Consider the following 56,842-nt stretch of genomic DNA (forward strand, 5'->3'; position numbering starts at 1 on the left):
GGAAGGGTGCAACTCCAGCCTGATGGCATTCGGCCGTTTCATGTACGCATGATATCGTTCCCCCCTCAGTCATCAGCGCTTCCAGAGACCTTCCGATGCCCAACACCGCCCATCTCCACCCAGGCTTCATGATCGTCCACGGCAACCGCCTCGACGACCTGCGTAGCCTGGTAGTGAGCTGGATGCGTCGCTACCCGCTGGCGCCTCTGGAGAACGAAATTGCCCTGGTGCAAAGCAATGGCATCGCCCAGTGGCTCAAGCTGGCCCTGGCTGAAGATCCGCTGGAAGATGACCAGGGCGGCTGCGGCATCGCCGCTGCAATAGATGTGCAACTGCCCGGTAGCTTTATGTGGCAGCTCTACCGCAGCGTGCTTGGCCGTAGCGAAATTCCCGAAGTGTCTCTGCTCGACAAGGCACCACTGACCTGGCGGCTGATGCGTCTGTTGCCAGCGCTCATCGAGCGCCCGCATTTCGAGCCACTGCGGCGCTTCCTCACCGACGACAGTGATTTGCGCAAGCGCTACCAGCTCGCCGAGCGCCTGGCCGATCTGTTCGACCAATACCAGGTCTACCGTGCCGATTGGCTCAAGGACTGGGCCACTGGCGAGCACGTCATCAACACAGCCCGCGGCGAGCGCAAAGTACTGCCGCCAGGCAACCGCTGGCAAGCTGAGTTGTGGCGAGCATTGCTGGAGGATGTTGGCGAGCAAGGCATGGCGCAGAGCCGCGCCGGCGTACACCAGCGTTTCATCGAGCGCATCAACAGCCTGGAGCAGGCGCCTGCAGGGCTGCCACCGAGGGTGATCGTGTTCGGTATCTCTTCGCTGCCGGCCCAGGCCCTGGAAGCACTGGCAGGGCTGTCGCGTTTCAGTCAGGTATTGCTGTGCGTACACAACCCATGCCGCCACCACTGGGCAGATATCGTGGCCGACAAGGACCTGTTGCGTCACCAGTACAAACGCCAGCAACGCAAGCAAGGCATGCCCCTGCAACTGGACGACCAGACGCTGCACCAGCATGCTCACCCATTGCTGGCAGCCTGGGGTAAACAAGGCCGCGACTACATCAACCTGCTCGACAGCTATGATGACCCGGGCAGCTACCAGGGCGTATTCAGCGACGGCCGCATCGACCTGTTCAGCGACGGTTCGCCCACCACCCTGCTCAATGAACTGCAGGACGACATCCTGGAGTTGCGCCCGCTCGCCGAGAGCCGCGAACGCTGGCCGGCAGTCGACACCACAAAAGACCGCTCGATCCGCTTCCATATCGCGCACAGCCCGCAACGTGAAGTGGAGATCCTCCACGACCAGCTGTTGGCCCGCTTCAGCGCAGACCCTACTCTGCGCCCGCGCGACGTGATCGTCATGCTGCCGGCCATCGACACTTACGCGCCGCACATCCGCGCCGTCTTCGGCCAGTTGCAACGCAACGACCCGCGCTACATCCCGTTCACCCTGACAGACCAGGGCCAGCGTGGTCGCGAGCCTTTGCTGATTGCTCTTGAGCACTTGCTCAAACTGCCTGATAGCCGCTTCGCGGTCAGTGAAGTGCTTGACCTGCTGGACGTGCCGGCAGTCCGCGCCCGCTTCGGCATCCGCGAAAACGACCTGCCCACGCTGCACCGCTGGATCGAGGGGGCAGGCATTCGTTGGGGCCTTGACGCCGCGCAGCGGGCGAGCCTGGGTTTGCCCGCCGGGCTCGAACAGAACAGTTGGCGTTTCGGCCTGCGCCGCATGCTGTTGGGTTATGCCGTGGGGGTAGGTGAGGCCTGTGACGGTATTGAACCCTATGATGAAATCGGTGGCCTGGACGCGGCATTGATCGGCCCGCTGGTCGCGTTGCTCGATGCGCTCGAAGTCGCCTGCCTGACCTTGTCGGAACCTGCCACCGTCAGCCAGTGGGGCGAGCGACTGCATGCGTTGCTGCAGGTGTTCTTCCTCGCCGAGGACGAGGGTGATGAATTCCTGTTGATGCAGTTGCAGGATCTGCGTGATAGCTGGCTTGAGGTATGCGAGACCGTCGGCCTGCACGACCCGCTACCGCTTACCGTGGTGCGTGAAGCCTGGTTGTCGGGCCTTGATCAGGGCAAGCTGTCGCAACGTTTCCTCGCCGGCTCGGTCAACTTCTGCACACTCATGCCCATGCGCGCGATCCCGTTCAGGGTGGTCTGCCTGCTGGGCATGAACGATGGCGACTACCCGCGTGCGCAGCAGCCGCTGGACTTCGACCTGATGGCCAGCGACTATCGCCCCGGCGACCGCTCACGCCGCGAAGACGACCGTTACCTGTTGCTTGAAGCGCTGCTGTCAGCACGTGATCAACTGTATGTCAGCTGGGTTGGGCGCAGTATCCGCGACAATAGCGAACGCCCGGCCTCGGTTTTGATCGGCCAGTTGCGCGATCACATCGCTGCGGGCTGGCATTTGGCCGGTGCGCAACAGGGGCAGCCAGCGAAATCGGGCGAGCAACTGTTGTACGCACTGACCCAGGAGCACCCGCTGCAGCCGTTCAGCCCTCGGTACTTCCAGAAGGGCAGCCCACTGTTCAGCTATGCCCATGAATGGCAGGTGCTGCACCAGCCAAGTGAGGCAGACGAGCAGAGCGAGCTGGGCCTGCCGCCCTATCAGGATGATGAGGCCCTGAGCCTGCACCAGTTGAATGACTTCTTGCGCCACCCGGTACGGCACTTCTTCAGCCAGCGCTTGAAGGTGTACTTTGAGGCGCTGGAAGCTCCGACCCCGGACGAAGAGCCCTTCGTCCTCGATACCCTGCAACGCTACGGCGCCAGTGAAAGCCTGCTTGGCGCCGCCTTGGCCGAACCGAACAACGCCGAACAGGCCTTGCGCGCCCAGGCCCGACGCCTGCAGGCCTGCGGTTTACTGCCGCTAGCGGGTTTCGGCGAACTGCTGCAAAACGAATTGATCGAACCGCTGCCGGACCTGCTGCAACGTCACCAGCAATTGCTGCAACGCTGGCCACAGCTGGTCGAGGGCGCGTTGCCGGTGCATTTCGAGCACGGTCAGCACCGTCTGGAGGGCTGGCTGGGCCGGGTGTTCCAGGCGGAAGATCAGAGCCTTCTCAGCATCACCACCGTACCCAACACCATCAGTGCCGGGCGCAACAACCTGAAGTGGCACCGCCTTATTGCGCCCTGGGTTACGCACCTGGCGGCCTGTGCAGCGGGCTACCCCTATAACAGTGCGTTGGTAGCCAGTGACCTGACCCTGTTGCTTGCACCGCTGCCGCAAGCGCTGGCCGCGCAATTGCTGGGCGACCTGTTGGTGGCCCGTCAGGCGGCAATGAATGCGCCGTTGCCAGTCGCGGCCAAGACCGCGTTCGCCTGGTTGGCCCAGGACGATGCCGATAAAGCCATGGCCGCAGCAGCTCGCGTCTACGAAGGCGACGAACGCACCAGCGTTGGCGAGCGAAATGAAAGCATTGCACTGGCCCGCCAGTTCCGAGACTTTGCAGCACTCACCGCAGACGAAACGTTTGAAGGCTGGTGTGAGACCTTGTACCGCCCATTGTTCACCGCCCCTTGGCAGACCTTGGGCAACCCGGAGAAAGGCGCATGACCCAGGACCGTCCTCTGGCACTGAGTTTCCCCCTGCACGGTAGCCAGCTGATCGAGGCCAGCGCCGGCACGGGCAAGACCTTTACCATTTCGGCGCTGTACCTGCGCCTGATCCTCGGTCACGGTGGCGAACAGGGCTTCGAGCGCGAGCTGCTGCCACCGCAGATCCTCGTGGTGACCTTCACTGACGCCGCCACCAAAGAGCTGCGCGAGCGCATCCGCGCCCGCCTGGCTGAAGCTGCACGGTTCTTCCGTGGCGAACTGGAAGGCGCCGATCCGCTGTTGCACCAATTGCGTGACGATTACCCACAAGAGACTTGGCCGCGTTGCGCCGGGCGGTTGGAAATCGCGGTACAGTGGATGGACGAGGCTGCGGTATCGACCATACATGGCTGGTGCCAGCGCATGCTGCGCGAGCATGCCTTCGACAGTGGCAGCCTGTTCACCCAGACCTTGGAAACCGACCACAGCGAGTTGTTGGGCCAGGTCATGCGCGATTACTGGCGGCGCTTCTGCTATGGGATGCAGGGTGACGCACTGGCTTGGGTGCGCGGCAACTGGGGCAGCCCCGACGCCTTGCTGCCGCGCATTCGCCCGCTGTTCGGCCGTGTGCGTGCCCAGCAGAATGGGCCAGAGCCCGCCGAATTGATCCAGGCATCGTTGCAGCAACGTGGCGCAGAGTTGGCCCGGCTCAAGGCACCCTGGGCACAGTGGGCCGAGGAACTGCGGCAAATATGCCGCGATGCGCTGGCTGCTAAGCAGGTCGACGGCCGCAAGATGCAAGCCCGCTACTTCGAGCCCTGGTTCGACAAGCTCTGCGCCTGGGCCAGCGATGAGCAATTGGTAGAGCTCGACTTGGGCACCGGCTTTACCCGGCTGACCCCGGCGGGCATGGCCGAGGCCTGGAAGGGAGAGCCTCCCGAGCACCCGGCCCTCAACGCCATGCAGAACTTGCAGCAACAACTGCAGGCCCTGGACAGCCCGGATGCTCCGCTGCTCGAGCACGCGGCCAGTTGGGTATCGGCGCGTTTCGAAGTGGAGAAGCGCCGGCGTGCAGAAATGGGCTTCGACGACATGCTCGTGCGCTTGCAGCACGCGCTCGCCAGCGAGGCCGGCGAGCGCCTGGCCAGCCTGATCCGTGAGCAGTTCCCGGTAGCGCTGATCGACGAATTCCAGGACACCGACCCGGTTCAGTACGGCATTTTCGAGCGCATCTACCAGATCAGTGAAAACCGCGCCGAAACCGGCCTGTTCATGATCGGGGACCCCAAACAGGCGATCTACGCCTTCCGCGGTGCCGACATCTACACCTACCTTGCGGCGCGGCGCGCCACCAGCGGCCGTCTGCACAGCCTGGACACCAATTACCGCTCCAGCAAAGCCATGGTGGCGGCTGTCAATCAGGTGTTCCAGCAGGCCGAGGCGCGTGAAGCGGGGCGTGGGGCGTTCCTGTTCCGTGAGGCCGATGACAACCCGTTGCCGTTCATCGAAGTACGCGCCAAGGGGCGTGGTGAACAGCTGCTGATTGACGGTGAGGTCAGTGCCGCCCTGCAGTGCTGGCAGCTGGAAAGTGAAGAGCCAGTCTCCAGTCGCGTCTACCGGCAGCAACTGGCTGCCAGCTGCGCCAGCCATATTGTTGCCTTGCTCAACGGTGCCCAGCAGGGCACGGCGGGTTTCCAGAATGCAGAAGGCGAATTGCGCGCCTGTCTGCCCTCGGACATCGCCATCCTGGTGCGTGATGGGCATGAGGCGCAGATGGTCCGCGCCGAACTGGCCGCTCGCGAGGTGCGCAGCGTCTACCTGTCCGACAAGGACTCGGTGTTTGCCGCCCAGGAAGCCCACGACCTGCTGGCCTGGCTGAAGGCTTGCGCCGAGCCTGACTCTGAGCGCCTGCTCAAGGCGGCTCTGGCCAGCCTTACACTGGGCCTGTCGCTGGCTGCGCTGGACCGGCTTAACCAGGACGAGCGGGTCTGGGAGAGCTGGGTGATGCGTTTTCGCCTTTACCGCGACACCTGGCAGCGCCAGGGGGTGTTGCCGATGCTGCGCCACCTGCTGCATGACTTCCAGCTGCCGCGCACGCTGATCCGCCGCAGTGATGGCGAGCGTGTGCTGACCAACCTGCTTCACCTGGCCGAGCTGCTGCAGCAGGCCGCTGGCGAGCTGGACGGCGAACAGGCGCTGATCCGCCACCTGGCCGAGCACCTGGCCAGTTCCGGGCAGGCCGGTGAAGAGCAGATCCTGCGCCTGGAGAGCGACGAACAGTTGGTCAAGGTGGTAACCATCCACAAGTCCAAGGGCCTGGAATATCCCTTGGTCTACCTGCCATTCATCTGCACCAGCAAACCGGTGGATGGTAGCCGTCTACCGCTGGCCTGGCATGACAGCGAAGGTAACGCCCACCTCACCCTCACACCCGACCAGGAGCAGATCGAGCGGGCTGATGACGAGCGCCTGGCCGAAGACCTGCGCCTGCTCTACGTGGCCCTGACCCGTGCCCAGCATGCTTGCTGGCTGGGTGTCGCCGACCTCAAGCGCGGTAATCAGAAGAGCTCGCAGCTGCACCGTTCGGCTTTTGGCTACCTGCTGGGGGGCGGCCTGGCCCTGGCTGGCTCGGCGCAGCTGACGGACTGGTTGCAGGCTTTGGCGGCAAGTTGCCCGCACATTACGTGCCCAGGCCTACCGCAGGCGGATGAGCAGATCTATCGCATGCCACACGCCGAGCGTGAACTGCTGCCGGCACGCAGGCCACGCCATGCGGCTGCCGAGCACTGGTGGATCGCTTCGTACAGTGCCCTTCGTGTCGGCGATCAGACCCTCGGCGCCGACAGCTCGCAGGCCCAGCAACTGCTGGATGACGAGGTGCCCGATGCCCAGGTGTTGCGCGAGGTCCCGGCCGACAGCGGCGATATCCATCGCTTCCCACGGGGGCCTAACCCCGGCACCTTCCTTCATGGTTTGCTGGAGTGGGCAGGCCGTGAGGGCTTCAGCGAGGTCAGCGGTAACCCTCAACTGATCGAACGCACCGTTGGCCAGCGCTGCAATCGCCGTGACTGGGCCGGCTGGATCCCTACCCTGAGCCACTGGATGCAACGTTTGCTGGGCGAAGCGTTGCCACTGCCGGGCGGCGACCAGAGCGTAACGCTGGGCCAACTGCGTCACTACCAGATCGAAATGGAATTCTGGTTCGCCAGCCACCGGGTCGACGCAGAACAGCTCGATCACCTGGTGGCACGCCACACCCACCCCGGTCTGGCGCGCCCCGCTGCGCAGCCGACCGTGCTCAACGGCATGTTCAAAGGGTTCATAGACCTGGCGTTCGAGCTGGAGGGGCGTTACTACGTGACTGACTACAAGTCCAACTGGCTGGGTGCGGACATCCAGGCCTACGATGCCATGGCCATGGAAAAGGCGATTCTTGAGCACCGCTACGACCTGCAGTATGTGCTGTACCTGCTGGCCCTGCACCGCCAGTTGCGCGCGCGGCTGGCGGACTACGATTATGACCGCCATGTTGGCGGCGCCCTGTTCATCTTCCTGCGCGGTGCCAGCAGCAGCGGCCACGGCGTGTACCACGTCAAGCCACCACGTGAGCTGATCGAAAGCCTCGATGCACTGTTCCGTGGCGAGCGCGCGCCGGTCCAGCAGGACCTGTTTGCCGGAGTTGCGCCATGAGCCGAAGCCTTGTCGACCTGTTGCCCACCCCGTTGCACGCCGAGCACCTGCTGGCGCTGGCACCACAGCACAACAGCGCTGACCTGCTGCAATTACTCGACCGCTGGGTTGAGCGGGGCTGGCTACGTGCTCTGGACCGCGCATTCGTGTCGTTCCTGGAAGAGCGCGCCCCCGGCAGTGATCCCTTGCTATTGCTGGCGGCGGCGCTGGCCAGCCACCAATTGGGCCACGGACATGTCTGCCTCGACCTGCAACAAACCTTGGCCGAGCCTGATTTCGCCCTGTCGTTGCCGCCGGAAGGTGACGCCCTGATCGGCCCTTTGCTACTGCCATCGCAACTGCTGGCCAACCTTGACTTGAATGCCTGGCTGCAGCGCATCAGCGCCAGCCCGCTGGTGGCCGCAGGTGATACGCCTGGCCAGCAAGCGCGGCCACTGGTACGCAGTGGCGAGCGCCTTTACCTGCGCCGTTACTGGGGTTATGAACGGCGCATCGACCATGTCCTGCGCCGGCGCCTGAGTCAGGCCGAAGCACCGCCTGCGGACCTGCCGGAGCGCCTGGCGCAACTGTTCGAGGGCGGCGCGCCAGCTGGCCAGGTGGACTGGCAGAAGCTCGCCTGCGCCTTGGCCACCCGTGCCGGTTTCAGCATCATCACGGGCGGCCCCGGCACCGGCAAGACGACCACCGTGGTGCGCCTGCTGGCATTGCTGCAGGCGCCAGCAGTGGAGCAGGGCAGGCCACTGCGCATACGCCTGGCTGCACCGACCGGCAAGGCCGCTGCGCGCCTGACCGAATCCATTGGCCAGCAAGTCGAGCGCCTGCAAGTCAGCGCCGAGGTCCGCGGGCAAATCCCTACCGAGGTCAGCACCGTGCATCGCCTGCTCGGCAGCCGCCCGGGCTCGCGGCACTTCCGCCATCACGCTGGCAACCCTTTGCCGTTGGACGTGCTGGTGGTCGACGAAGCGTCGATGATCGACCTGGAAATGATGGCCAACCTGCTCGATGCCTTGCCGCCGCGGGCGCGCCTGGTGCTGCTGGGCGACAAGGACCAGTTGGCCTCGGTCGAGGCCGGCGCGGTGCTGGGTGATCTGTGCCGGGATGCTGAGGAGGGCTTTTACTCGCCGGCGACTGCAGCCTGGCTTCAACAGGTCAGTGGCGAGTCGCTGGCCGGCAGTGGGCTCAAGGACGGCGATGAGCAGCGCCACCCGTTGGCTCAGCAAGTGGTGATGCTGCGTTTTTCACGGCGTTTCGGTGAAGGCAGCGGTATTGGCCAGTTGGCCAGACTGGTCAATCGTCAGGATGCTTACGCGGCGCGCAGCCTGCTGGCCGTGCCGCCTGCCGATGTGCACAGCCTGTCGCTCAAACACGAACAGGATCGTGCTTTCGACCGCCTGTTACTCGATGGCCTGAACCGCGGTACCGATGGACCGCAAGGCTACCGCAGCTACCTGCGCACCCTTGGGCGTTACCGGCCAGCACTTGATACCGCCTTTGACGACCCCGCCTGGGAGCAATGGGCGGGCAAGGTATTGCACAGTTTCGAGGACTTCCAGTTGCTGTGCGCGGTGCGTCGGGGCGCCTGGGGGGTCGAAGGCCTGAATGAACGGGTGGCGCGAGTGCTGCACAATGCCGGTCTGATCGACAGCCAGCAGCCCTGGTACGAAGGGCGCCCGGTACTGGTGACCCGCAACGACTACGGCCTGGGCCTGATGAACGGTGACATCGGTATTGCCCTGCGCCTGCCGGATGAGCATGGCCAGCCGCTGCTGCGTGTGGCCTTCCCGCGCAACGACGGCAGTGGGGGGGTGCGGTTCGTTCTGCCGAGCCGGCTTAACGAAGTGGAAACGGTATTCGCCATGACCGTGCACAAGTCCCAAGGCTCGGAGTTCAGCCACACGGCCCTGGTGCTGCCGGATGCGCTCAACCCGGTGCTGACCAAGGAACTGGTGTACACCGGCATCACTCGGGCCAAGCACTGCTTCAGCCTGGTCGAGCCACGCCAAGGTATTTTCGAAGAAGCGGTGGCGCGCAAGGTACGGCGTATTTCCGGGTTGATGCTCGAGCAGGTCTAGGGCCATGAAACCCATTACACATGGCCGCGTGCTCATACAATAAAGCGGCCATGTGCTATCGTTGCGCCGATATCGGAACGGGTTTCAAGGGATTCCCCACATGAATGTGGCCGCAAGGCGAGTGACAAGCGGTGCGCTTTCGCTATTGCTGGCCGTCCTGTTCCTTTCTGCAGGCGCTGCCCGGGCAGACCCCGGAACAACCGCCGCCCAGGCACAGCAACGCGCCAAGGCAGTCACCCAGGTAGTACTGGGTATCTTCAGCTACGCCCGCTGGCCCGTCGAACCCGCTCCCTTGCGCCTGTGCCTGGTCGGCCCGACCGAGTACGCCGACGATCTCATCAAGGGCCATGTCCAGGAGTCCGGCCGGCCGCTGCAGGTGCGGCGCTTGCTGGCAGAAGACACCCAGGTCGCCCAGGGCTGCGATGCCATCTACATTGGCAAGCTCGACCAGGGCCAGCGCGATCGGCTGTTCCAGCGTGTCAGCGGCCACCCGGTGCTGAGCATCAGCGAGGCGGATGACCCCTGCACGGTCGGCAGCCTGTTCTGCCTGCGGGTCAGCGACCAGCAGGTGGCCTTTGAAGTCAATCTCGACTCGGTGGCACGCTCTGGCGTGCGCATTCATCCCAGCGTGCTGCAATTGTCGCGGCGCCGGGCGGAGCAGCCATGAGACCGACCCGCAAACGTACCGTGCGCCCGACCCTGCGCTCGGTGCTGGGCCGTGGCCACCTCAGTGTCGCCTTGCTTGCCGTTGGCTTGGCGGGTATCTCCCTTACACTGCTGGGCGTGCTCGCCCTGCGTGTCTATGCCAACCAAAATCTGCACTTGATCGCCCGCTCGATCAACTACACCGTAGAGGCGGCGGTGGTGTTCGATGACAGCGCTGCCGCCAATGAATCGCTAGCGTTGATTGCCAGTACCGAAGAGGTGGCCGAGGCCAAGGTCTTCAACAACGAGGGCGAGCAACTGGCGCACTGGCAACGCGACAATACCGGCATGCTCGCGCAGCTGGAGGTTCAGGTTGCCAGCGCCTTGCTGGATGAGCCGGTCGTTCTGCCGATCATGCACCAGCAACAGCAGGTCGGGCACACCGAGCTGGCAGGCCAGGGCAGGAGCCTGTTGCTGTTCCTGCTCAGTGGCTTGGCCGGTATCGTGTTCTGCACGGTCCTCAGCGCCTTGGCGGCCCAGTATCTGTCGCGGCGCCTGCTCAGCGATATCACCCGCCCGCTGCGCGGCCTGGCCAGTGTCGCCCATGCCGCCCGCCGCGAGCGCAGCTTCGACCGGCGCGTACCAGAAGCGCCGATTGCCGAGCTGAACGAGCTGGGTAACGACTTCAATGCCCTGCTGGATGAACTGGAGGTGTGGCATAGCCACCTGCAGAGCGAAAACCAGACCCTGGCCCATCAGGCCAGCCACGACAGCCTGACGGGCTTGCCCAACCGCGCTTTCTTTGAAGGGCGCCTGAGCCGCAGCGTGCGAAATGCGGCGCGCCAGCAGGACCACCTGGCGCTGCTGTTCCTCGACAGCGATCACTTCAAACAGATCAACGATACCCTTGGCCACGCCGTGGGCGACGAGGTGTTGATCAGCGTCGCCGAACGTGTGCGCGCCCAACTGCGCGAGCATGATCTGGTGGCGCGCCTGGGGGGCGACGAGTTTGCCGTGCTGTTGACGCCTTTGCATACGCGCAAGGATGCCGAACACATTGCCGAGAAGATCGTTGCCAGCATGAAGCTGCCGGTGCAACTGGACAGTGGCCGCAGCATCTCCACCTCGCTGAGTGTCGGTATTGCCTATTACCCGGATGACGGCGCTGACCCCGCCAGTCTTCTCGATGCCGCCGATGCGGCAATGTACCAGGCCAAGCGCAAACGCCGTGGCCATTGGCAAGTGGCGCAGACGGAACGGTCCGCCAACGAAATCAGGAACAGGAGTTGAACCCGTGATGCAAGCTTTAAGATTTCCGCTTTGGGCCTTGTTGCTCGCCATGCTGGCGCTGACGGGTTGCCAGAGCGCCCCCCAAAAAGGCCTTACCCCAGAACAGATTGCTGTGCTCAAGCGCGAAGGTTTTACCCCGACCGATGAAGGTTGGGCCTACGACTTGTCTGGCAAAGTGTTGTTCGGCAGCGATCTGGACAGCCTCAATGGCCAGAGCCAGGCGATTGTCGAGCGCATCGGCAAGGCGCTGCTCGGTGTTGGTATCCAGGGCGTGCGGGTGGACGGGCATGCCGACTCGTCGGGCAAGGCGGCGAACAACCAACAGCTGTCCGAGCGCCGCGCGCAGAGCGTGACCAAGGCGCTGGTCGGGGTTGGCATGCAGGCGCAGAACATTCAGAGCCGTGGCTTGGGCAGCAGCCAGCCGGTGGCGGACAACCGCACCCGTGCAGGGCGTACCGAGAACCGCCGGGTGTCCATCGTGGTAGCGTCCTACTGATTGTCGCCGCTCGGGCTGTCACATATCCCCTGTAGGCGCGGGCAACGCGGCCTGGCACCGGCTTCGCCGGTATTCGCGGGCAAGCCCGCTCCTACAGGGGCTGTGTTGCCCTCGGAAGTGCGCAGGCCCATCAGTCCTGGGCAAAGCGTATCTCGCGGGTTTGCCCCATCAACAATGGCGCATTCGCCTCGGTCACCCCGCGGATGTAATCCCACAGCAGGGTAATGCGCTTCAACTTGCGCAAGTCTTCTCGGCAGTACATCCAGAATTGCCGCGTCACCTCGATCTCTTCCGGCAACACCGTGACCAATCGCGGGTCCTGCGCGGCGAGGAAGCACGGCAGAATCGCCAGCCCACGCCCCTGTAGCGCTGCCGTGTACTGCGCGATGACGCTGGTACTGCGCAAATGCGCGCTGGCGTTGGGGATCAGGTTGGCCAGGTACAGCAGCTCAGAGCTGAACGCCAGGTCATCCACGTAACTGATGAACGGGTGTTTGGCCAGGTCCGTCACCTGGCGGATCGGCGCATGGCTGTCCAGGTAACCCTGGGTCGCATACAGCCGTAAGCGGTAGTCGCACAGCTTGCAGCACACATAAGGCCCATGCTCTGGCCGCTCCAGCGCGATGACGATGTCCGCCTCACGCTTGGACAGGCTGATGAAGTGCGGCAGCGGCAGGATGTCTACGGAAATCGCCGGGTAGGCATCGACGAAGTGGCTAAGCTGCGGCGTGATGAAGAAGCTGCCAAAGCCCTCGGTGCAACCCATGCGCACATGGCCCGACAACGCCACCCCCGACCCGGACACCTGCTCGCAAGCCATGTGCAGCGTGCTCTCGATCGACTCGGCATAGCCCAGCAGGCGCTGGCCCTCGGCGGTCAGCACAAAGCCGTTGGTCCGCGACTTTTCGAACAGCAAGGTGCCCAGTGCGCCCTCCAGCGAGCTGATGCGCCGTGACACGGTGGTGTAGTCCACGCTCAGCCGTTTGGCGGCACTGCTGGCCTTGCGGGTGCGGGCAACTTCGAGGAAGAACTTCAAATCGTCCCAGTTGAGCGCGCTCAGGGATGTAAGGTCTTTTTGCATGATGATCCGGTTTTTTTGTGCGTTCTTGTTGGATGTTTGCACATCTATACTCGAAACAAGCCTCAGGACGCCACCTCGCGTTTGCCCGGCGCTGGCGATCTCGTCCCGACAACAATTCCAAGGAGAACGCAGATGAACGCACCGCAATCCCCAAACAGCACCAAGGTCGAGCAGGTCAAGCTGCTGATCGACGGCCAGTGGGTCGAGTCCAAAACCACTGAATGGCGCGACATCGTCAACCCGGCCACCCAAGAGGTGCTGGCGCGCGTACCGTTCGCCACCGTCGAGGAAGTCGATGCCGCCGTAGCCGCTGCTCACCGCGCATTCCAGACCTGGCGTAACACCCCGATCGGCGCGCGCATGCGCATCATGCTCAAGCTGCAGGCGCTGATCCGCGAACACACCAAACGCATTGCCCAGGTGCTCAGCGCCGAGCAGGGCAAGACCCTGGCCGACGCGGAAGGCGATATCTTCCGCGGCCTGGAAGTGGTCGAGCACGCTGCGTCCATTGGCACCCTGCAGATGGGCGAATTTGCCGAGAACGTCGCCGGCGGTGTCGATACCTACACCCTGCGCCAGCCGATCGGCGTATGCGCTGGCATCACCCCGTTCAACTTCCCGGCGATGATCCCGCTGTGGATGTTCCCCATGGCCATTGTCTGCGGCAACACCTTCGTGCTCAAACCGTCCGAGCAGGACCCGCTGTCGACCATGCTACTGGTCGAGCTGGCGCTGGAAGCCGGCGTACCGGCCGGCGTGCTGAACGTGGTGCACGGCGGCAAGCAGGTGGTGGATGCCATTTGCACCCATCAGGACATCAAGGCGATTTCCTTCGTGGGCTCTACTGAAGTCGGCACGCACGTTTACAACCTCGGCAGCCAGCATGGCAAGCGTGTGCAGTCCATGATGGGCGCCAAGAACCACGCGGTGGTGTTGCCTGATGCCAACCGCACGCAAACCATCAATGCGCTGGTCGGTGCTGCCTTTGGCGCGGCGGGCCAGCGCTGCATGGCGACCTCGGTGGCGGTGTTGGTGGGCAAGGCCCGCGAATGGTTGCCGGATATCAAGGAGGCTGCCAGCAAGCTCAAGGTCAGTGCTGGCTGTGAGCCGGGCACCGACGTTGGCCCGGTGGTTTCCAAGCGTGCCAAGGAGCGTGTGCTGGGCCTGATCGAAAGCGGTATCAAGGAAGGCGCCAAGCTGGAACTCGACGGCCGTGACGTCAAGGTGCCGGGCTACGAGCAAGGCAACTTCGTCGGCCCGACCCTGTTCTCGGGCGTAAAGACCGACATGCAGGTGTATACCCAGGAAATCTTCGGCCCGGTGCTGGTCACCCTGGAGGTCGATACCCTCGACGAGGCCATCGCCCTGGTCAATGCAAACCCGTTCGGTAACGGCACCGGCCTGTTCACCCAGAGCGGCGCTGCGGCCCGCAAGTTCCAGAGCGAAATCGATATCGGCCAGGTCGGCATCAACATCCCGATCCCGGTACCCGTGCCGTTCTTCAGCTTCACAGGCTCGCGCGGCTCCAAACTCGGTGACCTCGGCCCGTACGGCAAGCAAGTGGTGCAGTTCTACACTCAGACCAAGACCGTCACCGCCCGCTGGTTCGATGACGACAGCGTCAACGACGGTGTGAACACCACCATTAGCCTGCGCTAAGGAGTACGTCATGCGTATCGCATTCATCGGCCTGGGCAATATGGGCGCGCCCATGGCCCGCAACCTGATCAAGGCCGGGCATCAGCTGAACCTGTTCGACCTGAACAAGGCCGTGCTGGCAGAACTGGCAGAACTGGGCGGGCAGATCAGCCCCTCGCCCAAGGACGCGGCGGCCAACAGCGAGCTGGTTATCACCATGCTGCCGGCCGCAGCCCATGTGCGCAGCGTGTACCTGAACGAGGATGGCGTGCTGGCCGGTATTCGTGCCGGTACGCCTACCGTGGACTGCAGCACCATTGACCCGCAGACCGCCCGTGATGTGTCCAAGGCAGCGGCGGCCAAGGGCGTGGACCTGGGCGACGCGCCGGTGTCCGGCGGCACTGGCGGCGCGGCGGCGGGCACCCTGACCTTCATGGTCGGTGCCAGCGCCGAGCTGTTCGCCACGCTCAAGCCGGTACTGGAGCAGATGGGCCGCAACATCGTGCACTGCGGGGACGTCGGTACCGGGCAGATCGCCAAGATCTGCAACAACCTGCTGCTGGGTATTTCGATGATCGGCGTGTCCGAGGCCATGGCCCTGGGTAACGCGTTGGGTATCGATACCAAGGTGCTGGCCGGCATTATCAACAGCTCGACCGGGCGTTGCTGGAGTTCGGACACCTACAACCCGTGGCCGGGCATCATCGAAACCGCACCGGCATCGCGTGGCTATACCGGCGGCTTTGGCGCCGAGCTGATGCTCAAGGATTTGGGGCTGGCCACTGAAGCGGCACGCCAGGCTCACCAACCGGTGATCCTCGGTGCCGTGGCCCAGCAGCTGTACCAGGCCATGAGCCTGCGTGGCGAGGGAGGCAAGGACTTCTCGGCCATCGTCGAGGGTTATCGCAAGAAAGATTGACGCAAGAGGTGGACTTCATCGCGGGCCAGGCGGCCTTCCCTCTGTAACTGCGCACCAGAGGAAAGGGCGCCTGCTCCGCGATTTTTTTGTCCACGCTTACAGGTATTGCGCGACCGTTGTAGGAGCGGGTTCACCCGCGAATGCTGCAGAAGCCTCACCGACGCATTCGCAGGTAAACCCGCGCCTGCAAGTCAGGCGAAAACGAAATACTTACGAACAGTCTCGACCACTTCCCACGTACCTTTCATCCCTGGCTCGATCACGAACACATCGCCGGCCTTCAGGTGCTTCGGCTCTTCGCCTTCCGGGGTGATGATGCAGTAGCCATCGAGGAAGTGGCAGAACTCCCATTTATCGTAGTTGACCTCGAACTTGCCCGGGGTGCAGATCCAGGTGCCCATGATCTTGCTGCCGTCGGCCGACAGGTAGGCATTGAGGTTCACGGTGTGCGGATCGCCGCCGATGCGCTTCCACTTGGTGGCGTCCACGACCGGCGTCGGGCAGGTTTCGCGCAGGACGGTGATGAAATCGGACATGGCACAACTCCTGGTGACTGGCTGAATGACTGGACACCATAGGCCCAACGGCCGAGCCGCAGTTGCCTGGGCTCGACGTCCAGCTGTCTGCTCGCGCTATGCCAGGCGGTTTACCTCAACGGTGATGTGCGCCAGCTCTTCATGCACGCCCAGGGCCTGGCGTACGCTGTCGGCGCTGAGGGCACCGTGGGTGACCAGGCCAAGGATGCAGGCGTATTGGTCCTTGCCCACCCGCCACACGTGCAGATCGGTGATGCTGACCGGCACCGGCAACTGCGTGACCACTTCGCGGATTTCTTCCACCACAGGCGCGTCCATCTCCGCATCCAGCAGCACCCGCCCGGTATCGCGCAGCAGGCCGCGGGCCCACAGCGCCACCAGCAATGCACCCACCAGGCCCATGACCGGGTCGAGCCAGCTGGCGCCCCAGAACTTGCCAGCCAGCAAGGCAACGATGGCCAACACCGAAGTGGCGGCATCGGCCAGTACATGCAGGTAGGCCGAGCGCAGATTCAGGTCATGGTGATGATGGCCGTGCCCATGATGGTCATGATGGTGGTGGTCATCGCGCAGCAGCCAGGCGCAGGTCAGGTTGACGGCAAGACCCACCACGGCGATGGATATTGCCTCGTCATAGTGGATTGGTCCCGGTGCCAGCAGCCGCTCCACCGACTGAAACACCATAAGCCCGGCCACCCCCAGCAACAGCAGGGCGCTGGAGTAGCCGCCGAGAATCTCGATTTTCCAGGTGCCAAAGGCAAACCGTCGGTCAGCGGCATAGCGCCGTGCGGCGGCGTAGGCCAGCAAAGACAGACCCAGGGCCAGGGCATGGGAGCTCATGTGCCAGCCATCGGCCAGCAACGCCATGGAGTTGAAGAACCACCCACCGGCAATTTCCGCCACCATCATCACGGCGGTAAGCCACACCGCCAGGCGTGTCTTGCGCTCGGCGCCCAGGTTGCTGGTGTGGAACTGATGGCTGTGCTGCCAACGGTCCGAGGTTTGTGTCGTCATGGTTTATCATGCTCCCGGAAGAACCAGAAACATACTATACCCCAGTATACCTAGAATGGTGTTGAACCCAATGGCACATACCCTGAAGAGCAAGAAGCAGCTGCTGACCCGGGTGCGCAAGATCAAAGGCCAAGCCGCCGCTCTGGAGACGGCGCTGGAGCAGGACAAGGACTGCCTGGCGATCCTGCAGCAGATCGCTGCCGTGCGCGGCGCGGTGAACGGGCTGATGGCCGAGGTGATGGAAGGGCACATCCGCGATCACCTCGTAGCGGACGGCCTGAGTGCCGAGGAACGGCAGGACGAGGCGGACAAGGTGGCTACGTTGTTGCGGTCTTATCTCAAGTAGCCAGTACAGTGATGGTCGATACCCCAGGGGGGTATCAACGTCCGCGTTACAGTGCAGATTTCCGCTTTCACACTGATCGCTGATGCGCGCATTCGCTACGCCCACCAGTACCGCACAAAGTGGAAGAACACCGGCGCGGCAAAGCACACCGAGTCCATGCGATCGAGCATGCCGCCGTGGCCTTCGATCATGTGGCCCCAGTCCTTCACCCCGCGGTCGCGCTTGATCGCCGACATCACCAGCCCGCCGAAGAAGCCCATGGCGTTGACCGCCAACGCCATCAGCGCGGCCTGCCAGAAGGTGAACGGGGTGATCCAGCACAACAGGGCGCCGATCAGGGTGGCCAGTGCCACGCCGCCGGCCAACCCTTCTACGGTCTTGGACGGTGACAGGTTGGGGGCCACCTTGTGCTTGCCAAACAGCTTGCCGCACACGTATTGCAGCACGTCGCTGATCTGCACCACCAGGATCAGCCAGGCGATCAGCAGCAGGTTCCGCCCCTCGTAGCCGGGGATGTCCAGGGTCATCAAGGCCGGCACCGACGATACGCAGTACACCGCGATCATCAGCCCCCACTGCACCTTTGACGCCCGTTCGAGAAAGCGCGTGGTATCGCCGCCGAAGCTGGCCAAAATTGGCAGCAGCAGGAACAGGTACACCGGGATGAAGATGCTGAACAGGCCGTACCAGTCCATGGCGATCAGCACGTACTGCACCGGCAGTGCCACATAAAACGCTGCCACCAGCGCCGGGTAGTCGCTGCGCCGGGTCGGGGTGAGGGTCATGAACTCGCGCAGGGCGTAGAACGACACGCCATAGAACAGCACGATCACGCCGTATTTACCGAACAGGAAAGCGATGCCGATCACCAGCACCATCACCCACCAGGCGTTGATGCGAGCGTTGAGGTTGTCGATCACCGCGTGTGGCGCGGGGCCGGCGCGCCACTTCAGCAGGCGGCCGGTCACGCTGGCGAGCAGCAGCAGGGCGCCGATGCCGGCGAACAGGAAAAGGGTGTTGTCGTCCATGTCAGGCATCCTTCGGGGCCAGGGTCAGCAGGGCCTGGCTGGCCCGCTCGAGAAAGGCCTGCTTGCTTTCATCAGCGTGCAGGTGCAGCGGTTCGCCAAAGCTCAGTGTGCACAGCAACGGCAGGGGCAGGGCGCGGCCCTTGGGCATTACCCGGTTGAGGTTGGCGATCCATACCGGTACCAGCTCGACGTCGGGGTTGGCCGCAGCCAGGTGGTACAACCCGCTTCTGAACGGCATCAGTGGCTCGTCGCCCAGATTACGCGTGCCTTCCGGGAAGAAGATCAGCGAGTCGCCTTGAGCCACGGCTTCAAGGATCGGCTGTAGCGGGCTGCCCTGGCCTTCGCTGCGTTGGCGATCGATCAACACGCCGTTGAACACTTTGCGAATGAGAAAATCGCGGATGCCCGGCTTGGCCCAGTAGTCCGCGCCAGCCACCGGGCGGGTGCGTTTGCGCAAGGGCTGCGGCAGTGAAGCCCACAGCAGCACGAAATCACCGTGGCTGCTGTGGTTGGCGAAGTACAGGCGCTGCACTGGCAGCGGCGTGCAACCCAGCCACAGGGCGCGGGCACCCGTGATCAGACGGGCGGCGGAGGTGATGAGGTAGGCGGTCAGGTTGGCGAGCATGGATCGGTGGTCATCCCTTCAAAGGCAATGTCAGCAGGGTAGCCAAGGCCAGCGACAACTGCAGGCCCAGGCACACTGCCTGGCGGCGCAACAGGTTCAGTGCGGCCTGGCTGCGATCAGGCCAGGCGCGGGCGTCCGTGGCCTGCGGTTTCAGTTTCAGCTCGAACAGGGCGCGGTCCAGGGCCTGGGTGTCCGCTGCCAGGTGGTTGCTGTTGGCGAGCTGGGTGAACAGTTCGGCATCGATGGCCACGCGGATGGCCCAGTACTTGTGCATCACGCCTAGCACCAGCAGCACGCCGCACAGCAGGCTGGCCAGCGGTTGAAGTGGGGCACCCAACAAAGGTGCAAGGCCGTAGGCCAGGGCCAGCAGGGTGAGGCCGTCGGACAAGCGTTCCAGCTGTTTGCCGCGACCCAGCAGGCTGGCCACCACACGCAGGTTCATGGCTGTGCTCCAAGCTGTTGCAAGGCCAGGCGGTGTGCCGGGTGCAGAGCGATGCCGGGGCGGGCTTTGCGGATCAGTGCTTCGGCCTGCTGGGCGTCGCTGCAGCGGCCGGAGAGCAGCAGCCAGGCGGCCACGGCGCTGGCGCTGCGTGAATAGCCCAGAGCACAGCAGACCAGTAAGGGGCCTTGGGCGCGCAGGCGTTCGATGGCGTTGGCGGCCTGTTGTAACAGGGCAGCGTCCGGCGCTATCAGGTCCAGGGTAGGGAAACACTGATACTCAAATGCTGGCGCGGCCGTTGTAGGAGCGGCCTTGTGTCGCGAAAGGGGCGCGAAGCGGCCCCGGTTTTTCAGCATCGCGGCAGACATTGCCGGGGCTGCTGCGCAGCCCTTTCGCGACACAAGGCCGCTCCCACAAATGCCCGCAGCAGGGCGGCTGACAGCGCAAGGCAACTCGGCGCACAAATCGACAATCGCAGCGAACGGCGTGCTGCGCCCCGGGATCCTCCCCAGGTACACGCCATCGCACACTTCATCGGCGTGCGGATGGTGCCGCGTCCATAGCCGCGAATTGACCCATGCACCGACCAGGTAGGGTGCCAGCAGCCAGCTGGCCGCATTCGACAAGCGCCCATCGGCGCCTTTCTGAAACCCGCCTGCACCCAACACACCATAGTTCAGCGCAACCAGCGCCAGCGACACGGCCGGCCAGGCCAACCACAACCAGGCACCGCCCGACACAACGGCAGGCACAGCGCACAAAACAGCGCCCACGGCATAATAAAACGCCACCCGCCAGCGCTCGGCATCCTGTGCAAGCTGCGCCTGCTGCCAGGGCAGTTGCCCCTGATGCGGCCACAGCCAGGCGCAGGCAAACCCCGCCAATGCACCCGTGGGTACATCGATGAAATGATGCTGCCAGGTGGTCAGTACCGACACCCCGATCAACGCCATCCAGCCGTGCATCAGCCATCGCCAGGGCTGGCGCTGCACATGCCGGGCAAACATCGTCCAGATGATCACCAGCAGCGCAATGTGCAGCGATGGCGCCTGGTTGAACGGTTTGTCGAAGCCCATCAGTACATCGAACAGCCAGCCGAACAGCCCACCCAGCTCCGGCCGTTCGAAGGTGAACCGCAGCGGCCACAGCAGGAAGCAGGTGACACTGATCACTTGTGCGCTGAGCAGTGCCAGCGCGTGCCGGTCCATTTCCCGGCGTGTGCGCGGCAGCAGAAAAGACAGCCCGTAGAGCAAGTCGATCGACCAGTACGGGATGATCGTCCAGGGCCACAGCGGCATGCTGCGCTCCCAGCCGAACACCAGGCTGCCGACATCACTGCGCCCGGCGGTATGGTTGTTCGCCAGCCCATAGCTGAGGAAAAACAACGGCCCCAGCAGCAGAAGCCAGAACACGCCCCGGCGGATCAGCCGGGGCTCGCGTGGTGGGTTCATTCAGCGCACCCGCTGTGCCAGGCTGACACTGAAAATCCCCCATTCATCGATGCGCTGGGCCAGCTTGCGGAAACCGGCCGCCTCTACCAACTGGTCCATTTCGGCCTGGCTGCGGCGTCGCATTACCCAGGCCTCGCCACCCCGGTGGCTGGTAAGGGCGCGGGCGATCATCTCCAGTTGCGGGTGCCACGGCTGGCCGGTGTAGACCAGATAACCGCCATCTTCCACGGCATCGGCCAGGCCGGCCAGCGAGTTGCCCACCAGCTGGTTGCTGGGGAACAGTTCGTAGAGCCCCGACACCACTGCCAAGGTTGGCGGCTGCTCCAGCGTGGCCAGGCTCTGGCGGTCGAAGGCATCGCCCTGGACGAAGCGGGCGATGTCGGCCAGGCCCTTCTCGGTGATCAGCGCGCTGCCTTGCTGCACGTTAAGCTCGCTGTAGTCGCGTAGCAGGATCGAGTCCGGCAACTGCTCAAGGTCTTGCAGGGCTTCGAGGATGTAGCGGCCATGGCCGGCGGCGATATCGACAATGTGCACAGGTCGCTGTTGTTCGCGCAGTCGGGCGATGGCCAGGCGCAGCAGTTCCTCGACGTGCAGCTTGCGCTGGCGAATGCCACGCCAGCCGATGGCGTCGAGGTAGTTCTGGTCGACCAGGCGGCCCAGCTTGCCCTTGCCGGTCGGTTGGTTGCGGTACACGTAGTCGAGGGTGCTGCCCGAATCGAAGCCGGTGTCGAAGCCCAGTTTCACCCCCGCAGACAACCCCTTGCCCAGGCTAAGCCCGGCGCGGGTGGCGCGCCAGTAAAGGTCACGCGGCGAGTGGCGCGGCAACGGTGCGGCCAGGCTTTCGGCTTCGGCGCAACTGGGGCCCGTCTTGTCGGCATCGAGCAGTGAGGGCCGGGCGGCGGGGCTGGTGAAGCAGTGCTCCACAAACCTTTCGATGCGCTTCAGGGCGTGGGCCCGGTCACGCTCACCGAGGGTGTCGTGGAAGAAGCCCGGCAGAATGTGCATTTCCTTGCGCGTGCTGCCCAGCCGTTCGAAAAAGCGCTCCTGCGGCTGGCGCTTGACCACGAAGTCGGCTCCGGATACCAGCAACTGGGTGGGTACCTGAATGGCCTGGGCATCCGCCACCACCCGGTCAGCGGCTTCGTACAGGCCCAGCAGCATGGTCACCGAAATCGGCCGGCTGATCAGCGGGTCGGACACGTACGACATCACCCGCTCGGGGTCGTGAGTGAGCAGGCGTGGCTTGACGTAGCTGTTGACGAAGAAGTTGCCGCGCAAGGCCTTGAGCAGCTTCAGGCCAGGACGGGCGAATGGCACGTACAGCTTGACCTTGAACGCGGGCGAGGCCAGCACCAGGCAGCGTACCTTGGGCGCGTAGTCGTGGGCCCAGGTGGCAATCAGCACCGCGCCGACGCTTTGCGCCAGCACCACCAGGTCGTGCTCGGCGATGCCGTGATGAGCCTGGATATGTTCGATGAAGGTTTGCACGTCGCGCACGCTGGTGGCGAACCCTGGGCTGTCGCCACGTGCGCCTGGCGACTGGCCATGGCCGCGGGCATCCCAGGCGAAGAAGTCATAGCCCGGCATGTCCAGTTCATCGGTCAGGTGGGCCATGCGCCCGCCGTGTTCATGGCCGCGGTGGAACATCACCACGGCCCGGCGTGGCTGGTGCTCGTTGCGGGTGGCAGGCCAATGACGGTAGTGCAACTCGACACCGTCATGGGTGGAGAAGTGCAGCGCTTGCGCTTGGCGCATTATCAACGTCCTTTTTGCGGCGGCTTTGGGCTCAGCGGGTTTCGGCCAGCCCCTGGCGAACCCGGTTGTAGAGGGTATAGAGCGAGAGCGCGAGGATGACCAGCAGCAGGCCATTGATCCAGCTGCCATTCAGCAGGCCAAAGGCGACCCCGGTGCCCAGCACGCCGAAGGCAAAGGCCCGGTCGCTTTTGCCCATGGGGCCGTCGTAACGGCGCGAAGCGCCAGCCAGCGGGCCCATGACGCCGGCGTATTCGCTGAAGGTGGCACACAGCACCACCAGCACCACCAGCACCGGAGAAACCCCGGCCAGCAGGGCGAAGGGCAGGTACAGGGCTGCGTCGGCGATCACGTCGCAGAGTTCGTTGAGGTAGGCGCCGAGGGTAGATTGCTGGCCGAACTCCCTGGCCAGCATGCCGTCGACGGCGTTCAGTGCCATGCGCAGCAGCATCCACACCGGTATCAGGATGAACAGCCAGGTAACGTGGGGCAGGGCGGCCAGCAGCAGGCCCAGCAGGACCGACACCACGGCGGCGGCGACGGTAACCTGGTTGGCGGTGACACTGCGGTCGTAAAGGCGCTGGACTGCTGGGCGCAGCAGTGCCTGGAAGCGCGGTTTGAGCTGGTAGATCGATGCCACTGGAAAATCCTTTTTCGTGGTGCGATGGGGGGGATTGTGTGCGACCGGCCGAAAAAATGCACTTACTGTGTAGGCACTGACGCTTCAACGGGTGAGGGTGGTCACCAATGCTGCGGCATAGCCCGGCAACGCCGCAAAATCCCGCGCGCACACCAGCAACTTGCGGTTGGCCCACGCCTCCTCCAGCGCCACCGAGTGCAACGGCAGCACGCCTTGCCAGCGCTTCACGGCGGCAAGCGGCACCACCCCGACCCCGGCCCCGCCTGCAACCATGCGGATCACCCCATCGAAACCCTCGGCCCGCACCCGCACGTGCATACGGCGCCCCTCACGCAGGGCCTGTTCTTCCAGGTACAACGCCAACGCGCTAGTGGCACCCAGCCCGACATGGCCATGCACCAGGCTGTCGATGAAACTGGGCGCGACCGCACTGGCCAGCGGGTGGCCCAAGGGCGTCACCAGTACCAGCGGGTCGTCGCGAAATGGCCGGGTTTGCAGGTGCTCGTTGGGCGCTGCGGTGGAAACGATGCCAAAGTCCGCCATGCCCTGGGTAATCGCCTGCACGATGCGCAGGCTCGGCAGCTCCTGCACATCTACGCTGACCCCGGGATTTGCAGCCAGGTAGCTGGCCAGCAGTTCTGGCAGGTACTCCGTGAGTGCTGCTGTGTTGCACAGCAGGCGTACCTGGCCCTGCTTCCCTTGGGCGTACTGGCCCAGATCAAATTGCAGGCGCTCGACCTGCTGCGCTATCAGGCGTGCATGCTGCAGCAGTGCCTGACCCGCCGGTGTCGGCTGCACGCCACGGCGGTTGCGCTGCAGCAACGGGATACCCAGCGATGCCTCCATGGCGCGGATGCGTGCGCTGGCTGCCGGCAGCGACAGGTGGCTGCGGCTGGCGCCGGCAGTGATGTTGCCGCACTCCAGGGTGTGCTGAAACAGCTTGAGGTCGATCAGGTCGAAATGCATGTGGCTCTGTCTTTACAAGCGTCTGGCTGAGTATATGGCAGATTTTCCCGCTGCCCGGAAACCGCCATCATCTGCCCATGACTACTTTGCTTGCTTTCTACCAGAACATTGGCCCAGCCCTTTCGGTGCTGGTAGTGCTCACCTTCCTGCTGGCCGGCGCGGTCAAAGGGGTGATTGGCCTGGGCCTGCCGACCATCGCCATGGGCCTTCTGGGCCTGGCTATGCCACCGGCGCAGGCAGCTGCGCTGCTGATCGTGCCGTCGACCCTCACCAACCTTTGGCAACTGGCCAGCGGCGGGCACCTGCGGGCGTTACTGGTGCGGTTGGGGCCGATGCTGGCGCTGATCTTCATTGGCACCTTGCTGGGCAGTGCCTGGCTGGGGATCAACAGTGGCCCATGGGCCATCCACGCGCTGGGTGCGGCTTTGCTGGTGTATGCGTTGTACGGGCTGGTCGGCCCGGGCTTGCACCTGGCGCCGGCGCACGAGCGTTGGCTTGGGCCGGTCTGCGGGCTGGTGACGGGGGTGGTCACCGCGGCAACCGGGGTTTTCGTGATACCCGCTGTGCCCTACCTGCAAAGCCTGGGCCTGAGCCGTGAACAGATGATCCAGGCCCTGGGCCTGTCGTTCACGGTGTCGACCCTGGCGCTGGCCGTTGGCCTGGCCGGGCAGGATGCCCTCGGTGGCCAGGCGTTGGGGGCTTCGCTGCTGATGTTGGCGCCCGCCTTGCTCGGCATGCTGGCCGGGCAGTGGTTGCGTCAGCGCATCAGCGCGCTGCTGTTCAAGCGTTGCTTCTTCATCGGCCTGGCCGCCCTGGGCGGCCACTTGCTGATCAACGGCTAGCGCTTGATGCGCTGAGCATGTCGACCCGCTGGATATCGAAATCGCGCTCCAGGTAGTCCATGCGCTTTTCGAAGAACGCGGTCATGTGCGGGAGGGCCGAGTGCACGTCCAGCGCGGCCTTGTCGGCCCACACTTCAAAGAACACAAACAGGCTCGGGTCCTGCTGGTCGCGCAGCATGTGGTACTCGATGCAGCCCGGTTCCTGGCGGCTTGGCTCGACGTAGGGACGGAACAGATTTTCGAACGCATCAGCCATTTCCGGGCGGGTCTTGGCTTTGAGGATAAAGGCGAACTGCTCACTCATGGGGCGCTACTCGGTGATGGGTGGTGTGTCGATTCTACGGCAATAATACTTCGCTCATTCGTGACTTCCGGTCAATTGTATTTTGCCCAGTCGCCCCTGTATCCCGCCTCCGCGAGCCTCTAACCTGCCGGCATCCAATTTTGACTCGGCCCGGGAGGCCAGCATGAAAAAGATCCTTCTGCTCAACGGTGGTAAACAGTTCGCTCACTCCGACGGCCGCCTCAACGCGACCTTGCACGAAGCCGCCATCGCTCACCTGGACCGCGCCGGCTTCGATGTGCAGGAAACCTTCATCGACGGCGGCTACGACGTGCAGGCCGAGGTAGAGAAGTTTCTCTGGGCCGATGTGATCGTCTACCAGATGCCGGGCTGGTGGATGGGTGCACCCTGGACCGTGAAAAAGTACATCGACGAAGTCTTTACCGCTGGCCATGGCAGCCTTTATGCCAATGACGGCCGTACCCGTTCGGACCATTCGCAGAAGTACGGCAGCGGTGGCCTGTTGCACGGCAAGCAGTACATGCTGTCGCTGACCTGGAACGCGCCGCAGCAGGCGTTCGATGACCCGAGTGATTTCTTCGAGGGCAAGGGTGTGGATGCCGTGTACTTCCCGTTCCATAAGGCCAACCAGTTCCTGGGTATGACCGGCCTGCCGACTTACCTGGCGGTGGATGTGATGAAGCGCCCGGATGTGCCGGCGGCATTGGCGTCTTATGAGGCACATCTGGACAAGGTGTTCGGCAAGGCGATCTAATCCAGGCAGGTACCCATCACAGGCGCGAATGTGAAAACCCGATCCGAAGAACTCCAGGTATTCGTCGCCGTCATCGACTGCGGGTCGATTTCCGCTGCCGCCGAGCAGATGGGCCAGACCCCGTCCGCCGTCAGCCGCACCTTGTCGCGCCTGGAGGGCAAGCTGGGCACAACGCTGGTCAACCGCACCACCCGGCGCATGGACCTTACCGAAGAGGGGCGCTATTTTCTTGAGCGCTCACGGCTGATCCTGCAGCAGATGGACGAGATGGAAGAGCGTCTGTCGATGAACCGCCAGACCCCGACTGGGCGATTGCGCATCAATGCCGCCGCGCCGTTCATGCTGCATGCCATCCTGCCGTGGATCGGCGAGTTCCGCCGCCAGTATCCGGGCATCGACCTGGAGCTCAACACCGACGACCTGATCATCGACCTGCTGGAGCAGAGCACCGATGTGGCGATCCGAATCGGAGAGCTGGCCGACTCCAGCCTGCACGCGCGCAGCCTGGGTTGTAGCCCGGTGCAGGTGCTGGCCAGTCCGGCCTACCTGGCGCAGCACGGCACACCACAGCAGGTCGAGGACCTGGCCAACCACTGTCTGCTCGGCTTCAGCCAACCTGAGTCGCTCAATCATTGGCCGCTACGCCACGCTCAGGGTGATCGCTTCAGCATCCGCCCGGCGCTGGTCGCTTCCAGCGGCGAAACCCTGCGCCAGCTGGCGTTGGCCGGGGAGGGCATCGTCAGCCTGTCGCACTTCATGACCCACGAAGATATCCGCAAAGGGCGCCTGCAGGTGCTGCTGAGCGAGGCCAACAATGGCTACCGACAGCCGATCCACGCGGTGTATTACCGCAACACCCAGTTGGCACTGCGCATCCAGTGCTTCCTGGATTTCATCCAGCGCAAGCTGGCGATGTACGCCTGCTGAGTTGCCTGATCGCGACAGATCCTGTCCACAGGCGGCGAAACTTCCGACGGTTGATTGCACAGTCGAAGCGCTTCGGCCTTACTGACTGCTCAACAAAAACAACACCAAGGAAGTGTCATGCGTATTGTCCCTTTCCAGTACCTGGCTCTCGCAGCCGCGATCCTGAGCTGTTCCTCGGTTTACGCCGCCACCCTGGAGGGCGGCGCGGTGGCCGCCCCCGATCAATATGGTGCACAGGTGGCCGCCGATATTCTGAAAAAGGGCGGCAACGCGGTGGACGCAGCAGTAGCGACCGCCTTCACCCTGGCGGTGACTTACCCGGAGGCCGGTAATATTGGTGGTGGCGGCTTTATGACCCTGTTCGTCGATGGCAAGCCTTACTTCCTCGACTACCGCGAAGTCGCGCCCAAGGCCGCCACGCGCAACATGTACCTGGACGACAAGGGCGAGGTCATCGAGAACCTCAGCCTGGTCGGGGCACGCGCCGCAGGCGTACCCGGTACGGTAATGGGCCTGTGGGAGGCGCACCAGAAGTTCGGCAAACTGCCCTGGAGCGAGTTGCTGACCCCGGCCATCGGCTATGCGAAAAACGGCTTCAAGGTGGCGGAAAAGCAGTACCAGTACCGCAACGATGCCCAGGGCATGTTCAAGACGGCGACCAACTTCAACGATTACTTCGGCAACATGAAGGTCGGCGAGCTGTTCAAGCAGCCGGAAATGGCCCAGACCCTGGAGCGTATTGCCGACAAGGGCGTGAGCGAGTTCTACCAAGGCAAGACCGCCGATTTGCTGGTGGCGCAGATGCAGGCTGACAAAGGCCTGATCACCAAAGACGACCTTAAGGATTACAAGGCGATCTGGCGTGAACCGATGGCCGTGAGCTGGCGTGGCAATGTGGTGTACACCGCGCCACCGCCGAGCTCCGGCGGTGTGGCGCTGGCCCAGCTGCTGGGCATCAAGGAAGACCGCGCGGCCGACTTCAAAGGGGTGGCGCATAACTCGGCGCAGTACATCCACCTGTTGGCCGAGATCGAGAAGCGGGTGTTCGCCGACCGCGCCGATTACCTGGGCGACCCGGCCTTCACCAAGGTGCCGGTGGACCAGTTGGTGGCCAAGGATTACCTGGCCAAGCGCGCAGCCCAGGTCAATCCGAAGGCCATCTCCGACACCGACAAGGTCAAGCCGGGCCTTGAACCGCATCAGACCACGCATTTCTCGATCGTTGACAAGCAGGGTAACGCGGTCAGCAATACCTACACCCTCAACCTCGACTACGGCAGTGGTGTGGTAGTGAAGGGCGCCGGTTTCCTGCTCAACGACGAGATGGATGATTTCAGCGCCAAACCCGGGGCGGCGAACGCCTTTGGCGTGGTCGGCGGTGATGCCAACGCGATCGAACCGGGCAAGCGCATGCTGTCGTCGATGAGCCCCAGCCTGATGACCCGCGATGGCAAGGTCGAGCTGGTTATCGGTACCCCGGGTGGTTCGCGGATCTTTACCTCGATATTCCAGGTGATGAACAACCTGTACGACTACGGCATGCCGCTGGACAAGGCGGTGGCGGCGCAGCGCGTGCATCATCAGTTGCTGCCCAAGGACACCATTTACTTTGATGCCTATGCGCCGTTGACCGGGCCGGAGGCTGATAAGTTGAAGAAGATGGGTTATGTACTGGAGGATCAGGGCTGGGAGATGGGGGATATCCAGGCGATCCGGGTGGACGGGGCGAAGCTTGAGACCGCCTCCGATCCGCGTGGGCGTGGGGTGGGGATGATCGTCAAGTAATACCTGTCAGAACGCCGGGAGGGCTTTGCCCTCCTATCGCGACACAAGGCCGCTCCCACGAGGACCTGCGTGCGTCGCTTGTGTCGCGATAGGGCCGCAAAGCGGCCCCAGGTTCTTGAGGTCAGACGCGGAACTGGCTGACCAGTGTCTGCAACTGCCCACCCAGCCGCGCCAGCTCCACACTCGACGCTGCCGTCTCGTCACTGGCTGCCGCGGTTTGCTCCGACACATCACGCACATTCAGGATGCTGCGGCTGATCTCTTCAGCCACCGCACTCTGCTGCTCTGCCGCCGCAGCAATCTGCTGGTTCATCGACTGGATGCTCGATACCGTTCTGGTAATGCTCTCCAGCGATGACCCGGCCTTTCGCGCCAGTTCGACGCTGCTGTCGGTCAGGGTACGGCTGCCCTGCATGGCACTCGCCACTTGCTGGGTACCGTGCTGCAGGCTGGCAATCAGCTCTTCGATCTCTTCGGTAGACTTCTGCGTGCGCTGGGCCAGGCCGCGCACTTCGTCGGCAACCACGGCAAAGCCACGGCCTGCCTCGCCGGCACGCGCCGCTTCGATCGCTGCGTTGAGCGCCAGCAGGTTGGTCTGTTCGGCCACCGACTTGATCACGTCCATCACGCTGCCGATTTTCTGGCTTTCCTGCTGCAGCAGGTTCATGGCCTCGGTAGAACGGTGCATGTCTTCGGCCAGGCGTTCTATCTGGCCAATCGCTTCGCCCACCACGCGGTCGCCGGCGCGGGCTTGGTCATCGGCACCTGTGGCTGCATGTGAGGCCTGCTCGGCATTGCGCGCCACTTCCTGAACGGTAGCGGCCATTTCGTGCATGGCGGTGGCCACCTGGTCGGTCTCGACTTTTTGGCTGTTGGCGCCCGCGCTGGTCTGTTCGGTGACTGCCGACAGCTCTTCGGCGGCGCTGGCGATCTGGGTGACGCCATCGCGGATGCCACTGATCAGCTCGCGCAGGGTGGTACCCATGCGCGCGATGCCTTGCTGCAGCACGCCCAGTTCGTCACGGCGGGTGACGCGCATGTGCTGGGTAAGGTCGCCGCTGGCGATTTTTTCAACGGCCAGCAGGGTGTCTTGCAGGGGGCGCGTGATCTGGCGGGTGATCAGCACCGCCGCCAGCACGCCGACCAGCAGCGCCAGCAGTGTGGCGATGGCCTGCAGGCTGCGGGCCTGGGTACTCTCGATGTCACGGCGCTCTAGCTGGATCTGGTACAACGCGTCGCTGCGCTTGACGATGTCGGCACCCTGCACGGTCATTTCGGCGCGCGAGGTGGTGATGTTGGCAACCGCGTCGCGGAACTGGCGGACGGCGTCACGATAGGCCAGTACCGCGTTTTCGAACTGTTGCAGGCGCGCATCTTCGCTGGGCAGCTGGCGCTTGAGGTTGTCGGCATCGGCCAGCGCTGCATCCAGCTGGCGCAGGGCGGCCTGCTCGTTGGCGCTGTTGTTGTCAGCGATGTAGCCACGCACATCGATGCGTACCTGCAGCAGTTGCTGGCGGGCCTTGCTGATCAGCTGGTACTGGGCCAGGCGCACGCTGTCAGCCTGGGGGCGAGCCATCACCTCCCGGCTGAGCGCATCCATGGCCTGGTCGGCGAGGTTGGCCGAGCTGTCCATGGAAATGCGCGCTGCGCGGGTGGCGTCGTAGCCCTGGCGCATCTTGTTCAGCGACAGCCTGTAGGCACTGATGGTATCGCCAAGCTCACCCAGCAGCTTGACGTTCTCCGGGCTTTTGAAGGTGGTGGTCAGGTACGCCTGCTGCTTGCTGAATGCGTCCAGCTTGGCCAGGGTGTTGGCGGCGGCGGTATCGTCGCCGTTGGCGATCATGTACTGCAGGCGCGCAATGCGCAGATCGGTGAGGTCCTTGTTCAACTGGCCAATATCGCCCATCCAGTTGCTACGGTCGATCAGGCTGCCCAGGCTGGTCCAGCCGGTGAGGGCTAGCAGGCCAGTGAGGACCAGCACCAGGCCGAAGCCCAGGCCGAGTTTAAGGTTGACGCTGATGTTGGCGAACCAGCTGTTCATGCACGCTCTCCAGAAGTTGATTTCGCTCTCTTGATCTTCGATCGCCAGGCGTTGTTGTTCTGGATGCCCCGCTGATTCGTGCAGGGGTTATCGGCCATTATTGAAGAAGCTGAAACGCTTTTTCAGCAAAATCTCAGCTAGCGGTCTCACTCGGCCCTGTTGGGCCGGGTATCAGAGGGTGCGTGCACTGAAGGTGTCGCAGCGGTTCACTTCACCTTCGGCAAACCCGGCCTTGAACCAGCGTACCCGCTGCGCCGAGGTACCGTGGGTGAACGAGTCTGGCACTACGCGCCCGCGGCTTTGCTGCTGCAGGCGGTCGTCGCCAATGGCATTGGCCGCATTCAGCGCTTCCTCGACATCGCCTGGCTCCAGCCAGTTAAGCCGTTTCTGCGCCTGGTAGGCCCATACCCCGGCCAGGCAGTCGGCCTGCAACTCCTGGCGCACCAACAGGCCGTTGTCGCCCTCCATGCGCTGGCCGGCGCGTCGTGCGGCATCGACCTTGGCCGAAACGCCCAGCAGTGTCTGCACATGGTGACCGATTTCGTGGGCGATCACGTAGGCCTGGGCGAAGTCGCCAGCTGCAGCGAAGCGGGTTTCCATTTCGCGGAAGAACGACATGTCCAGGTACACCCGCTGGTCTGCCGGGCAATAGAACGGCCCAACGGCTGCCGAGGCAAAACCACAGGCCGAATTGACCTGGCCGCTGAACAGGACCAGTTTGGGGTCACGGTATTGTTTGCCGGCCTCGGCGAACAGGGCTTTCCACGTGTCTTCGGTGTCACCCAGCACCGAGGCGACGAACTCGGCTTGCTGGTCGTTGGCCGGTGGCGCCTTGCCGCCCGCACCACTGGGTGCCGTCTGCTGTTGCTGCTGCTCCATCTGGCCGGCAAGCTGGCCAAGAATCTGCAACGGGTCCTGCCCTGTGAGCCAGCCGATGCCAACGATCAGCAGGATCGCCCCAAGCCCCAGCCCCTTGCCGCCGCCGAAACGCATGCCGCCGCCGCCACCTTCGCCTCGGGCATCGACCACGTTGTCGCTGCGTCGGCCTTTTCGCCATTCCATGAATGCTCTCCGAGCGTGAAACAAGAAGACAAAGATTAGTTCACGAAGGTGGAACCTGTCAGGCCGAGCTGTTGATGCATAACCATTTGGTTATGGATGAGGTGGTCGATTTCAATATTCATCGCCCGCGACCTGCCGGAAACTGTAAGTCCGCCTGCCACGCCCAGGCGTTCTCATAATTCCAAGAGAGGAAACCGGCATGCCCGCCCAGGACAACAGCCGCTTCGTGATCCGTGATCGCAACTGGCACCCCAAAGCCCTTACGCCTGACTACAAGACGTCCATTGCCCGCTCGCCGCGCCAGGCACTGGTCAGCATTCCGCAGTCGATCAGCGAAACCACTGGTCCGGATTTTTCCCACCTGGGCTTCGGCGCCCACGACCATGACCTGCTGCTGAACTTCAATAACGGTGGCCTGCCAATTGGCGAGCGCATCATCGTCGCCGGCCGCGTTGTCGACCAGTACGGCAAGCCTGTGCCGAACACCTTGGTGGAGATGTGGCAAGCCAACGCCGGCGGCCGCTATCGCCACAAGAACGACCGCTACCTGGCGCCGCTGGACCCGAACTTCGGAGGTGTTGGCCGGTGCCTGACCGACCGCGACGGCTATTACAGCTTCCGCACCATCAAACCGGGCCCGTACCCATGGCGCAACGGCCCGAACGACTGGCGCCCGGCGCATATCCACTTCGCCATCAGCGGCCCGTCGATCGCCACCAAGCTGATCACCCAGCTGTACTTCGAAGGTGACCCGCTGATCCCGATGTGCCCGATCGTCAAGTCGATCGCCAACCCGCAAGCCGTGCAGCAGTTGATCGCCAAGCTCGACATGAGCAACGCCAACCCGATGGACTGCCTGGCCTACCGCTTCGACATCGTGCTGCGCGGCCAGCGCAAGACCCACTTCGAAAACTGCTGAGGACCCCGCCATGCCAATCGAACTGCTGCCGGAAACCCCTTCGCAGACTGCCGGCCCCTACGTGCACATCGGCCTGGCCCTGGAAGCGGCCGGCAACCCGACCCGCGACCAGGAAATCTGGAACCGCCTGGCCAAGCCAGACGCGCCAGGCGAGCACATTGTGCTGCTCGGCCAGGTGTATGACGGTAACGGCCACCTGGTGCGCGACTCGTTCCTGGAAGTGTGGCAGGCCGACGCCAACGGTGAGTACCAGGATGCCTACAACCTGGAAAACGCCTTCAACAGCTTCGGCCGCACGGCTACTACCTTCGATGCCGGTGAGTGGACGCTGCACACGGTCAAGCCGGGTGTGGTGAACAACGCTGCTGGCGTGCCGATGGCGCCGCACATCAACATCAGCCTGTTTGCCCGTGGCATCAACATCCACCTGCACACGCGGCTGTATTTCGATGATGAGGCCCAGGCCAATGCCAAGTGCCCGGTGCTCAACCTGATCGAGCAGCCGCAGCGGCGTGAAACCTTGATTGCCAAGCGTTGCGAAGTGGATGGGAAAACGGCGTACCGCTTCGATATCCGTATTCAGGGGGAAGGGGAGACCGTTTTCTTCGACTTCTGAGGTGAAGCTTGGGGCCGCTCTGCGGCCCCCGGCGATACACCGATCAGCGCCGAACCAGCAGGACCCCGCTCTCCATATGGTGGGTATACGGGAACTGGTCAAACAATGCACAGCGCTCGATGCGGTGGGTGTCCTGCAACTGGGCAATGTTCGCTGCCAGTGTTTCCGGGTTGCACGAGATGTACAGGATGCGTTCGAAACGCCGGGTCAGCTCGCAGGTATCCGGGTCCATCCCTGCCCGTGGTGGGTCGACGAACACTGTACCGAACTGATACCGCTTCAGGTCGATGCCTTCCAGGCGACGGAACGGCCGCACCTCATTCAGCGCCTGGGTCAGCTCCTCTGCCGACAAACGTACCAGCCGCACGTTATCCACAGCGTTTTCGTCAAGGTTGCTCAGTGCGGCATTGACCGATGTCTTGCTGATTTCGGTGGCCAGCACCTGGCGTACACGCGTAGCCAGCGGCAGGGTGAAGTTGCCGTTGCCGCAATACAGCTCCAGCAAGTCATCCTCACGCTCGCCAATGGCTTCGAAGGCCCAGCTGAGCATCTTCTGGTTCACTGCGCCGTTGGGCTGAGTGAACGCACCCTCCGGCTGGCGGTAAGTGAACACGCGGCCAGCCACTTCGAGTTTTTCCACCGCGTAGTCGCGGCCGATAACCAGGCGCTTGCCCTTGGAACGGCCGATGACGCTCACCCCCAGCGCTTCAGCCAGTTGCCGCGCTTCCACTTCCCAGGCCTCGTCCAGCGGGCGGTGATAGCACATCGTGATCATCGCATCGCCAGCCAGGGTGGTGAGGAACTCCACCTGGAACAGGCGGTTGCCCAGCGCTTCACTGGCCTGCCAGGCCGCCTTCAGGCGTGGCATCAATGCGTTGATGCGTTGGCTGGCAATCGGGAAATCGTCGATCAGGATGGCCTTGTGCTTCTCGCCCGGGGCGAACATGGCGTAGTGGCGCTGGCCATCCTCGCGCCACAGGCGGAACTCGGCGCGCAGGCGGTAATGCTCGCGCGGCGAGTCGAAAACAGCTGGCTCAGGCGCACCGAATGGCGCCAGCAGCTCGCGCAGCCGGGCCACCTTGGCGTCCAGTTGGGTGACGTAGGAAGAGGGGGCGAAAGCAGCACTCATGCGTTGAACCAGCCTAGCTTGATGACGAACAGGATGGAAAGGATCACCAAGGCCGGGTTCAGGTCGCGATGGCGGCCGGAAATCAGTTTGACGGCGGTCCAGGCGATGAAGCCGAAGGCGATGCCATTGGCGATCGAGTACGTCAGCGGCATGGCCAAGGCAGTCACCACAACCGGTGCGGCTTCGGTGACGTCGTCCCAGTTTATTTCCGCCAGGCCCGAGGCCATCAGCACTGCGACGAACAGCAGCGCCGGAGCGGTGGCGAACGCCGGCACGCTACCGGCCAGGGGGGCGAAGAACAGCGCCAGCAGGAACAGCACGGCAACCACGATGGCCGTCAGGCCGGTGCGGCCACCGGCGCTCACGCCCGCAGCGGACTCGATATAGCTGGTGGTGGTCGAGGTGCCCAGCAGGGAGCCGGCCATGGCGGCGGTGCTGTCGGCGATCAGGGCGCGGCCCATCTTCGGCATGTGGCCGTCCTTGCCCATCAGGCCGGCGCGCTTGGCCACGGCGATCAGGGTGCCGGAGTTGTCGAACAGGTCGACGAACAGGAACGCGAAGATCACGCTGATCAGGCCCACATCGAGGGCTCCGGCGATGTCCAGCTGCAGGAAGGTGGGTGCCAGCGAAGGTGGCATCGACACGATCCCGCCGAACGGCGTGACGCCCATGGCGATCGACGCGACGGTGACGGCCAGGATGCCGATCAGCACCGCGCCGCGCACGTTCAGCGACTCAAGGCCAACGATCAGGAAGAAGCCCAGCGTGGCGAGAATGACCGACGGCTGCTTGAGGTCGCCCATGCCCACCAAAGTGGCTGGGTTATCGACGACGATGCCGGCGTTATGCAGGGCGATCAATGCCAGGAACAGGCCGATCCCCGCGGCAATCGCCGAACGCAGCGGCAGCGGGATGCTGTTCACGATCCACTCGCGGATGCGGAAGATCGACAGCAGGAAGAACATCACCGCCGACAGGAACACGGCACCCAGTGCCACCTGCCAGGTGTGGCCCATGTGCAGCACCACGGTGTAGGTGAAGAACGCGTTCAGGCCCATGCCCGGTGCCAGGGCGATCGGGTAGTTGGCAATCAGGCCCATGGTGGCGGAGCCGATGGCCGCTGCCAGGCAGGTGGCGACGAAGATCGCGCCCTTGTCCATGCCGGTCTCACCGAGGATGCTCGGGTTGACGAACAGGATGTAGGCCATGGCCAGGAAGGTGGTTACGCCCGCCAGAATCTCGGTGCGCACGTTGGTGTTGTGTGCTCTTAGTTGAAACAGCCTTTCCAGCATGCCCGCTCCCCAAGGCGCCCCCGGCGCCATGAATGTATCGACCCCATCAGCAAAGCACAGACCGTACCGGATGCCGTGGTTTTGTGTGGGGAGGAAAAAAGCCGCGCATGATACCAGCATGCATGGCGGGGGCCTATGGCCGTTGGGGAATGGGTTTTTCTGGCCCTTCGCGGGCAAGGTCCGCTGTAGACGCGGGCTTGCCCGCGAACGGGCTGGCACGGCTGGCCCATCATCCGTTATGCAACCGATCCCGCTTGGCCAGGGTAGGGAACAGTTTTATCCACACCCCGGTCACCACCAAAGTGCCCACTCCACCCAGCACTACCGCCGGCACTGTACCAAACCAGTGCGCGGTCACCCCCGATTCGAACTCACCGAGCTGGTTCGAGGCACCGATGAACAAGCCGTTCACTGCGCTCACCCGCCCCCGCATTTCATCCGGTGTCTCCAGCTGCACGAACGAACTGCGAATGACCATGCTGATCATGTCGGCCGCACCCAGTACCACCAGTACCGCCAGCGAGAACCAGAACGAGGTCGACAGGCCGAAGGCGATGGTCGCCACGCCGAACACGCCGACCGCAGTGAACATCGTCCGCCCGACATTGCGCTGGAACGGGAAGCGCGCCAGCCAGAGCGACATCAGCAACGCCCCCACCGCTGGCGCCGAGCGCAACAGGCCAAGCCCCATCGGACCGGTCAGCAGGATGTCCTTGGCAAATACCGGCAGCAACGCGGTGGCCCCGCCCAACAATACGGCGAACAGGTCCAGCGAGATGGCGCCGAGGATGTCGGGCCGGCTGCGAATGAAACGGATGCCAGCCAGCAGCGATTCGATGCTGGCGCGCCCGCGCTGGGCGACCTGGCCGTGCGCCTGCAGGCTCAGGGTCAGCACGCAGGCAATGGCGTACAAGGCCACCGTCGGGCCATACACCCACATGCTGCCAAAGGCATACAGAAAACCGCCCACCGCCGGCGCCACGATGGTCGCCGACTGGGTGGCCGACGCCGACGCCGCCACTGCCCGCGGGAACAGCCCGGCCGGCACCACATTGGGCAGCAGCGCCTGGGTTGCCGGCATTTCGAATGAGCGGGTGGCGCCGAGCAGGAAGGCCAGGGCAAAAATCAGTTCGCGGGTGACACTGTCGGTGGCACTGCCCACCGCCAACGCCAGGGCAATCAGCCCCTGAAGGCTTTGGCACAGGGCGGCGACCTTGCGCCGGTCATAGCGGTCGGCGACATGTCCGGTGTGCAGCATGAACAGCACCCGTGGGGCGAATTCGACCAGGCCGACCAGGCCCAGGTCCAGTACGTTGCCGGTCAATTGGTAGAGGTGCCAGCCGATCGCCACGGTGAGCATCTGGAAGCCGCTGGCGGTGAACACGCGGGCCAGCCAGAAGGCCAGAAAAGGACGATGGTGACGCAACAACTGCGGTGCGGAATCGGACATCGGAAACCAGGGGCCTCGGCGCAGTAGAGGGGGGCGCAGCGTACCACCTGTTTGTAACAAACCGTTACTGTTTGCTCAGGTCGGCACTTTTCCGCGGTTAATCAAAGAGGGTGAGGCAACAGGTCACGCGGCAATCCACCACACGGTCTAGCGGGCCATTCGGGACTATGCTTCCTAGCATTCATTGATCTGGGTCAATCGTTCCAGATCAAAGAATGGGCCGTCTGGCCGGAATCCCTGCGATCGAACAGAACAATTCCAACACGCCGTACTCGACCCAGTGGGGGCAGTGGGCGACTGGGGCCACAAGCCCGGACGCCGGATTATCTGAAGAGGAAGCACCATGTTCGGAATAGAGGCCTTAGAGCTCGCCCGAATGCAGTTTGCCTTTACCGTGTCGTTCCACATCCTGTTCCCGGCCATCACCATTGGCCTGGCCAGCTACCTGGCAGTCCTTGAAGGCCTCTGGCTGCGGACCCACAACCAGGTCTACCGTGACCTCTATCACTTCTGGTCGAAGATCTTCGCCGTCAACTTCGGCATGGGCGTCGTCTCCGGCCTGGTCATGGCCTACCAGTTCGGCACCAACTGGAGCCGCTTCTCCGACTTTGCCGGCGCCGTCACCGGCCCGCTGCTCACCTACGAAGTACTGACTGCGTTCTTCCTCGAGGCCGGTTTCCTGGGCGTCATGCTATTTGGCTGGAACCGCGTCGGCCGTGGTCTGCACTTCTTCTCCACGGTGATGGTAGCGCTTGGTACGCTGGTCTCGACTTTCTGGATTCTCGCCTCGAACAGCTGGATGCAAACCCCGCAAGGCCACGAGATCATCGATGGTCGGGTGGTGCCGGTGGACTGGTTCGCGGTGGTGTTCAACCCCTCCTTCCCCTACCGCCTGATGCACATGGCCACGGCGGCGTTCGTTTCTACCGCGTTCTTCGTCGGCGCCTCGGCGGCCTGGCACCTGCTGCGCGGGCGTGACAACCCGGCTGTGCGCAAGATGCTGTCGATGGCCATGTGGATGGCATTGATCGTCGCCCCGATTCAGGCAGTGATCGGCGATTTCCACGGCCTCAATACCCTCAAGCACCAGCCGGTGAAAATTGCCGCGATCGAAGGCCACTGGGAGAACGTGCCCGGTGAGCCGACGCCGCTGATCCTGTTCGGCATTCCCGACATGGAGGCCGAGACTACCCGGTTCAAGATCGAGATCCCGGCGCTCGGCAGCCTGATCCTGACGCATAGCCTGGACGAGCAGGTGCCGGCGATGAAGGAGTTCCCGCGCGAGGACCGGCCTAATTCGACCATTGTGTTCTGGTCGTTCCGGATCATGGTCGGGCTGGGTTTCCTGATGATCTTCGTGGGCCTGTGGAGCCTGTGGTTGCGCAAACGCGGCACGCTGTACAGTTCGCGCCCGTTCCTGCATGTGGCCCTGTGGATGGGCCCATCCGGGCTGGTCGCGCTGCTGGCCGGCTGGTTCACCACCGAAATTGGCCGCCAGCCCTGGGTGGTGTACGGCCTGATGCGCACGGCGGACGGCGTTTCCAACCACAGCTACGCCCAGCTCGGCTTCACTCTTGTGGCGTTCGTGGTGGTGTACTTCGCCCTGTTTGGCACCGGCCTTGGCTACATGATGCGCCTGGTACGCAAAGGGCCGCAGACCGGCGAGGGTGACGAGCACACACCGGGAGGCCCAGGCCAGAAACGCACGCCGGCACGGCCTTTGTCCGCTGCCGATGATGGCCGCGAGGCCACCTCTGCCAGCCTGAACAAGGGGAACTGAACCATGGGTATCGACCTTCCACTGATCTGGGCCGTGATCATCATCTTCGGCGTCATGATGTACGTGGTGATGGACGGATTCGACCTGGGGATCGGCATGCTCTTCCCCTTCGTCAAGGGCGAGCAGGACCGTGATGTAATGATGAACACTGTCGCGCCGGTATGGGACGGCAACGAAACCTGGTTGGTCCTGGGCGGTGCCGGACTGTTCGGTGCCTTCCCGATGGCGTATGCCGTGGTCCTCGAGGCCCTGTACCTGCCCCTGATCCTGATGCTGATCGGCCTGATTTTCCGAGGCGTGGCCTTCGAGTTTCGCTTCAAGGCCAAGGCCGACAAGCGGCACATCTGGGACAAGGCGTTCATCTGGGGTTCGCTGATCGCCACCTTCTTCCAGGGCGTGGCGCTGGGCGCGTTCCTGGAGGGGTTCAAGGTGGTAGACCGGCATTTTGCCGGTGGCACCCTGGACTGGCTGACCCCGTTCAGCCTGTTCTGCGGGTTGGGGTTGATCGTGGCGTACACCCTGCTGGGATGCACCTGGCTGATAATGAAGACCGAAGGGCCGCTGCAGCAGAAGATGCACGATATTGCCCGGCCGCTGGCGCTGGTGCTGCTGGTGGTGATCGGTATCATCAGCCTGTGGACGCCAATCGCCTACCCGCAGATTGCCGACCGCTGGTTCAGCATGCCCAACCTGATCTGGTTCATGCCGGTACCGCTGCTGGTGCTGTTGACCTTCTACGGCTTGCTCAAAGCGGTGGCACGCAACGCACACTACACGCCGTTCCTGCTTACGCTGGTACTGATCTTCCTTGGCTACAGCGGCTTGGGAATCAGCCTGTGGCCTAACATCATCCCGCCGTCGATTTCGATCTGGGATGCCGCAGCGCCACCGCAAAGCCAGGGCTTCATGCTGGTGGGTACCCTGTTCATCCTGCCGTTTATCCTCGTGTATACCTTCTGGAGCTACTACGTGTTCCGCGGCAAGGTGACCCACGAAGACGGCTACCACTAGGAGGGCCGCATGATGGCTGGCAAGCATGGTTTGGAAGAAAAGAAACCGCTGTGGCAGCGACTGGGTTGGCTGTTGCTGATCTGGGCGATGAGCGTCGCAGCGCTGGGTGTGGCGGCCTGGGTGATGCGGCTGTTCATGGGGGCGGCGGGCCTGACCACACATTGATAAAAAGCGGGAGCGGTCGTGCCTGCGAAGCAGGCAACGCGCTAGATGGCACCGGCGTTGCCGGTGTTCGCGGGCAAGTCCGCTCCTATGGGGGCGGCCGTGCTTCTACTTGCGGGCTTTCAGGATGACGAACTTGGGCGTAGCCGCCACCTGCTCAACGCCGCGGAACAACCGCGCCAGCTTGCTGTGATAACCCAGGTGCCGGTTACCCACGATATACAGCGCCCCACCTACCACCAGCGCTTCACGCGCCTGCTGGAACATGCGCCAGGCAAGGAAATCGCCGACTACCTGCTGTTGGTGGAACGGCGGGTTGCACAGCACCACGTCCAGTGACTGCTTCTCCACCCCGGCGAGGCCATCGGCCGCGAAGAAGGTCGCCGGGCGCTCGCCCAACGCTGCCAGCCAGTTCTCCTGCGCCGATTGCACGGCCATGTACGACTCGTCGACCAGGGTGTACTCCGCCTCCGGGTTGGCCAGGGCGCTGGCGATCGCGAGTACGCCGTTGCCGCAGCCCAGGTCTGCGACCCGCGCACGGCCGAGGTCGCGTGGCAGATGCGGGAGAAACGCCCGTGTCCCGATATCCAGGCCTTCACGGCAGAACACGTTGGCATGGTTGACCAAGTCAAGTGCTGGCGCGTCGAGCCGGTAGCAACTGGGGTAAGGGGACTTGGCGAGCGGCCGCTCGGCAACCGTTGCTGTCAGCAAACGGGCCTTTTTCAGGGCCAGCGAAGCCTGTACGGGGCCGATGTACTTCTCCAACAGGTCGCCGGCCGCCCGTGGCAGGTGCTTGATCATCGCCCCTGCAATCACCTGCGCACCGGGTGCCAACTGGCCTTGCAGGCGGATCAGTTGTTCTTCGAGCAGGGCCAAGGTCTTGGGTACACGCACCAGCACCCGGTCGAACGGGCCTTGCCAGTGTTCGCTGGCCGGTACGAACGGCACACTGTCGAACGGCAGGCCATTGCGCGCCAGGTTCTTTTCCAGGGCCAGGTGCCCCAGGTGCGAGTCACCGCTGCTGACCACCTGCAGCTGGCCCGCAAGGCTTGCGGCCAGGGCACCGAAGCTGTCATTGAGCACCAGTACCCGGCAATTGGCGTCGGGTGCCTGGTCGTGTAGCTGCGCAAGCAGGTACTCGTCGGCGGCATCGAAGGCCTGCAACGGGTCGTTGGCCTGCTCCGGCTGGCGGATCAGGTCGAGTTCGGCGTAGGGGGTGGTCAACAGGGGCATGGCGTCTGGCTCGGGTACGAAACTGCCCGTTGCGGTTCGCTCCGGGCTTTGCCGGGCGATTCTACAGGGCTTTGCCCAAGGTCGCAGGTTCGAAGGTCAGATCCAGCCACGCAAGGCAGCAATGGCAATGGCGCCGGCCTTGTTGGCGGCGTTGGTCTTGGTGATTACGCTGCGGATATGGAAGTTGACCGTGCTTTGCGACAGCGAAAGGATGGAGGCAACATCGGCAGCCGTCTTGCCGGCGGCAGACCATTTCAGCACTTCCAGTTCACGCTCGCTCATTTTCGGCTGGGAAGGGCACAGTGCGTTCAGATGGTGCTCGCCCAGTACGGCGTGCAGGGTGTGGCACAGCCACTGCACACTACCGGCTTTGTCGTACAGTTCGACTACATCGATGGGGCCGTTTGGCCGAGCGACACTGATCTGGCTCTCGTTGTGCTGCTGATCGTGAAGCGATTGCGTCCAGCCGTGGCGCAAGCCATGCAGGCAGGCCATTTCGCGAAATTGCGGGGCTTCCTTGTACAGATCATCGGTCCACAGCACCGGCATCGTCGAGCTGTGGCTCAGGTTCGCCGCCGGGTCCTGCTTGTAGAAGTCGTCGCGCTGGTAGCACTCGATCCACTCACTTGGGTAGTTGCTGTAGAGGTACAGCCTTGGCGTTTGCGTCGCGATCTGAATGCGGATGTTCAGCCCAAGGTAATCCATGTCCAGGTCCTGAGCCAGATGGACTGCAATGTCGAATAGCTTCTGCGGGCTGCGTTCGCTGACGAACGCATGAAGATACTCGGGTTTCCAGTGAAGCATTTGAAACACTCCTTCGGGCGCACAGGATCCAATCCGTTTGAGTACCCGGATGATTGTAGGAAAAGACCTACCATCCTGTTGGGATTTTTTTGTTATAGCGAACACGACTTTCTGCGACTTCGGCGCGATCAACCTTGATGAGGCCCTACAAAGCGGTGGTTTTTATCCCGGCCACTTTAGGCGACACTGTGCACACGCCAACCTTGGAGCCCGATATGACCGCTAGCGCCGAAAAGTTCACTCGCCAGACACTGCTCGATGTTCAGCCACTGACGCCGAACCTCTTCAGCCTGCGGGTTACGCGCGATGCGGGGTTCCGCTTCCGTTCCGGCCAATTCGCCCGGCTAGGTGTGACCAAGGCCGATGGGAGTGTGGTGTGGCGGGCGTATTCCATGGTCAGCGCCCCCCATGACGAGCACCTGGATTTCTTTTCCATCGTGGTGCCGGGTGGCGAGTTCACCAGTGAGCTGAGCCGTTTGGGTGCAGGCGATACCTTGCTGATTGACCGCCAGGCGTTTGGTTTTCTCACCCTTGACCGCTTCGTCGGTGGTCGTGACCTGTGGCTGCTGGCTACCGGTACCGGCATTGCGCCATTTATGTCGATCCTGCAGGACTTCGAGGCCTGGGAGCGCTTCGACAGCATCAAGCTGGTGTATTCAGTGCGCGAAGCGAAGGAGCTGGCCTATGTGGATGAAATTGCCGGTCTGGAACAGCGCGATTACCTGGCCGAGTACGCGGGCAAGTTGCAGTTCATTCCGGTGGTGACCCGTGAACAACACCCAGGGGCGTTGAATCAGCGGATTACGACGTTGATCGAGAATGGCGAGCTGGAGAGGGCGGCAGGGCTTGAGCTGTCGCCGGAGCATTCCCGCGTGATGCTGTGCGGCAACCCGGAAATGATCGACGAAACCCGCAAGGTCCTCAAGGCGCGCGACCTGCAATTGAGCCTGAGCAAGCGGCCGGGGCAGGTGGCAGTCGAGAACTACTGGTAAGGCCACTGCGGCCGTCGTGGGACCCGTAGGAGCGGGTTCACCCGCGAAAGGGCCGGCCCTGCTGGCCAATCCCCACCCGCCGTTCACCGTCGCCACCACCGTATTCGCGGGTAAACCCGCGCCTACGCAGATCGGTGGTGGACACGCATCAGAGGTTGGACACAGGCCGCCGTGTAGGAGCGGGTTCACCCGCGAACACCGGCAGAGCCGGTGCCATCCCCCACAGCGCCCCCCCCAGCAATTTCAAGGCAAGCGGTTCTGGTTCTGCGTCTTGAGCAAATCGCGGATTTCGGTCAGCAGCGTCTCTTCGGCCGAAGGCACAGGCGGGGTAGTCGGCGCCACGGCTTCTTCACGTTTGAGCTTGTTGATCGCCTTCACGCCCATGAAGATGGCAAAGGCCACGATCACGAAGTCGATCACGGTCTGGATGAACTTGCCATACGCCAGCACCACCGCTGGCACGTCACCTTCGGCAGCCTTCAGGGTAATGGCCAGGTCGCTGAAGTCCACGCCACCGATCAGCAGGCCCAGTGGCGGCATGATCACGTCGCCGACGAAGGACGAGACGATCTTGCCGAAGGCCGCGCCAATAATGATACCGACCGCCATGTCGACGACATTGCCTTTGACTGCGAAAGCCTTGAACTCGTTGAGCACGCCCATGTTTGGTTCCTTGTAACAAAAGGTGAGGTTAACGCAGTGTAAGCCACTAAAACGCTTCATGCGTTGTGTTCAGGGCTACTGACTGCAGTTAGAACGAATAGTTTTGTCGCATCTCGAGGCGTTCGAGACACGTCCTGCTCGGTTATCATGGCGAATTTTCCAGGAGAACCCACCCATGGCCAAGGCCAAGCGCTTGTATGGCTGCACCGAATGCGGCGCGACCTTCCCCAAATGGGCCGGCCAGTGCGGCGAATGCGGGGCCTGGAACACCCTGGTCGAAACCATGATCGAAAGCGGCGGCGCTGCGGCCCCCAGTAGCGGCCGCGCTGGCTGGACGGGGCAACAGGCGCAGATCAAGACCCTGGCTGAAGTCAGTGTCGAGGAAATTCCGCGTTTTACGACCAGCAGCACCGAACTGGACCGCGTGCTGGGTGGCGGCCTGGTGGATGGCTCGGTGGTGCTGATCGGCGGTGACCCCGGTATCGGCAAATCGACCATTTTGCTACAGACCTTGTGCAACATCGCCGTGGGCATGCCGGCACTGTATGTCACGGGGGAGGAGTCGCAGCAGCAGGTGGCCATGCGCTCGCGGCGGCTGGGCCTACCCCAGGACCAGCTCAAGGTGATGACCGAAACCTGCATCGAGACGATCATTGCCACGGCGCGGGTCGAGAAGCCGCGGGTAATGGTGATCGACTCGATCCAGACCATTTTCACCGAGCAGTTGCAATCGGCCCCCGGCGGCGTGGCCCAGGTGCGCGAAAGCACAGCGTTGCTGGTGCGCTACGCCAAGCAAAGCGGTACGGCAATCTTCCTGGTCGGCCACGTGACCAAGGAAGGCTCGCTGGCTGGCCCTAGGGTGCTGGAGCACATGGTTGACACTGTGCTGTATTTCGAAGGTGAGTCCGATGGCCGCCTGCGCTTGCTGCGGGCGGTCAAGAACCGCTTTGGCGCGGTCAACGAGCTGGGCGTGTTCGGCATGACCGATCGTGGCCTCAAGGAGGTATCCAACCCGTCGGCGATCTTCCTCAACCGCACCCAGGAAGAGGTGCCGGGTAGCGTGGTGATGGCAACCTGGGAGGGTACCCGGCCAATGCTGGTCGAGGTGCAGGCGCTGGTCGACGACAGCCATCTGGCCAACCCGCGGCGGGTGACCTTGGGCCTGGACCAGAACCGTCTGGCCATGTTGTTGGCGGTACTCCACCGCCATGGCGGTATCCCGACCCATGACCAGGATGTGTTTCTCAACGTGGTCGGCGGGGTGAAGGTGCTGGAAACGGCGTCGGACCTGGCGCTGCTGGCGGCGGTGATGTCCAGCTTGCGTAACCGGCCACTGGCCCATGGTTTGCTGGTGTTTGGCGAGATCGGCCTGTCGGGCGAGGTACGGCCGGTGCCCAGTGGCCAGGAGCGTTTGAAGGAAGCGGCCAAGCACGGCTTCAAGCGTGCCATCGTACCCAAGGGCAATGCGCCGAAAGAAGCGCCTGCGGGGTTACAGGTGATTGCCGTTACCCGCCTGGAACAGGCGCTGGATGCATTGTTCGAATAGTGTGCAGGAGCGAGCATGCTCGCTCCTGCAATCAGTCAGTGCTCGGCAACGGCCGTTCGCCTGACCGCTTCATTGCCATGCTCGTCCAGTTCCAGCATCGGCACTTCGTTACCCTCGGCATCGAACAGCTTGCCATCTTTGAAGTAGTCCCCATCACGCAGCGCGGAAATGTCCGAGTACTGGATGGTGCGCTCATAGGCTGCAGCGAACACCGACTGGTTTTCCGAGTTGCCGGTGGTGAAATGGTTGAAGATCAGGTTCAGCAGGATGGCCATGATCGCCGCCGAGCTGATGCCGGAGTGGAAGATGGTCTCGAACCAGTTCGGGAAGTGGTGGTAGAAGGTCGGCGCGGCAATCGGGATCATGCCGAAGCCCAGCGAGGCGGCGACGATGATCAGGTTGACGTTGTTCTTGTAGCTGACCTTGGACAGGGTGCGGATACCGCTGGCTGCCACGGTGCCGAACAGCACGATACCGGCGCCGCCCAGTACCGGGGTAGGCACGGCGGCAATCACCCGGCCCATGATCGGCAGCAGGCCGAGTACCACCAGAATCACGCCGCCGGTAGCCACCACGTAGCGGCTCTTGACCCCGGTCACGGCCACCAGGCCAACGTTCTGGGCGAACGCGCTCTGGGTGAACGAACCGAAAATCGGCGCCAGGATGCTCGATGCCATGTCGGCGCGCAGGCCGTTGCCCAGGCGCTTGGAGTCCACCTTGGTGTCGATGATCTCACCTACGGCGAGGATATCGGCCGACGTTTCCACAAGGGTGACCATGATCACGATACACATCGACAGGATCGCAGCGATGTGGAACTCCGGCATGCCAAAGTGGAAAGGCGTGGGGAAGGCGAACATCGGGCCTTCGGTGACCTTGCTGAAATCGGCCATGCCCAATGCCCAGGCAATCAGCGTGCCGACCACCATGGCCAGCAGTATCGACAGGCGTGAGATGGTTGCGCTGCCAAGCTTGCTCAGCAGCAGCACGATAGCGAAGGTCAGCCCGGCCAGGCCAATGTTGGCCATGCTGCCGAACTCCGGCGAGGCGCTGTTGCCACCCATTACCCAGCGTGCGGCAACCGGCATCAAGGTCAGGCCGATGGTGGTGATGACGATACCGGTCACCAGCGGCGGGAAGAACTTGGTGATGCGCGAGAACACTGGCGTGATCAGAAAGCCGATCAGCGACGCTGCCATGACCGCGCCGAGCACCCCTGGCAGGCCACCGCCCCCCTCGCTGCTCAGGATCGCACCCATGGTCGCCACACCGGCGAACGACACGCCTTGCACGAGTGGCAACTGGCAACCGAAGAACGGCAGGCCAAGGGTCTGCAGCAGGGTGGCAAGGCCACCGGCGAACAGCGAGGCGGCGATCAGCATGCCGATTTCGGCACCATTCAGGCCCGCGGCCTGCCCCAGGATCAGGGGTACTGCGACGATCCCACCATACATGGTCAGCACATGCTGCAGACCATAGGCCAGGTTGGCACCAAGACCGAGGTTTTCATCCTCGGGTCGCTTGGCGGGAGACGTGCTAGGGGACGTAGTCATGGAGCAGGCTCTCTGTTTATTGTTGTGCCGCTACTGTAGACACTTCCTACAAATGATTGCCACAAGAATTGTATACAATATTTTGATCGGAGCGCGAACAGATGCAACTGCAGGGTGTGCGAAAACCCAATGCAGAAGGCGTACCAACCTGGCAGAGGCTGTATTAGAAGGGTGTGTACAAAGCATCGCTACCCAGGCTTAAAGCTGTCTGGGTAGACAAGAAACACCCGGCGGGAAGGCTGTTAGCTAGCTAAGAGATTTTATTATTCGATGAGTTCGCGCAGCTCACGCATCATTTCGGTGCTGTCAGCCACGTTCAATTCCACAAGACGGTGCAAATGGCTCATCGAATCGAGGTCGATGTACAGGCAGATGAAGCCAAGGCGGTCCGGTTCTTCGTGGCGCAGTTCAACCTGCATCTGCACGCGGGCATCGTTGTCCAGGTGGATGATGGCGTCGAAGTCCTGGCTCAGGTCGGCATCCCAATCTGCCGGGCGTTCGATCAGCAAGCCTTTGAGGGAAAGGTCCAGCAGTTTTGCAGGCCAGTGGTTCAACCCCTGGCGCAGCTCGGTGGGGGCATCGAAGTCGATGCGCTGAAAGCGGCGGCGTTCGTCATGATCGCTCATGGCATGGATCCTCGAATAGGTCATCAGGTGTCATCCTGACTATAGTTAGAGTTGCATGTGCATCAGGTACTGCAATCTGGCCGCAGAGGCTCTAGAACGAAGCAAGTGTGGCAATGCCGCTTGACTGGCCCTAGACTCGGTGGGCGGTCTTTCCAATCCACCAGCTGGAAGCTAACCATGAACAACAATAATAGCCTGCTACGCCATATTCCGTGGCTGGCGCTGGCAGTCATAGGCGCCTGCGCACTGGGTGTGGTTGCCCTGCGTCGCGGCGAGGCCATCAACGCCTTGTGGATCGTAGTCGCGGCAGTGGCCATCTACCTGGTCGCCTATCGTTACTACAGCCTGTTCATCGCCACCAAGGTGATGCAACTCGACCCGCGCCGTGCCACCCCGGCGGTACTCAACAACGATGGCCTGGACTACGTCCCGACCAACAAACACATTCTTTTTGGTCACCACTTCGCGGCCATCGCCGGCGCAGGCCCCTTGGTCGGGCCGGTCCTCGCCGCGCAAATGGGCTACCTGCCCGGCACGCTGTGGCTGATTGCCGGCGTGGTGCTGGCCGGTGCGGTGCAGGACTTCATGGTCCTGTTCCTGTCTACCCGCCGCAATGGGCGCTCGCTGGGCGACATGGTGCGCGAGGAAATGGGCAGAATCCCGGGCACCATCGCCCTGTTCGGCTGCTTCCTGATCATGATCATCATCCTCGCGGTGCTGGCGCTGATCGTGGTCAAGGCCCTGGCCGAAAGCCCATGGGGCATGTTCACGGTGATGGCGACCATCCCGATCGCGATGTTCATGGGCATCTACATGCGCTACATCCGTCCGGGCCGTATTGGCGAAATCTCGGTGGTTGGTGTGGTGCTGCTGCTGGCCTCGATCTGGCTGGGTGGCGTGATCGCTGCGGACCCGGTGTGGGGCCCGGCGTTCACGTTCACCGGCGTGCAGATCACCTGGATGCTGGTGGGCTACGGTTTCGTCGCTGCCGTGCTGCCGGTGTGGCTGGTGCTGGCACCGCGTGACTACCTGTCGACCTTCCTCAAGATCGGCACGATCGTTGGCCTGGCCATCGGTATCCTGATCATCGCACCCGAGCTGAAAATGCCGGCGCTGACCCAGTTCACCGACGGTACGGGCCCGGTGTGGAAGGGGACCCTGTTCCCGTTCCTGTTCATCACCATTGCCTGTGGTGCGGTGTCCGGCTTCCACGCGCTGATTTCCTCGGGGACCACGCCGAAGCTGCTGGATAACGAAACCAACGCCCGCTATATCGGCTACGGCGGCATGCTGATGGAGTCGTTCGTCGCCATCATGGCCATGGTTGCTGCCTCGGTGATCGAACCGGGCGTGTACTTCGCCATGAACAGCCCGGCTGCGGTGGTCGGTGGCGATGTCGCGTCGGTGGCGCAGACAGTCAGCAGTTGGGGCTTCCTGATTACACCTGAGCAGCTCGAAGCCGTTGCCCGTGATATCGGCGAGCACACCATCCTGGCCCGTGCCGGCGGTGCGCCAACCCTGGCGGTCGGTATCGCGCAGATCCTGCACCAGGTGTTGCCAGGTGAAAACACCATGGCCTTCTGGTACCACTTCGCGATCCTGTTCGAGGCGCTGTTCATCCTCACTGCGGTCGACGCGGGTACCCGTGCCGGGCGCTTCATGTTGCAGGACCTGCTGGGCAGCTTCGTGCCTGCACTCAAACGCACCGAATCGTGGGGGGCCAACCTGCTGGCCACCGCTGGCTGCGTGGCACTCTGGGGCTATCTGCTGTACCAGGGCGTAATCGACCCGCTGGGTGGCATCAACACCCTGTGGCCGCTGTTTGGTATCTCCAACCAGATGCTGGCCGGTATTGCCTTGATGCTCGGCACTGTGGTGCTGATCAAGATGAAGCGCCAGCGCTACATCTGGGTCACCCTGCTGCCGGCCGTATGGCTGCTGATCTGCACCACGGCTGCAGGCCTGATCAAGCTGTTCGACCCCAACCCGGCTGTCGGCTTCCTGGCCCTGGCCGAGAAGTACAGCACTGCGCTGGACGCCGGCCAGGTATTGGCCCCGGCCAAGGACATCGGGCAGATGCAGCACGTGATCTTCAACGCCTACACCAACGCGGGCCTGACGATCTTGTTCCTGCTGGTGGTCTTCAGCATCCTGTTCTTCGCCATCAAGGTCGGCTATGCCGCCTTGGGCCGCAAGGAGCGCAGCGACAAGGAAACCCCGTTCCAGGCGTTGCCTGACGCGTAATCGAGAGGACTGCAATCATGTTCAACGACTTGGGTCGACTGGGCAAATACCTGGGGCAGGCAGCCCGCCTGATGGTCGGCATGCCCGACTACGACAACTATGTCGAACACATGCAGAAAACGCATCCGGACAAGCCGGTGATGAGCTACGAGGCGTTTTTCCGCGAACGCCAGGAAGCCCGTTACGGTGGCAAGTCCGGGCCCAAGTGCTGTTGAGCCTGCGGTACGTGTAAATCTGTGGGAGCCTGGGTAACCGGCTCCCACAGTCATTTTCAGATTCAGGAGTATTTTGCGTGCAGACGCCCATTCCCGTAACCGTCCTCACGGGCTTCCTCGGTGCCGGCAAGACCACCTTGCTCAGGCACATGCTCAAGGCCGAGCATGGCCTGAAGCTCGCCGTGATCGAAAACGAATTCAGCGAGGCCGGCATCGACAGCCAACTGCTGGGTGACCAGCCGGTGCAGGTCATGACCTTGGCCAACGGTTGTGTATGCTGCAGCATCCATGGCGACCTGACCCGCGCGCTTTATCTGCTGCTTGAACGCCTGGATGCCGGGGAAATCGCCTTCGATCGCCTGGTGATCGAATGCACCGGCCTGGCCGACCCAGCGCCGGTCGCGCAAACGTTCTTCATCGACGAGGAGCTGCGTGAGCGCTACATCCTCGACGGCATCATCACCCTTGTCGATGCCGCGCATGCCGAACTGCATCTGACCCAGACCATCGCCCAGGCGCAGGTCGGCTTTGCCGATCGTCTGCTGCTGAGCAAGACCGACCTGGTCGAGCCAGCGGCCGTTGAAGCCCTGCGCGAGCGCCTGGTCCGCATCAACAGCAGGGCTGCGATCCGTGTGGTCGAACACGGCTGCATCGACCTGGCTGCACTACTGGATGTGCGAGGTTTCAACCTCAACCCCGACCTTGGGGTGAACCTGAAACCAAGGTTGCAACCCGTGCTCAAACCTGCCACCCCGGACCGCATCTCCACGATGGTGCTGCGTACCGAAGCCCCGCTGGATATCGACCGCCTCAGCAGCTTCATGAACGAGCTGCTGGAAACCCACGGCAAACAGCTGCTGCGCTACAAGGGCGTGCTGAACATTGCCGGCGAGGAGCGCAAGCTGGTGTTTCAGGGCGTGCTCAAGCTGTATGGCTTCGACTGGGACGCCGAGTGGGCCGCAGGCGAAGCGCGCGAGAGCGTGATGGTGTTCATAGCCGATGAGCTGCCCGAGGCTACGATTCGGGCTGGCTTCGAGGCAATGGCTGCGGGCTGAGCCGCTGCGGCGTCTGCCCTGCAAACCACTGCGGCCATGAGCTGCGGTGGCGGGTTTCGACCTCGATGCAGGGGATCAGGCGTTCGGTCAGCACTGCGGTTTGCTGCACTGCCTTGGCAGTGCGGTACTTGACGCTGTGAATGCACTCGCGGTCGCCGAACTCGCAGCGGTTCAGGGCGGTTCCGCCGCAAGGGCCGTTGGCCAGGCCTTTAGGGCAAGTTTCCGGGCAGATATACAAGGTGTCTTCCAGGCGGCAACGGCCGCAGGTGTCGCAACCCACCAAGGGGCGCTTCACACTGCGCTCCAGCGTGTGCAGCACGTGTGCGCCGACGCGTGTACCCCACAGAGGCTGCCGCACCGCCCAGCCAAAGGCCTTGCTCAGGCTGTTGCGCCGGCTGAACAGCAGTGAATGCATGCCATGCATCAGGTGATAGCGGGCTTTTTCCTTGAACGAGGCATCGACCCGTGACTCGCCCAGGCGCCAGCCTGCCTGGGGCGGATGAAAGATCACCGCCGGCAGGCTGGGCATGTGCCAGCTGGCGTGCCAGGCCGGTGCCCATTGCTCCAGGGACTGAACCTGGGTTTGCCAGTGCTCGATACGGGCCTCCAGCGCCAGCAGCTGTTCGAGTGCGTGAACCCCTGACAGGTGCACACCGGCGTAACCCATCAGCTTCACACCGATGATCTGCAAGGCCAGGCGGTCAACACTGCGCGCCTGGGCAAAGGCCTTGGACTGCGCCGCCTCCGCTTCGAGCATGTCGCGCATGGATGGGGTGACAGTGACGCCGGCCACGTGGTCGAGCATTGCCGCGCGCCCGTGGGTGAGGCTCATGAGGCAGGCCAGCATGGGCTTGGGTGTGGACTGGCGGCGCATCCAGTGTATGGCTTCCTGATGCTTGGCGGCATCGAAGCCCAGTTGCAAGGTGAGGAAGTCAGCCCCCGCTGCCAGCTTTTTCTCGGCCTTGAAATACTGGGCGCCGCCTTCTTCCTCGTGATACTTGAACGGGTTTAGCGCCGCACCCAGCAGCCAGTGTGGGCAGGCCTGGCGGGCAACCTGCAGGGCAGCGACCGATTCCAGGTAACGCACCGGGCGCTGGCCAGGTTCATGGCCGGGCAGGCGGTCACCAGTCAGCAGCAACAGCTGATCGAGGCCGGCGGCGTCCATGCGCTGCAGTTGGGCGAGCAGGTGGTGGCGTTCACGATCCTTGCCTGAAAAATGCGGCAGGGCAGGCACAGGCTTGCTGAACGAGGCGAGGGCGTCCAGCGGTGACATGTCCAGCGGGCTGCCGACACGATCACCGATGGCCACGGTCATAGGCCAGCCGCACAGATGCGCACGGGCCATGATCGCTTCCATGGCGGCAAAGCGTTCTGCGGAAGGCTTGGGGACGAACTCCATTACGCAAACGAATTTCTGGTCGCGCAGGGCGGTTTTCAGCAGGCTCATGTTGGCCGGGCACCAGGTGTGGTCAGGGTGGCATTGTGCGGCAGAAGACGAGCTGGGTCATGTCTGGAGGCGCAGGATGGTGATCTGAATGAGACATGGGGGCCGCAATGCAGGATCGCGATCATGAAGATTTCTTGGGTTCATCTCAAATTTAATGAGTTTGTCTCAATATCCCATCAGCCGGAGAATCCCCCTTATTCACTCAAGCATGCTGAAGGGACAAGACATGGCACTGGCACATAACCTGGGCTTTCCACACATCAGCCGTGACCGCGAGCTGCGTGCCCGCCACTGGCAGGTGCAGAAAGACGCCGGCATCGAGCTGTTGCCGGTCGGCGACTTCGCCTGGGAGAGCCACGTGCTGAGCACAGGTGACCAGCCGTTCGCTCTGAACTGGGAGCCCCTGTTCGAAGAAGTGGAACACGCCAAGGCCCTGGGCCATGCAGTCAAGCCGGTGGTGATCGGCCCCTTGACCTACCTGTGGCAGGGCCAGACCGTGGGCGGTGACTTCGACAGGCTGGAGCTGCTTGACCGCCTGCTGCCCGTGTATGACCAGCTTCTCAACCGCCTGGCCGGCCATGGCGTTGAATGGGTGCAGATCGATGAACCCATCCTCGCCCAGGCCCTGCCCCAGGACTGGAAAAATGCCTATGAACGCGTTTACAACATCCTTCAACGCGCACCGCTGAAGAAGCTGATCGCCACGTACTTCGGTGGCCTGGAAGGCAACCTCGGCCTGGCGGCCAACCTGCCGGTCGATGGCCTGCACGTCGATCTGGTCCAGGCCCCCGAGCAGTACCAGAGCATTCTCGACCGCCTACCGGCCTATAAAGTACTGTCGCTGGGCCTGGTAGATGGTCGCAACGCCTCGCCTTGCGATCTGAACAAGACCCTGGGGCTGCTGCACGAGGCCCATGAACGCCTGGGTGAGCGGCTGTGGTTGGCACCGGCCTGTTCGCTGCTGGGAAGCCCAGTGGCCCTGGCCGTGCAGAAGTGCCAGGAAGTGGCGGTGCTGGCCGCTTCGCTGGAGCAGGACCGAGTCGCGGCTTGATCGTTTGCTGCCTGTGCCGGCCTCTTCGCTGATGTGTGTTCACCACCGATCACTGTAGGAGCGGGTGTACCCGCGAATACGGTGGCGGCTGCAACGGTGAACGGCGGGTGGAAATTGACCAGCAGGCCCGGCCCTTTCGCGGGTAAACCCGCTCCTACGGCGGCCTTTGCCCAAGCACTGATCCTGTGTAGGAGCGGGTTTACCCGCGAAGAGGCCGGGCCTGCTTGAATCAATCAGCGCTCGATGGCCAGCGCAACCCCTTGTCCACCGCCAATGCACAAGGTCGCCAGGCCTTTTCCGGCATCCCGTTTGATCATCTCGTGCAGCAGGGTCACCAGCACCCTGCACCCGGAAGCACCAATCGGGTGGCCCAGGGCAATCGCCCCTCCATTGACGTTAACCCGCGCGGCATCCCATGCCAGTGCATTGCCCACGGCCAGCGCCTGGGCGGCAAAGGCTTCGTTGGCTTCGATCAGGTCCACCTCGGCCAGTTGCCAACCGGCCTTGTCCAGGCAACGCTGGGTCGCCGAAACCGGACCAATACCCATGATCGCGGGGTCTACCCCGGCACTGGCATAGGCGGCGATCTTCGCCAGCACTGGCAGGCCCAAAGCCTTGGCCTTTGCTGCGCTCATCAAAAGCACGGCGGCGGCGCCGTCGTTCAGGCTGGAGGCATTGCCTGCGGTGACGCTGCCGTCCTTCTTGAAGGCCGGGCGCAGTTTGCCCAGGGACTCGGCGGTGGTGTCCGGGCGTGGTTGCTCGTCACGGGCAAAAACCTTGGGCTCTCCCTTTTTCTGCGGTAGCACGATGGGGGTGATTTCAGCGTCGAAACGGCCGGCCTCGATCGCTGCCACTGCCTTGCGCTGCGATTCGGCAGCAAAGGCATCCTGCTGCTCACGGCTGAGGCCGTACTTGTCCACCAGGTTTTCGGCAGTGATGCCCATGTGATAGTCATTGAAGGCATCCCACAGGCCATCCGTGATCATGCTGTCGATCAGTTGGCCATGGCCCATGCGCTGGCCGGTGCGGGCCGAGGGCATCACGTAGGGGGCAAGGCTCATGTTCTCCTGGCCACCGGCAATTACCACCTCGGCATCGCCACAGCGGATCGCCTGGGTGGCCAGGTGCAGGGCCTTGAGGCCCGAGCCGCAGACCTTGTTCAGGGTCAGGGCCGGCACGCTGAAGGGCAGGCCCGCCTTGATCGCTGCCTGGCGTGCCGGGTTCTGACCGGCACCGGCAGTGAGCACTTGGCCGAGGATGACTTCGTCGACCTGCGCCGGGTCCAGCCCGGTTTGTTTCAGCAGGTGCTTGATCACGGCGGCGCCGAGGTCGACCGCAGGCACAGTGGCCAAGGCGCCCTGGAAGCTGCCGATGGCGGTACGGGTTGCGGCGACGATCACCACGTCGTTCATGTTGTTGTTCTCCGTGCAATGGGCGTAGTGCCGCCAGCATCGGTGGGTTTGGCTTATTTGTTAAGTTTGTTTTTCTTTCGGATTGATGTGAAAAGCCAATCAATGGGTGGTCGGCGTTGCAACCCGCCAATCTGGATGTCCTGCTGCTGTGACCCTCCTGCACAGACGAACTCTGGTTTTGCATCCCTTTGATCACCCCGTAATATGTGTCGGATAACCTGCGGGGGTAGTCTCACCCTCTGATCAATCGGAATCGCCCCAGGCGGCGCTTTCCTGGCATAAACCTGACGAGGTACAGACATTGGCCATCATTCATCCTAAGGTTCGCGGTTTCATCTGCACCACGACTCACCCGAAGGGCTGCGAGCTCAACGTCCGTGACCAGATCGAAGCCACCCGCAAGCTGGGCGTACGCGAGGATGGCCCGAAGAAGGTCCTGGTCATCGGTGCTTCCAGCGGCTACGGCCTGGCTGCCCGCATCACCGCGGCTTTCGGCTTCAAGGCCGACACCTTGGGCGTTTTCTTCGAAAAGCCAGGCACCGAAACCAAGGCCGGCACGGCTGGCTGGTACAACGCTGCCGCCTTCGACAAGTTCGCCAAGGCCGAGGGCCTGTACAGCAAGTCGATCAACGGTGACGCCTTCTCCGACGAAGCGCGCGCCAAGGTCATCGAGCTGATCAAGAACGAAATGGGTGGCAAGGTCGACTTGGTCATCTACTCGCTGGCGTCGCCCGTGCGCAAGTTGCCGCAGACCGGTGAAGTCATTCGCTCGGCACTCAAGCCGATCGGCCAGCCATACAAGTCGACCGCCATCGACACCAATAAAGACACCATCATCGAGGCCAGCATCGAGCCGGCCACCGAGCAGGAAATCGCCGACACCGTCACCGTCATGGGTGGCCAGGACTGGCAGCTGTGGATCGATGCGCTGGCTGGCGCCAATGTACTTGCCGAAGGCGCTCGCACCGTGGCCTTCAGCTATATCGGCAGCGATATCACCTGGCCGATCTACTGGCACGGTGCACTGGGCCAGGCCAAGCAGGACCTGGACGAAACCGCCCTGCGTCTGAACCAGAAGCTGGCCGGTGAAGTGAAAGGCGGCGCCAACGTGGCGGTGCTCAAGTCGGTGGTCACCCAGGCCAGCTCGGCCATCCCGGTGATGCCACTGTACCTGTCGATGGTCTTCAAGATCATGCAGGAGAAAGGTGTTCACGAAGGCACCCAGGACCAGCTCGACCGCATGTACCGCGACCGTATGTACCGTACCGACGGTGCGCCGGCAGAGGTCGACGAGAAGGGGCGCCTGCGCCTGGACGACTGGGAACTGCGTGACGACGTGCAGAACGCCTGCAAGGCCCTGTGGCCACAGGTGACCACCGAGAACCTGTTCGAGCTGACCGACTACGCCGGCTACAAGAAGCAGTTCCTTAACCTGTTCGGTTTCGAGCGCGCTGACGTCAACTACGACGAAGACGTGGCCACCGATGTGAAGTTCGACTGCGTCGAGCTGTAATCGGCTAAGCCTGTACCGGCCTCTTCGCGGCAAGCCCGCTCCCCTGTAGGAGCGGGTTCACCCGCGAAGAGGCCGGTACAGGCTACAAAATCTTTGCTAGTTTTGGCGCACAACGACAGGAAATGCGCCATGAGTAGCCTCACCCAACCCGCTACCCCATTTCGCCACCCCGCGGCCGACGGATACAGCCTCGGCGGCTTCTGCTGGCGCCACGCCCAACCTGACAC

Annotated in this window: 49 protein-coding genes and 1 pseudogene (1 of these 50 cut by a window edge); 26 read left to right on the forward strand and 24 right to left on the reverse strand. The window is 63.1% G+C overall.

What is annotated here, in order from left to right; genetic code table 11:
* The first annotated feature begins 95 nt into the window (after positions 1 to 95).
* From recC to LVS58_RS22635, 6 genes are all read left to right on the forward strand, one after another.
* Positions 96 to 3,578: an exodeoxyribonuclease V subunit gamma gene (gene recC, locus LVS58_RS22610; RefSeq protein ID WP_233692897.1), complete on the forward strand. Its 3,483-nt coding sequence runs from the start codon at positions 96 to 98 to the stop codon at positions 3,576 to 3,578.
* Positions 3,575 to 7,249: an exodeoxyribonuclease V subunit beta gene (gene recB / locus LVS58_RS22615; protein ID WP_233692898.1), complete on the forward strand. Its 3,675-nt coding sequence runs from the start codon at positions 3,575 to 3,577 to the stop codon at positions 7,247 to 7,249. The genes recC and recB overlap by 4 nt, the downstream gene beginning before the upstream one ends.
* Positions 7,246 to 9,321 (forward strand): exodeoxyribonuclease V subunit alpha, encoded by a 2,076-nt coding sequence (gene recD / locus LVS58_RS22620; RefSeq protein ID WP_233692899.1) that lies wholly within the window; start codon positions 7,246 to 7,248, stop codon positions 9,319 to 9,321. Before recB ends, recD begins: the two co-directional genes overlap by 4 nt.
* 100 nt (positions 9,322 to 9,421) lie before the next feature.
* Positions 9,422 to 9,988, forward strand: coding sequence for a YfiR family protein (locus tag LVS58_RS22625; RefSeq protein WP_233692900.1), 567 nt, complete (start codon positions 9,422 to 9,424; stop codon positions 9,986 to 9,988).
* Positions 9,985 to 11,256, forward strand: a complete 1,272-nt coding sequence (locus tag LVS58_RS22630) for a diguanylate cyclase domain-containing protein (protein WP_233692901.1) — start codon at positions 9,985 to 9,987, stop codon at positions 11,254 to 11,256. The genes LVS58_RS22625 and LVS58_RS22630 overlap by 4 nt, the downstream gene beginning before the upstream one ends.
* Before the next feature lie 4 nt (positions 11,257 to 11,260).
* Positions 11,261 to 11,752, forward strand: coding sequence for an OmpA family protein (locus tag LVS58_RS22635; RefSeq protein ID WP_233692902.1), 492 nt, complete (start codon positions 11,261 to 11,263; stop codon positions 11,750 to 11,752).
* Between the two features lie 130 nt (positions 11,753 to 11,882).
* Here the strand turns inward: LVS58_RS22635 and LVS58_RS22640 are convergent, their stop codons facing one another.
* Positions 11,883 to 12,833 carry a LysR family transcriptional regulator gene (locus tag LVS58_RS22640; protein ID WP_233692903.1) on the reverse strand — a complete coding sequence of 317 codons (951 nt, stop codon included), beginning with the start codon at positions 12,831 to 12,833 and terminating at the stop codon, positions 11,883 to 11,885.
* Positions 12,834 to 12,965: 132 nt separating this feature from the next.
* Here LVS58_RS22640 and LVS58_RS22645 point away from each other — a divergent pair, with 132 nt between their 5' ends.
* Both LVS58_RS22645 and mmsB read left to right on the forward strand, forming a co-directional pair.
* A complete protein-coding gene (locus LVS58_RS22645; RefSeq protein ID WP_233692904.1) occupies positions 12,966 to 14,492 on the forward strand; it encodes a CoA-acylating methylmalonate-semialdehyde dehydrogenase in 1,527 nt (508 codons plus the stop codon).
* 10 nt (positions 14,493 to 14,502) lie between these two features.
* Positions 14,503 to 15,390, forward strand: coding sequence for a 3-hydroxyisobutyrate dehydrogenase (gene mmsB / locus LVS58_RS22650; RefSeq protein ID WP_233692905.1), 888 nt, complete (start codon positions 14,503 to 14,505; stop codon positions 15,388 to 15,390).
* A gap of 191 nt (positions 15,391 to 15,581) precedes the next feature.
* Here mmsB and LVS58_RS22655 read toward each other — a convergent pair whose 3' ends face one another.
* Together LVS58_RS22655 and dmeF are read right to left on the reverse strand one after the other, a co-directional pair.
* Positions 15,582 to 15,926 carry a cupin domain-containing protein gene (locus LVS58_RS22655; RefSeq protein ID WP_003251579.1) on the reverse strand — a complete coding sequence of 115 codons (345 nt, stop codon included), beginning with the start codon at positions 15,924 to 15,926 and terminating at the stop codon, positions 15,582 to 15,584.
* A 96-nt stretch (positions 15,927 to 16,022) separates the two neighbouring features.
* Complete coding sequence (gene dmeF / locus LVS58_RS22660; RefSeq protein WP_233692906.1) at positions 16,023 to 16,940, reverse strand: CDF family Co(II)/Ni(II) efflux transporter DmeF; 918 nt, start codon at positions 16,938 to 16,940, stop codon at positions 16,023 to 16,025.
* Between the two features lie 70 nt (positions 16,941 to 17,010).
* Here dmeF and LVS58_RS22665 point away from each other — a divergent pair, with 70 nt between their 5' ends.
* The gene (locus tag LVS58_RS22665; RefSeq protein WP_233692907.1) at positions 17,011 to 17,286 is read left to right on the forward strand and encodes a metal/formaldehyde-sensitive transcriptional repressor; all 276 of its coding nucleotides are present in this window, start codon (positions 17,011 to 17,013) and stop codon (positions 17,284 to 17,286) included.
* A gap of 95 nt (positions 17,287 to 17,381) precedes the next feature.
* Here LVS58_RS22665 and LVS58_RS22670 read toward each other — a convergent pair whose 3' ends face one another.
* The 7 genes from LVS58_RS22670 to LVS58_RS22700 form a co-directional block, all read right to left on the reverse strand.
* A complete protein-coding gene (locus LVS58_RS22670; RefSeq protein WP_233692908.1) occupies positions 17,382 to 18,314 on the reverse strand; it encodes a phosphatidate cytidylyltransferase in 933 nt (310 codons plus the stop codon).
* 1 nt (position 18,315) lies between these two features.
* Positions 18,316 to 18,939 (reverse strand): lysophospholipid acyltransferase family protein, encoded by a 624-nt coding sequence (locus LVS58_RS22675; protein WP_016497906.1) that lies wholly within the window; start codon positions 18,937 to 18,939, stop codon positions 18,316 to 18,318.
* A 10-nt stretch (positions 18,940 to 18,949) separates the two neighbouring features.
* Positions 18,950 to 19,381 carry a hypothetical protein gene (locus tag LVS58_RS22680; RefSeq protein WP_233692909.1) on the reverse strand — a complete coding sequence of 144 codons (432 nt, stop codon included), beginning with the start codon at positions 19,379 to 19,381 and terminating at the stop codon, positions 18,950 to 18,952.
* Positions 19,378 to 20,829, reverse strand: coding sequence for a phosphatase PAP2/dual specificity phosphatase family protein (locus tag LVS58_RS22685; RefSeq protein ID WP_233692910.1), 1,452 nt, complete (start codon positions 20,827 to 20,829; stop codon positions 19,378 to 19,380). Before LVS58_RS22685 ends, LVS58_RS22680 begins: the two co-directional genes overlap by 4 nt.
* Positions 20,830 to 22,584, reverse strand: coding sequence for a bifunctional alpha/beta hydrolase/class I SAM-dependent methyltransferase (locus tag LVS58_RS22690; protein ID WP_233692911.1), 1,755 nt, complete (start codon positions 22,582 to 22,584; stop codon positions 20,830 to 20,832). It abuts the gene before it with no gap.
* Positions 22,585 to 22,615: 31 nt separating this feature from the next.
* Entirely contained in the window at positions 22,616 to 23,221 is a 606-nt protein-coding gene (locus LVS58_RS22695; protein WP_233692912.1) for a CDP-alcohol phosphatidyltransferase family protein, read from the reverse strand.
* An 84-nt stretch (positions 23,222 to 23,305) separates the two neighbouring features.
* Positions 23,306 to 24,187, reverse strand: a complete 882-nt coding sequence (locus LVS58_RS22700; protein WP_233692913.1) for a LysR substrate-binding domain-containing protein — start codon at positions 24,185 to 24,187, stop codon at positions 23,306 to 23,308.
* 77 nt (positions 24,188 to 24,264) lie between these two features.
* Between LVS58_RS22700 and LVS58_RS22705 the strand changes: the two genes are divergently transcribed.
* Positions 24,265 to 25,029, forward strand: a complete 765-nt coding sequence (locus LVS58_RS22705) for a sulfite exporter TauE/SafE family protein (protein WP_233692914.1) — start codon at positions 24,265 to 24,267, stop codon at positions 25,027 to 25,029.
* Here the strand turns inward: LVS58_RS22705 and LVS58_RS22710 are convergent.
* Positions 25,019 to 25,333 (reverse strand): putative quinol monooxygenase, encoded by a 315-nt coding sequence (locus LVS58_RS22710; RefSeq protein WP_233692915.1) that lies wholly within the window; start codon positions 25,331 to 25,333, stop codon positions 25,019 to 25,021. The genes LVS58_RS22705 and LVS58_RS22710 overlap by 11 nt on opposite strands.
* 163 nt (positions 25,334 to 25,496) lie before the next feature.
* On the opposite strand from LVS58_RS22710, the gene LVS58_RS22715 reads away from it, so the two are divergent.
* The 3 genes from LVS58_RS22715 (at position 25,497) to ggt (ending at position 28,799) form a co-directional block, all read left to right on the forward strand.
* Positions 25,497 to 26,087, forward strand: coding sequence for an NAD(P)H-dependent oxidoreductase (locus LVS58_RS22715; protein WP_233692916.1), 591 nt, complete (start codon positions 25,497 to 25,499; stop codon positions 26,085 to 26,087).
* A 30-nt stretch (positions 26,088 to 26,117) separates the two neighbouring features.
* Positions 26,118 to 27,014, forward strand: coding sequence for a LysR family transcriptional regulator (locus LVS58_RS22720; RefSeq protein WP_233692917.1), 897 nt, complete (start codon positions 26,118 to 26,120; stop codon positions 27,012 to 27,014).
* A 117-nt stretch (positions 27,015 to 27,131) separates the two neighbouring features.
* The gene (gene ggt / locus LVS58_RS22725) at positions 27,132 to 28,799 is read left to right on the forward strand and encodes a gamma-glutamyltransferase (protein ID WP_233692918.1); all 1,668 of its coding nucleotides are present in this window, start codon (positions 27,132 to 27,134) and stop codon (positions 28,797 to 28,799) included.
* A 121-nt stretch (positions 28,800 to 28,920) separates the two neighbouring features.
* Here ggt and LVS58_RS25390 read toward each other — a convergent pair whose 3' ends face one another.
* The 3 genes and pseudogenes from LVS58_RS25390 to ypfJ form a co-directional block, all read right to left on the reverse strand.
* Entirely contained in the window at positions 28,921 to 29,784 is an 864-nt protein-coding gene (locus LVS58_RS25390; protein ID WP_442796508.1) for a methyl-accepting chemotaxis protein, read from the reverse strand.
* A pseudogene (locus LVS58_RS25395) lies at positions 29,776 to 30,840 on the reverse strand (methyl-accepting chemotaxis protein); the annotation flags it as partial. The gene LVS58_RS25390 and the pseudogene LVS58_RS25395, both read right to left, overlap by 9 nt.
* 171 nt (positions 30,841 to 31,011) lie before the next feature.
* Positions 31,012 to 31,902 (reverse strand): KPN_02809 family neutral zinc metallopeptidase, encoded by an 891-nt coding sequence (ypfJ, locus tag LVS58_RS22735; RefSeq protein WP_003251596.1) that lies wholly within the window; start codon positions 31,900 to 31,902, stop codon positions 31,012 to 31,014.
* Positions 31,903 to 32,101: 199 nt separating this feature from the next.
* Here ypfJ and pcaH point away from each other — a divergent pair, with 199 nt between their 5' ends.
* Complete coding sequence (gene pcaH / locus LVS58_RS22740; RefSeq protein WP_003251597.1) at positions 32,102 to 32,821, forward strand: protocatechuate 3,4-dioxygenase subunit beta; 720 nt, start codon at positions 32,102 to 32,104, stop codon at positions 32,819 to 32,821.
* Positions 32,822 to 32,831: 10 nt separating this feature from the next.
* Positions 32,832 to 33,437: a protocatechuate 3,4-dioxygenase subunit alpha gene (gene pcaG / locus LVS58_RS22745; RefSeq protein ID WP_233692920.1), complete on the forward strand. Its 606-nt coding sequence runs from the start codon at positions 32,832 to 32,834 to the stop codon at positions 33,435 to 33,437.
* A gap of 43 nt (positions 33,438 to 33,480) precedes the next feature.
* Here pcaG and trmA read toward each other — a convergent pair whose 3' ends face one another.
* The 3 genes from trmA to LVS58_RS22760 all read right to left on the reverse strand — a co-directional run bounded on the left by trmA (position 33,481) and on the right by LVS58_RS22760 (position 37,308).
* A complete protein-coding gene (gene trmA, locus LVS58_RS22750) occupies positions 33,481 to 34,566 on the reverse strand; it encodes a tRNA (uridine(54)-C5)-methyltransferase TrmA (protein WP_233692921.1) in 1,086 nt (361 codons plus the stop codon).
* Entirely contained in the window at positions 34,563 to 35,858 is a 1,296-nt protein-coding gene (locus LVS58_RS22755) for an NCS2 family permease (protein ID WP_233692922.1), read from the reverse strand. The genes trmA and LVS58_RS22755 overlap by 4 nt, the downstream gene beginning before the upstream one ends.
* 229 nt (positions 35,859 to 36,087) lie before the next feature.
* Positions 36,088 to 37,308: an MFS transporter gene (locus tag LVS58_RS22760; RefSeq protein ID WP_233692923.1), complete on the reverse strand. Its 1,221-nt coding sequence runs from the start codon at positions 37,306 to 37,308 to the stop codon at positions 36,088 to 36,090.
* A 343-nt stretch (positions 37,309 to 37,651) separates the two neighbouring features.
* Between LVS58_RS22760 and LVS58_RS22765 the strand changes: the two genes are divergently transcribed.
* From LVS58_RS22765 to LVS58_RS22775, 3 genes are read left to right on the forward strand one after another with little or no spacing between them, the layout of a single operon-like run.
* A complete protein-coding gene (locus LVS58_RS22765; protein ID WP_233692924.1) occupies positions 37,652 to 39,088 on the forward strand; it encodes a cytochrome ubiquinol oxidase subunit I in 1,437 nt (478 codons plus the stop codon).
* 3 nt (positions 39,089 to 39,091) lie between these two features.
* Positions 39,092 to 40,099, forward strand: a complete 1,008-nt coding sequence (gene cydB / locus LVS58_RS22770) for a cytochrome d ubiquinol oxidase subunit II (protein ID WP_233692925.1) — start codon at positions 39,092 to 39,094, stop codon at positions 40,097 to 40,099.
* Positions 40,100 to 40,108: 9 nt separating this feature from the next.
* Positions 40,109 to 40,264 carry a DUF2474 domain-containing protein gene (locus tag LVS58_RS22775; RefSeq protein ID WP_186685460.1) on the forward strand — a complete coding sequence of 52 codons (156 nt, stop codon included), beginning with the start codon at positions 40,109 to 40,111 and terminating at the stop codon, positions 40,262 to 40,264.
* Positions 40,265 to 40,369: 105 nt separating this feature from the next.
* Here the strand turns inward: LVS58_RS22775 and LVS58_RS22780 are convergent, their stop codons facing one another.
* Both LVS58_RS22780 and LVS58_RS22785 read right to left on the reverse strand, forming a co-directional pair.
* Positions 40,370 to 41,494, reverse strand: coding sequence for a methyltransferase (locus LVS58_RS22780; protein ID WP_233692926.1), 1,125 nt, complete (start codon positions 41,492 to 41,494; stop codon positions 40,370 to 40,372).
* A gap of 96 nt (positions 41,495 to 41,590) precedes the next feature.
* Positions 41,591 to 42,298 (reverse strand): autoinducer binding domain-containing protein, encoded by a 708-nt coding sequence (locus LVS58_RS22785; protein ID WP_233692927.1) that lies wholly within the window; start codon positions 42,296 to 42,298, stop codon positions 41,591 to 41,593.
* 215 nt (positions 42,299 to 42,513) lie between these two features.
* Between LVS58_RS22785 and LVS58_RS22790 the strand changes: the two genes are divergently transcribed.
* On the forward strand, positions 42,514 to 43,290 hold the full coding sequence (locus LVS58_RS22790) for a ferredoxin--NADP reductase (protein WP_003251619.1): 777 nt from the start codon (positions 42,514 to 42,516) through the stop codon (positions 43,288 to 43,290).
* Positions 43,291 to 43,533: 243 nt separating this feature from the next.
* Here the strand turns inward: LVS58_RS22790 and mscL are convergent, their stop codons facing one another.
* Positions 43,534 to 43,953: a large-conductance mechanosensitive channel protein MscL gene (gene mscL / locus LVS58_RS22795; RefSeq protein ID WP_003251622.1), complete on the reverse strand. Its 420-nt coding sequence runs from the start codon at positions 43,951 to 43,953 to the stop codon at positions 43,534 to 43,536.
* A 175-nt stretch (positions 43,954 to 44,128) separates the two neighbouring features.
* On the opposite strand from mscL, the gene radA reads away from it, so the two are divergent.
* A complete protein-coding gene (radA, locus tag LVS58_RS22800; protein ID WP_003251626.1) occupies positions 44,129 to 45,499 on the forward strand; it encodes a DNA repair protein RadA in 1,371 nt (456 codons plus the stop codon).
* Between the two features lie 35 nt (positions 45,500 to 45,534).
* Here radA and LVS58_RS22805 read toward each other — a convergent pair whose 3' ends face one another.
* A complete protein-coding gene (locus LVS58_RS22805) occupies positions 45,535 to 47,052 on the reverse strand; it encodes a nucleobase:cation symporter-2 family protein (protein WP_233692928.1) in 1,518 nt (505 codons plus the stop codon).
* Between the two features lie 263 nt (positions 47,053 to 47,315).
* Complete coding sequence (locus LVS58_RS22810; protein ID WP_233692929.1) at positions 47,316 to 47,678, reverse strand: PilZ domain-containing protein; 363 nt, start codon at positions 47,676 to 47,678, stop codon at positions 47,316 to 47,318.
* 177 nt (positions 47,679 to 47,855) lie between these two features.
* Here LVS58_RS22810 and LVS58_RS22815 point away from each other — a divergent pair, with 177 nt between their 5' ends.
* The 3 genes from LVS58_RS22815 to yjiA all read left to right on the forward strand — a co-directional run bounded on the left by LVS58_RS22815 (position 47,856) and on the right by yjiA (position 51,192).
* Entirely contained in the window at positions 47,856 to 49,922 is a 2,067-nt protein-coding gene (locus LVS58_RS22815) for a carbon starvation CstA family protein (RefSeq protein WP_233692930.1), read from the forward strand.
* A gap of 17 nt (positions 49,923 to 49,939) precedes the next feature.
* Positions 49,940 to 50,137, forward strand: coding sequence for a YbdD/YjiX family protein (locus LVS58_RS22820; RefSeq protein WP_003251633.1), 198 nt, complete (start codon positions 49,940 to 49,942; stop codon positions 50,135 to 50,137).
* Positions 50,138 to 50,214: 77 nt separating this feature from the next.
* Positions 50,215 to 51,192, forward strand: coding sequence for a GTPase (gene yjiA, locus LVS58_RS22825; RefSeq protein WP_233692931.1), 978 nt, complete (start codon positions 50,215 to 50,217; stop codon positions 51,190 to 51,192).
* Here yjiA and LVS58_RS22830 read toward each other — a convergent pair.
* Positions 51,152 to 52,639, reverse strand: coding sequence for a methylenetetrahydrofolate reductase C-terminal domain-containing protein (locus LVS58_RS22830; RefSeq protein WP_233692932.1), 1,488 nt, complete (start codon positions 52,637 to 52,639; stop codon positions 51,152 to 51,154). The two genes, yjiA and LVS58_RS22830, sit on opposite strands and share 41 nt — an antisense overlap.
* Positions 52,640 to 52,865: 226 nt before the next feature.
* Between LVS58_RS22830 and LVS58_RS22835 the strand changes: the two genes are divergently transcribed.
* Positions 52,866 to 53,690, forward strand: a complete 825-nt coding sequence (locus LVS58_RS22835; RefSeq protein ID WP_233692933.1) for a 5-methyltetrahydropteroyltriglutamate--homocysteine methyltransferase — start codon at positions 52,866 to 52,868, stop codon at positions 53,688 to 53,690.
* Between the two features lie 233 nt (positions 53,691 to 53,923).
* Here the strand turns inward: LVS58_RS22835 and LVS58_RS22840 are convergent, their stop codons facing one another.
* Complete coding sequence (locus LVS58_RS22840; RefSeq protein ID WP_233692934.1) at positions 53,924 to 55,102, reverse strand: acetyl-CoA C-acetyltransferase; 1,179 nt, start codon at positions 55,100 to 55,102, stop codon at positions 53,924 to 53,926.
* Positions 55,103 to 55,403: 301 nt separating this feature from the next.
* Between LVS58_RS22840 and fabV the strand changes: the two genes are divergently transcribed.
* Both fabV and LVS58_RS22850 read left to right on the forward strand, forming a co-directional pair.
* Complete coding sequence (gene fabV / locus LVS58_RS22845) at positions 55,404 to 56,615, forward strand: enoyl-ACP reductase FabV (RefSeq protein WP_003251642.1); 1,212 nt, start codon at positions 55,404 to 55,406, stop codon at positions 56,613 to 56,615.
* Between the two features lie 129 nt (positions 56,616 to 56,744).
* Positions 56,745 to 56,842, forward strand: partial view of an alpha/beta hydrolase family protein gene (locus LVS58_RS22850; protein ID WP_233692935.1) — the 5' end (the start) only. It continues 811 nt past the right edge of the window; 98 of the gene's 909 nt are visible here — the first part of the coding sequence; the start codon lies at positions 56,745 to 56,747; its stop codon lies beyond the right edge, outside the window.

It is taken from the genome of Pseudomonas sp. JR33AA, assembly GCF_021378985.1.
GTDB classification, from domain to species: domain Bacteria; phylum Pseudomonadota; class Gammaproteobacteria; order Pseudomonadales; family Pseudomonadaceae; genus Aquipseudomonas; species Aquipseudomonas alloputida.

Coding starts and splice junctions, on each gene's coding strand:
- recC (WP_233692897.1), top strand. CDS start 96: ATGCCCAACACCGCCCATCTCCACCCAGGCTTCATGATCGTCCACGGC.
- recB (WP_233692898.1), top strand. CDS start 3,575: ATGACCCAGGACCGTCCTCTGGCACTGAGTTTCCCCCTGCACGGTAGC.
- recD (WP_233692899.1), top strand. CDS start 7,246: ATGAGCCGAAGCCTTGTCGACCTGTTGCCCACCCCGTTGCACGCCGAG.
- LVS58_RS22625 (WP_233692900.1), top strand. CDS start 9,422: ATGAATGTGGCCGCAAGGCGAGTGACAAGCGGTGCGCTTTCGCTATTG.
- LVS58_RS22630 (WP_233692901.1), top strand. CDS start 9,985: ATGAGACCGACCCGCAAACGTACCGTGCGCCCGACCCTGCGCTCGGTG.
- LVS58_RS22640 (WP_233692903.1), bottom strand. CDS start 12,833: ATGCAAAAAGACCTTACATCCCTGAGCGCGCTCAACTGGGACGATTTG.
- LVS58_RS22645 (WP_233692904.1), top strand. CDS start 12,966: ATGAACGCACCGCAATCCCCAAACAGCACCAAGGTCGAGCAGGTCAAG.
- mmsB (WP_233692905.1), top strand. CDS start 14,503: ATGCGTATCGCATTCATCGGCCTGGGCAATATGGGCGCGCCCATGGCC.
- LVS58_RS22655 (WP_003251579.1), bottom strand. CDS start 15,926: ATGTCCGATTTCATCACCGTCCTGCGCGAAACCTGCCCGACGCCGGTC.
- dmeF (WP_233692906.1), bottom strand. CDS start 16,940: ATGACGACACAAACCTCGGACCGTTGGCAGCACAGCCATCAGTTCCAC.
- LVS58_RS22665 (WP_233692907.1), top strand. CDS start 17,011: ATGGCACATACCCTGAAGAGCAAGAAGCAGCTGCTGACCCGGGTGCGC.
- LVS58_RS22670 (WP_233692908.1), bottom strand. CDS start 18,314: ATGGACGACAACACCCTTTTCCTGTTCGCCGGCATCGGCGCCCTGCTG.
- LVS58_RS22675 (WP_016497906.1), bottom strand. CDS start 18,939: ATGCTCGCCAACCTGACCGCCTACCTCATCACCTCCGCCGCCCGTCTG.
- LVS58_RS22680 (WP_233692909.1), bottom strand. CDS start 19,381: ATGAACCTGCGTGTGGTGGCCAGCCTGCTGGGTCGCGGCAAACAGCTG.
- LVS58_RS22685 (WP_233692910.1), bottom strand. CDS start 20,829: ATGAACCCACCACGCGAGCCCCGGCTGATCCGCCGGGGCGTGTTCTGG.
- LVS58_RS22690 (WP_233692911.1), bottom strand. CDS start 22,584: ATGCGCCAAGCGCAAGCGCTGCACTTCTCCACCCATGACGGTGTCGAG.
- LVS58_RS22700 (WP_233692913.1), bottom strand. CDS start 24,187: ATGCATTTCGACCTGATCGACCTCAAGCTGTTTCAGCACACCCTGGAG.
- LVS58_RS22705 (WP_233692914.1), top strand. CDS start 24,265: ATGACTACTTTGCTTGCTTTCTACCAGAACATTGGCCCAGCCCTTTCG.
- LVS58_RS22710 (WP_233692915.1), bottom strand. CDS start 25,333: ATGAGTGAGCAGTTCGCCTTTATCCTCAAAGCCAAGACCCGCCCGGAA.
- LVS58_RS22715 (WP_233692916.1), top strand. CDS start 25,497: ATGAAAAAGATCCTTCTGCTCAACGGTGGTAAACAGTTCGCTCACTCC.
- ggt (WP_233692918.1), top strand. CDS start 27,132: ATGCGTATTGTCCCTTTCCAGTACCTGGCTCTCGCAGCCGCGATCCTG.
- LVS58_RS25390 (WP_442796508.1), bottom strand. CDS start 29,784: ATGGGTACCACCCTGCGCGAGCTGATCAGTGGCATCCGCGATGGCGTC.
- ypfJ (WP_003251596.1), bottom strand. CDS start 31,902: ATGGAATGGCGAAAAGGCCGACGCAGCGACAACGTGGTCGATGCCCGA.
- pcaH (WP_003251597.1), top strand. CDS start 32,102: ATGCCCGCCCAGGACAACAGCCGCTTCGTGATCCGTGATCGCAACTGG.
- pcaG (WP_233692920.1), top strand. CDS start 32,832: ATGCCAATCGAACTGCTGCCGGAAACCCCTTCGCAGACTGCCGGCCCC.
- trmA (WP_233692921.1), bottom strand. CDS start 34,566: ATGAGTGCTGCTTTCGCCCCCTCTTCCTACGTCACCCAACTGGACGCC.
- LVS58_RS22755 (WP_233692922.1), bottom strand. CDS start 35,858: ATGCTGGAAAGGCTGTTTCAACTAAGAGCACACAACACCAACGTGCGC.
- LVS58_RS22760 (WP_233692923.1), bottom strand. CDS start 37,308: ATGTCCGATTCCGCACCGCAGTTGTTGCGTCACCATCGTCCTTTTCTG.
- LVS58_RS22765 (WP_233692924.1), top strand. CDS start 37,652: ATGTTCGGAATAGAGGCCTTAGAGCTCGCCCGAATGCAGTTTGCCTTT.
- cydB (WP_233692925.1), top strand. CDS start 39,092: ATGGGTATCGACCTTCCACTGATCTGGGCCGTGATCATCATCTTCGGC.
- LVS58_RS22775 (WP_186685460.1), top strand. CDS start 40,109: ATGATGGCTGGCAAGCATGGTTTGGAAGAAAAGAAACCGCTGTGGCAG.
- LVS58_RS22780 (WP_233692926.1), bottom strand. CDS start 41,494: ATGCCCCTGTTGACCACCCCCTACGCCGAACTCGACCTGATCCGCCAG.
- LVS58_RS22785 (WP_233692927.1), bottom strand. CDS start 42,298: ATGCTTCACTGGAAACCCGAGTATCTTCATGCGTTCGTCAGCGAACGC.
- LVS58_RS22790 (WP_003251619.1), top strand. CDS start 42,514: ATGACCGCTAGCGCCGAAAAGTTCACTCGCCAGACACTGCTCGATGTT.
- mscL (WP_003251622.1), bottom strand. CDS start 43,953: ATGGGCGTGCTCAACGAGTTCAAGGCTTTCGCAGTCAAAGGCAATGTC.
- radA (WP_003251626.1), top strand. CDS start 44,129: ATGGCCAAGGCCAAGCGCTTGTATGGCTGCACCGAATGCGGCGCGACC.
- LVS58_RS22805 (WP_233692928.1), bottom strand. CDS start 47,052: ATGACTACGTCCCCTAGCACGTCTCCCGCCAAGCGACCCGAGGATGAA.
- LVS58_RS22810 (WP_233692929.1), bottom strand. CDS start 47,678: ATGAGCGATCATGACGAACGCCGCCGCTTTCAGCGCATCGACTTCGAT.
- LVS58_RS22815 (WP_233692930.1), top strand. CDS start 47,856: ATGAACAACAATAATAGCCTGCTACGCCATATTCCGTGGCTGGCGCTG.
- LVS58_RS22820 (WP_003251633.1), top strand. CDS start 49,940: ATGTTCAACGACTTGGGTCGACTGGGCAAATACCTGGGGCAGGCAGCC.
- LVS58_RS22830 (WP_233692932.1), bottom strand. CDS start 52,639: ATGAGCCTGCTGAAAACCGCCCTGCGCGACCAGAAATTCGTTTGCGTA.
- LVS58_RS22835 (WP_233692933.1), top strand. CDS start 52,866: ATGGCACTGGCACATAACCTGGGCTTTCCACACATCAGCCGTGACCGC.
- LVS58_RS22840 (WP_233692934.1), bottom strand. CDS start 55,102: ATGAACGACGTGGTGATCGTCGCCGCAACCCGTACCGCCATCGGCAGC.